The organism is Mycolicibacter icosiumassiliensis (assembly GCF_900078685.2).
Taxonomy (GTDB): Bacteria; Actinomycetota; Actinomycetes; order Mycobacteriales; family Mycobacteriaceae; genus Mycobacterium; species Mycobacterium icosiumassiliensis.
The window spans coordinates 343,446-401,116 of sequence record NZ_LT546166.1; the positions used below are offsets into that span (position 1 = coordinate 343,446).

47 protein-coding genes, 1 tRNA gene and 2 pseudogenes (2 of these 50 cut by a window edge) are annotated in these 57,671 nt (G+C 66.2%); 38 read left to right on the plus strand and 12 right to left on the minus strand.

Annotation, left to right across the window (positions count from 1 at the left end; translation table 11 throughout):
• Window positions 1–145, minus strand: the start of a protein-coding gene (serC, locus tag BN4346_RS25305; protein WP_067967327.1) for a phosphoserine transaminase. It extends 974 nt beyond the left edge of the window; 145 of the gene's 1,119 nt are visible here — the first part of the coding sequence; its start codon is at window positions 143–145; its stop codon lies off the left edge, out of view.
• A 186-nt stretch (window positions 146–331) separates the two neighbouring features.
• Here serC and BN4346_RS25310 point away from each other — a divergent pair, with 186 nt between their 5' ends.
• Both BN4346_RS25310 and BN4346_RS25315 read left to right on the plus strand, forming a co-directional pair.
• Window positions 332–1,375, plus strand: coding sequence for an AurF N-oxygenase family protein (locus tag BN4346_RS25310; protein WP_067967623.1), 1,044 nt, complete (start codon window positions 332–334; stop codon window positions 1,373–1,375).
• Window positions 1,376–1,390: 15 nt separating this feature from the next.
• Complete coding sequence (locus BN4346_RS25315) at window positions 1,391–3,082, plus strand: FAD-dependent oxidoreductase (RefSeq protein WP_067967329.1); 1,692 nt, start codon at window positions 1,391–1,393, stop codon at window positions 3,080–3,082.
• Between the two features lie 57 nt (window positions 3,083–3,139).
• On the opposite strand, the gene BN4346_RS25320 is transcribed toward BN4346_RS25315, so the two are convergent.
• On the minus strand, window positions 3,140–4,258 hold the full coding sequence (locus tag BN4346_RS25320; protein ID WP_067967332.1) for a citrate synthase 2: 1,119 nt from the start codon (window positions 4,256–4,258) through the stop codon (window positions 3,140–3,142).
• An 85-nt stretch (window positions 4,259–4,343) separates the two neighbouring features.
• Here BN4346_RS25320 and pdxH point away from each other — a divergent pair, with 85 nt between their 5' ends.
• The 8 genes and pseudogenes from pdxH to arfC all read left to right on the plus strand — a co-directional run bounded on the left by pdxH (window position 4,344) and on the right by arfC (window position 10,563).
• Window positions 4,344–5,003, plus strand: a complete 660-nt coding sequence (gene pdxH / locus BN4346_RS25325) for a pyridoxamine 5'-phosphate oxidase (protein WP_268811457.1) — start codon at window positions 4,344–4,346, stop codon at window positions 5,001–5,003.
• A 16-nt stretch (window positions 5,004–5,019) separates the two neighbouring features.
• Window positions 5,020–6,312 (plus strand): MFS transporter, encoded by a 1,293-nt coding sequence (locus BN4346_RS25330; protein WP_067967335.1) that lies wholly within the window; start codon window positions 5,020–5,022, stop codon window positions 6,310–6,312.
• Between the two features lie 100 nt (window positions 6,313–6,412).
• Window positions 6,413–7,708: a citrate synthase gene (locus BN4346_RS25335; RefSeq protein WP_067967337.1), complete on the plus strand. Its 1,296-nt coding sequence runs from the start codon at window positions 6,413–6,415 to the stop codon at window positions 7,706–7,708.
• Between the two features lie 5 nt (window positions 7,709–7,713).
• Complete coding sequence (locus tag BN4346_RS25340) at window positions 7,714–8,082, plus strand: FKBP-type peptidyl-prolyl cis-trans isomerase (protein WP_067967344.1); 369 nt, start codon at window positions 7,714–7,716, stop codon at window positions 8,080–8,082.
• Window positions 8,083–8,583: a channel-forming protein ArfA/OmpATb gene (arfA, locus tag BN4346_RS25345; protein ID WP_067967347.1), complete on the plus strand. Its 501-nt coding sequence runs from the start codon at window positions 8,083–8,085 to the stop codon at window positions 8,581–8,583.
• Window positions 8,584–8,664: 81 nt separating this feature from the next.
• A pseudogene (arfA, locus tag BN4346_RS25350) lies at window positions 8,665–9,685 on the plus strand (channel-forming protein ArfA/OmpATb).
• A gap of 12 nt (window positions 9,686–9,697) precedes the next feature.
• On the plus strand, window positions 9,698–9,850 hold the full coding sequence (arfB, locus tag BN4346_RS48015) for a channel accessory protein ArfB (protein ID WP_096867443.1): 153 nt from the start codon (window positions 9,698–9,700) through the stop codon (window positions 9,848–9,850).
• Window positions 9,850–10,563 carry a channel accessory protein ArfC, sunset domain variant gene (gene arfC / locus BN4346_RS48685; RefSeq protein WP_078058410.1) on the plus strand — a complete coding sequence of 238 codons (714 nt, stop codon included), beginning with the start codon at window positions 9,850–9,852 and terminating at the stop codon, window positions 10,561–10,563. Before arfB ends, arfC begins: the two co-directional genes overlap by 1 nt.
• 19 nt (window positions 10,564–10,582) lie before the next feature.
• On the opposite strand, the gene BN4346_RS25370 is transcribed toward arfC, so the two are convergent.
• Together BN4346_RS25370 and BN4346_RS25375 are read right to left on the minus strand one after the other, a co-directional pair.
• Entirely contained in the window at window positions 10,583–11,917 is a 1,335-nt protein-coding gene (locus BN4346_RS25370) for a sensor histidine kinase (protein WP_067967626.1), read from the minus strand.
• A gap of 17 nt (window positions 11,918–11,934) precedes the next feature.
• A complete protein-coding gene (locus BN4346_RS25375) occupies window positions 11,935–12,636 on the minus strand; it encodes a response regulator transcription factor (protein WP_046283624.1) in 702 nt (233 codons plus the stop codon).
• A 77-nt stretch (window positions 12,637–12,713) separates the two neighbouring features.
• Between BN4346_RS25375 and BN4346_RS25380 the strand changes: the two genes are divergently transcribed.
• The 3 genes from BN4346_RS25380 to BN4346_RS25390 all read left to right on the plus strand — a co-directional run bounded on the left by BN4346_RS25380 (window position 12,714) and on the right by BN4346_RS25390 (window position 17,328).
• Window positions 12,714–14,507, plus strand: a complete 1,794-nt coding sequence (locus BN4346_RS25380; protein WP_067967352.1) for an ABC transporter ATP-binding protein — start codon at window positions 12,714–12,716, stop codon at window positions 14,505–14,507.
• On the plus strand, window positions 14,504–16,276 hold the full coding sequence (locus tag BN4346_RS25385) for an ABC transporter ATP-binding protein (protein ID WP_235653514.1): 1,773 nt from the start codon (window positions 14,504–14,506) through the stop codon (window positions 16,274–16,276). Before BN4346_RS25380 ends, BN4346_RS25385 begins: the two co-directional genes overlap by 4 nt.
• 197 nt (window positions 16,277–16,473) lie before the next feature.
• Window positions 16,474–17,328: a DMT family transporter gene (locus tag BN4346_RS25390; RefSeq protein ID WP_208863210.1), complete on the plus strand. Its 855-nt coding sequence runs from the start codon at window positions 16,474–16,476 to the stop codon at window positions 17,326–17,328.
• Here BN4346_RS25390 and BN4346_RS25395 read toward each other — a convergent pair.
• Window positions 17,318–18,808 (minus strand): carboxyl transferase domain-containing protein, encoded by a 1,491-nt coding sequence (locus BN4346_RS25395; protein WP_067967359.1) that lies wholly within the window; start codon window positions 18,806–18,808, stop codon window positions 17,318–17,320. The two genes, BN4346_RS25390 and BN4346_RS25395, sit on opposite strands and share 11 nt — an antisense overlap.
• 27 nt (window positions 18,809–18,835) lie before the next feature.
• Between BN4346_RS25395 and BN4346_RS25400 the strand changes: the two genes are divergently transcribed.
• The 8 genes from BN4346_RS25400 (at window position 18,836) to BN4346_RS25435 (ending at window position 27,942) form a co-directional block, all read left to right on the plus strand.
• A complete protein-coding gene (locus BN4346_RS25400; RefSeq protein WP_067967363.1) occupies window positions 18,836–19,567 on the plus strand; it encodes an enoyl-CoA hydratase in 732 nt (243 codons plus the stop codon).
• A gap of 41 nt (window positions 19,568–19,608) precedes the next feature.
• Window positions 19,609–20,778, plus strand: a complete 1,170-nt coding sequence (locus BN4346_RS25405; protein WP_067967366.1) for an MBL fold metallo-hydrolase — start codon at window positions 19,609–19,611, stop codon at window positions 20,776–20,778.
• Between the two features lie 117 nt (window positions 20,779–20,895).
• Window positions 20,896–23,310, plus strand: coding sequence for a cation-translocating P-type ATPase (locus tag BN4346_RS25410; RefSeq protein WP_067967368.1), 2,415 nt, complete (start codon window positions 20,896–20,898; stop codon window positions 23,308–23,310).
• A 26-nt stretch (window positions 23,311–23,336) separates the two neighbouring features.
• Window positions 23,337–23,774, plus strand: a complete 438-nt coding sequence (locus tag BN4346_RS25415; protein WP_067967369.1) for a type II toxin-antitoxin system Rv0910 family toxin — start codon at window positions 23,337–23,339, stop codon at window positions 23,772–23,774.
• Between the two features lie 172 nt (window positions 23,775–23,946).
• The gene (locus BN4346_RS25420; protein WP_067967372.1) at window positions 23,947–25,533 is read left to right on the plus strand and encodes an ABC-F family ATP-binding cassette domain-containing protein; all 1,587 of its coding nucleotides are present in this window, start codon (window positions 23,947–23,949) and stop codon (window positions 25,531–25,533) included.
• Window positions 25,534–25,542: 9 nt separating this feature from the next.
• Window positions 25,543–25,959, plus strand: a complete 417-nt coding sequence (locus tag BN4346_RS25425) for a hypothetical protein (protein WP_067967373.1) — start codon at window positions 25,543–25,545, stop codon at window positions 25,957–25,959.
• 85 nt (window positions 25,960–26,044) lie between these two features.
• On the plus strand, window positions 26,045–27,106 hold the full coding sequence (locus tag BN4346_RS25430; protein ID WP_235653515.1) for a DNA adenine methylase: 1,062 nt from the start codon (window positions 26,045–26,047) through the stop codon (window positions 27,104–27,106).
• On the plus strand, window positions 27,103–27,942 hold the full coding sequence (locus tag BN4346_RS25435; protein WP_067967377.1) for a hypothetical protein: 840 nt from the start codon (window positions 27,103–27,105) through the stop codon (window positions 27,940–27,942). The genes BN4346_RS25430 and BN4346_RS25435 overlap by 4 nt, the downstream gene beginning before the upstream one ends.
• A gap of 33 nt (window positions 27,943–27,975) precedes the next feature.
• On the opposite strand, the gene BN4346_RS25440 is transcribed toward BN4346_RS25435, so the two are convergent.
• Together BN4346_RS25440 and BN4346_RS25445 are read right to left on the minus strand one after the other, a co-directional pair.
• Entirely contained in the window at window positions 27,976–28,794 is an 819-nt protein-coding gene (locus BN4346_RS25440; RefSeq protein ID WP_067967379.1) for an LLM class F420-dependent oxidoreductase, read from the minus strand.
• Window positions 28,795–28,798: 4 nt separating this feature from the next.
• Window positions 28,799–29,824, minus strand: a complete 1,026-nt coding sequence (locus BN4346_RS25445) for a DUF1214 domain-containing protein (RefSeq protein ID WP_078058424.1) — start codon at window positions 29,822–29,824, stop codon at window positions 28,799–28,801.
• Between the two features lie 308 nt (window positions 29,825–30,132).
• On the opposite strand from BN4346_RS25445, the gene BN4346_RS25450 reads away from it, so the two are divergent.
• Window positions 30,133–32,130, plus strand: coding sequence for a hypothetical protein (locus BN4346_RS25450; protein ID WP_235653516.1), 1,998 nt, complete (start codon window positions 30,133–30,135; stop codon window positions 32,128–32,130).
• A gap of 190 nt (window positions 32,131–32,320) precedes the next feature.
• Entirely contained in the window at window positions 32,321–34,072 is a 1,752-nt protein-coding gene (locus BN4346_RS25455) for an alkaline phosphatase family protein (RefSeq protein WP_067967383.1), read from the plus strand.
• A 72-nt stretch (window positions 34,073–34,144) separates the two neighbouring features.
• Here BN4346_RS25455 and BN4346_RS25460 read toward each other — a convergent pair.
• Both BN4346_RS25460 and BN4346_RS25465 read right to left on the minus strand, forming a co-directional pair.
• Window positions 34,145–34,220, minus strand: a tRNA-Arg gene (locus tag BN4346_RS25460).
• A 100-nt stretch (window positions 34,221–34,320) separates the two neighbouring features.
• The gene (locus tag BN4346_RS25465) at window positions 34,321–34,836 is read right to left on the minus strand and encodes a winged helix-turn-helix transcriptional regulator (protein WP_067967640.1); all 516 of its coding nucleotides are present in this window, start codon (window positions 34,834–34,836) and stop codon (window positions 34,321–34,323) included.
• Between the two features lie 111 nt (window positions 34,837–34,947).
• On the opposite strand from BN4346_RS25465, the gene BN4346_RS25470 reads away from it, so the two are divergent.
• The 3 genes and pseudogenes from BN4346_RS25470 (at window position 34,948) to BN4346_RS25480 (ending at window position 38,185) form a co-directional block, all read left to right on the plus strand.
• A complete protein-coding gene (locus tag BN4346_RS25470) occupies window positions 34,948–37,215 on the plus strand; it encodes a molybdopterin-dependent oxidoreductase (protein ID WP_067967386.1) in 2,268 nt (755 codons plus the stop codon).
• Window positions 37,215–37,385, plus strand: a pseudogene (locus BN4346_RS25475) (nuclear transport factor 2 family protein); the annotation flags it as partial. The gene BN4346_RS25470 and the pseudogene BN4346_RS25475, both read left to right, overlap by 1 nt.
• Before the next feature lie 2 nt (window positions 37,386–37,387).
• Entirely contained in the window at window positions 37,388–38,185 is a 798-nt protein-coding gene (locus BN4346_RS25480) for a crotonase/enoyl-CoA hydratase family protein (protein ID WP_067967389.1), read from the plus strand.
• A gap of 98 nt (window positions 38,186–38,283) precedes the next feature.
• Here the strand turns inward: BN4346_RS25480 and BN4346_RS25485 are convergent, their stop codons facing one another.
• Window positions 38,284–38,796, minus strand: coding sequence for a CGNR zinc finger domain-containing protein (locus BN4346_RS25485; protein ID WP_067967392.1), 513 nt, complete (start codon window positions 38,794–38,796; stop codon window positions 38,284–38,286).
• 80 nt (window positions 38,797–38,876) lie between these two features.
• Here BN4346_RS25485 and BN4346_RS25490 point away from each other — a divergent pair, with 80 nt between their 5' ends.
• Window positions 38,877–39,749, plus strand: coding sequence for an alpha/beta fold hydrolase (locus tag BN4346_RS25490; protein ID WP_067967396.1), 873 nt, complete (start codon window positions 38,877–38,879; stop codon window positions 39,747–39,749).
• A 52-nt stretch (window positions 39,750–39,801) separates the two neighbouring features.
• On the plus strand, window positions 39,802–40,848 hold the full coding sequence (locus tag BN4346_RS25495) for a zinc-binding dehydrogenase (RefSeq protein WP_067967399.1): 1,047 nt from the start codon (window positions 39,802–39,804) through the stop codon (window positions 40,846–40,848).
• 28 nt (window positions 40,849–40,876) lie between these two features.
• Here BN4346_RS25495 and BN4346_RS25500 read toward each other — a convergent pair whose 3' ends face one another.
• Entirely contained in the window at window positions 40,877–41,434 is a 558-nt protein-coding gene (locus BN4346_RS25500) for an ester cyclase (protein ID WP_067967404.1), read from the minus strand.
• Window positions 41,435–41,481: 47 nt separating this feature from the next.
• Between BN4346_RS25500 and BN4346_RS25505 the strand changes: the two genes are divergently transcribed.
• From BN4346_RS25505 to BN4346_RS25525, 5 genes are all read left to right on the plus strand, one after another.
• Window positions 41,482–43,158, plus strand: a complete 1,677-nt coding sequence (locus BN4346_RS25505; protein ID WP_067967407.1) for a GMC oxidoreductase — start codon at window positions 41,482–41,484, stop codon at window positions 43,156–43,158.
• Window positions 43,159–43,224: 66 nt separating this feature from the next.
• On the plus strand, window positions 43,225–43,713 hold the full coding sequence (locus BN4346_RS25510) for a MarR family winged helix-turn-helix transcriptional regulator (RefSeq protein WP_067967408.1): 489 nt from the start codon (window positions 43,225–43,227) through the stop codon (window positions 43,711–43,713).
• A gap of 72 nt (window positions 43,714–43,785) precedes the next feature.
• Window positions 43,786–45,132: a cryptochrome/photolyase family protein gene (locus BN4346_RS25515; protein ID WP_067967411.1), complete on the plus strand. Its 1,347-nt coding sequence runs from the start codon at window positions 43,786–43,788 to the stop codon at window positions 45,130–45,132.
• Window positions 45,133–45,291: 159 nt separating this feature from the next.
• Entirely contained in the window at window positions 45,292–45,879 is a 588-nt protein-coding gene (locus BN4346_RS25520; protein ID WP_067967413.1) for an SOUL family heme-binding protein, read from the plus strand.
• A gap of 14 nt (window positions 45,880–45,893) precedes the next feature.
• Window positions 45,894–46,382: a TspO/MBR family protein gene (locus BN4346_RS25525; protein WP_067967416.1), complete on the plus strand. Its 489-nt coding sequence runs from the start codon at window positions 45,894–45,896 to the stop codon at window positions 46,380–46,382.
• Window positions 46,383–46,385: 3 nt separating this feature from the next.
• Here the strand turns inward: BN4346_RS25525 and BN4346_RS25530 are convergent, their stop codons facing one another.
• Window positions 46,386–47,747, minus strand: a complete 1,362-nt coding sequence (locus tag BN4346_RS25530; protein ID WP_067967420.1) for a TIGR01777 family oxidoreductase — start codon at window positions 47,745–47,747, stop codon at window positions 46,386–46,388.
• Window positions 47,748–47,926: 179 nt separating this feature from the next.
• Between BN4346_RS25530 and BN4346_RS25535 the strand changes: the two genes are divergently transcribed.
• The 5 genes in view from BN4346_RS25535 to BN4346_RS25555 are tightly spaced (at most 49 nt apart) and all read left to right on the plus strand, a layout consistent with a single transcriptional unit that may run on beyond the window.
• A complete protein-coding gene (locus tag BN4346_RS25535) occupies window positions 47,927–49,708 on the plus strand; it encodes an NAD(P)/FAD-dependent oxidoreductase (protein ID WP_235653518.1) in 1,782 nt (593 codons plus the stop codon).
• Between the two features lie 49 nt (window positions 49,709–49,757).
• Window positions 49,758–55,343: a type I polyketide synthase gene (locus tag BN4346_RS25540; protein ID WP_067967423.1), complete on the plus strand. Its 5,586-nt coding sequence runs from the start codon at window positions 49,758–49,760 to the stop codon at window positions 55,341–55,343.
• Entirely contained in the window at window positions 55,340–56,194 is an 855-nt protein-coding gene (locus tag BN4346_RS25545) for an ABC transporter ATP-binding protein (protein WP_407695044.1), read from the plus strand. Before BN4346_RS25540 ends, BN4346_RS25545 begins: the two co-directional genes overlap by 4 nt.
• Window positions 56,194–57,045, plus strand: a complete 852-nt coding sequence (locus BN4346_RS25550; RefSeq protein ID WP_067967644.1) for an ABC transporter permease — start codon at window positions 56,194–56,196, stop codon at window positions 57,043–57,045. Before BN4346_RS25545 ends, BN4346_RS25550 begins: the two co-directional genes overlap by 1 nt.
• Window positions 57,046–57,051: 6 nt before the next feature.
• A protein-coding gene (locus tag BN4346_RS25555; protein ID WP_067967432.1) for a cation:proton antiporter crosses the window boundary here: on the plus strand, window positions 57,052–57,671 show its beginning. The gene runs 748 nt beyond the window's last position; 620 of the gene's 1,368 nt are visible here — the first part of the coding sequence; its start codon is at window positions 57,052–57,054; its stop codon lies off the right edge, out of view.

A 57,671-nucleotide genomic window follows, 5' to 3' on the forward strand; every position in this document is an offset into this window, starting at 1 on the left:
GCGCCTGACGGTGCGAGGTGCCGAACAGCGGCGCCGCCGTGGTGACCAACGCGTTCAACTGCTCAGGGCGGACCTTCGACGGCCCGCAGCCGAACCGTCCGTCAGCGGGCTTGATGTTGTCCGGGATCGTGAGCTGCTCAGCCATGGCCTCTAGCGTAGACAGCGGCCGCCGCGACCTCGCAGGGCAGGTTTATTGTGACCTGAATCACCCGAGGCGCTCGACGCCTGTCACGCCCACAGTGTTGATCCGGAGTCTGGACGGGTACCCAGTACCTGCGGTACCGTTGTACATAAGCCTAGTAAATGTAAACGACTGGTGGAGGTGTCTCCGATGGCTCAGAAAGCCGCTCGAACCCGAATCGTGCGCCGGTGGCGGGCCAACATGGACGTGACCGACGACGCGAACTACGTCGAGATCCTCAACACCTTGTCGGAAGGGTCGGTGCGCCGGAACTTCAATCCCTACACCGACATCGACTGGGACACCCCCGAGTTCAAGGTCACCGAGAACGACCCACGCTGGATCCTGCCGGGCACCGACCCGATCGGTCGGCACTGGTGGTACCAGGCCCAGCCCGAGGACGTTCAGATCAAGATCGGCATGTGGCGCCAGGCCAACGTTGCCAAGGTCGGGCTGCACTTCGAGAACATTCTGATCCGCGGCTTGATGGAATACGCGTTCTGGGTGCCCAACGGATCCCCCGAGTACCGCTACTGCCTGCACGAGGCGGTGGAAGAGTGCAACCACACCCTGATGTTCCAGGAGATGGTGAACCACATCGGCGCCGATGTGCCCGGCATGCCGCGGCTGCTCAAGTGGCTGCAGCCCTTCATCCCGCTGGTCGCCGGACCGCTGCCGATCCCGTTCTGGTTCGGCATCCTCGCCGGCGAGGAGCCCATCGACCACATTCAGAAGGCCATCCTGCGCGAAGGCAAGACCCTGCACCCGATCATGGAGCGGGTGATGGCCATTCACGTGGCCGAGGAGGCGCGGCACATTTCGTTCGCGCACGAATACCTGCACAAGCGCATTCCGCAGTTGCCGCGTCGCAAGCGGTTCTGGCTGTCGCTGTACGTGCCGATCGTGATGCGAATCCTGTGTTCGGCGATTGTGGTGCCGCCCAAGGCGTTCTGGACCGAGTTCGACATTCCGCGCGAGGTCCGCAAGGACATCTTCTTCCGGTCGGTGGAAGCTCGGCAGATGTTGCAGGACATGTTCGGCGACGTCCGGATGCTCTGCCACGACACCGGCCTGATGAACCCGGTCGCCAAGTTGGTGTGGCGGATTTGCCGGATCCACGGCGCACCGTCCCGGTTCCGCAGCCAGCCGCAGCGCGCGCACCTTGCGCCCGTTGCCGCGGCTTCGGTCGCGTAGCGACTCCCTCAGGTCATGCCGCACGTAATTACCCAGGCGTGTTGTAACGACGCGTCGTGTGTGTTCGCCTGCCCGGTCAACTGCATTCACCCCACGCCGGACGAGCCCGATTTCGCCACGTCGGAGATGCTCTATATCGACCCCGATGCGTGTGTGGACTGCGGCGCCTGCGTGCGGGCCTGCCCGGTCGACGCGATCGTCCCGCACACCAAGGTGATAGCCGAACAGTTGCCGTTCATGGAGATCAACAGGTCGTTCTACCCGGAGCGACCTGTGGGGGTGAAGCTGCCGCCGACCTCCAAGCTGGCGCCCATCCTGCCGGCCGCGGAGCTACATCAGCGCGGTAAGTATCCGCTGACCGTGGCTATCGTCGGCTCCGGCCCGGCCGCCATGTACGCGGCCGACGAACTGCTGACCCAGCAGGGCGTGCTGGTGAACATGTTCGAGAAACTGCCCACTCCTTACGGTTTGGTGCGTGCCGGCGTCGCCCCGGATCACCAGCGCACCAAGCTGGCCACCCGGTTGTTCGACGAGATCTCCTGGCGTCGTGGTTTCCAGTTCTTCCTCAACGTCGAGGTGGGCAAGCACCTGAGCCACGCGGACCTGCTGCAGCATCACCACGCCGTGCTGTACGCCTCGGGTGCGCTGCACGACCGGCGGCTCGAGATCGACGGCATGGGTCTGCCCGGAACGGGCACCGCGACCGAGATCGTCGGCTGGTACAACGGGCATCCCGAGTTCGCTGACCTGCCAGTCGATCTCAGCCACGAGCGGGTGGTGATCGTGGGCAACGGCAACGTCGCCCTCGACGTGGCGCGGATCCTGACCGCCGACCCGGACCGGCTGGCCCGCACCGATATCGCCGACTACGCGCTGGCAGCGCTGCGTGACTCGGCTGTTTCCGAAGTGGTGATCGCGGCCCGGCGCGGCCCGGCGTCTTCTGCGTTCACGCTGCCCGAGTTGGTGGGGCTGACGCAGACCGCCGAGGTGGTACTCGACGCGCAGGACCATGCCCGGGTGCGCGATGACCTGGCGACGGTTCAAGACACCTTGACTCGGCAGAAGCTGGAGATACTGACCAAGCTGGGCGATGCTTCGGCACCGATCACCCGCCCTCGGATTCGATTCGCCTACGAGTTGACCCCGGCGCGAGTTCTCGGCGAGGACCGTTGCAGCGCAGTCGAGTTCACTGTCACCGGGACCGATCAAGTGCGACGCATTGACGCCGGAGTGGTGCTGACTTCGATCGGCTACCACGGAACGCCCATCGCCGACCTGCCGTTCGACGACGCGGCCGGCGTCGTCCCGAACGAGGGCGGCCGCGTCATCGACCCGGCAACCGGCGAGCGAGTTCCGGGAGCGTACGTGTCGGGCTGGATCAAGCGCGGTACCAACGGGTTTATCGGTTCCAACAAGTCCGACTCGCTCAAGACGATCCAGACGTTGGCCGCCGACTACAACGCAGACCTGCTGACCGAGCCGATCGCCGGACCGCGGGCAGTCGCCCGGATGGTGCACGCCCATCAGCCCGACGTGATCGACGCTGCCGGGTGGAAGGCCATCGACCGGGCCGAGATTGCCCGTGGCGAAGCGCAAGACCGGCCGCGGGTGAAGTTCACCCGGGTTGCGGACATGCTCGACGAGGTCAAGGACCACTCGGATCTGCCGCTGCTGCAGACCCTGCTCAGCTCGCTGCGGCGGCACTAACCGGTCGATTTCGGCGCGGTTTTAACCGCTCAGCGGGGAATATCGCGCCGAAATCGCTCAGCGGACCTTGGTGACGTGTTCCCAGCCCGCAACGGATTCCGCGCTGCGGGGCCCCGGCCCGACGTAGATCGCCGACGGGCGCACCAGCTTGCCCAGTCGCTTCTGCTCCATGATGTGGGCGCACCAGCCCGCGGTGCGGCCGCAGGTGAACATTGCCGGCATCATCGCCGGGGGAACCTCGGCGAAGTCCAGGATCACCGCCGCCCAGAACTCCACGTTGGTCTCGATGGCCCGGTCGGGGCGACGCTCCCGAAGCTCGGCCAGCGCCGCCTGCTCCAATGCCGCGGCCACCTCAAAACGGGGAGCCGCCAGTCGCTTGGCGGTGGCCCGCAGCACCCGCGCGCGCGGGTCCTCGGCGCGGTATACCCGGTGTCCGAAACCCATCAGCTTCTCGCGCCGGTCCAAGATGCCCTTGACCACGGCGCGCGCGTCACCGGTGCGCTCTGCCTCGGCGATCATCGGGATCACCCGGGCCGGGGCGCCACCGTGCAGCGGGCCGCTCATCGCGCCGATCGCGCCGGACAGCGCTGCGCCGACGTCGGCGCCGGTGGACGCGATCACCCGGGCGGTGAAGGTCGAGGCGTTCATGCCGTGCTCGGCCGCCGACACCCAGTAGGCGTCGATCGCCTCGGTGTGACGGGGGTCGGGCTCGCCGCGCCAGCGGGTCATGAACCGCTCGGTGATGGTGGCGCACCCGTCGATCGTCTGCTGTGACACCGCGGGCGCTTGGCCACGAGCCGACTGCGCGACGTAGGAGAGCACCATCACCGAGGCGCGGGCCAGCTGGTCGCGGGCGGTGGCGTCGTCGGTGTCCAACAACGGCTCAAATCCCCACTGCGGCGCCAGCATCGCCACTCCAGCCTGGGCGTCGACTCGGACGTCGCCGGTGCGGATCGGCAGCTCCAGCGGTTCGGCGGGCGCCAGCGGGCGGCTGAAGTCGCCGTCGACCAGCAGGGCCCACACATCGCTGAAGCCGACCTTGCCGGCCAGGTCCTCGATGTCGACGCCGCGGTAGCGCAGCGCGCCGCCGTCCTTGTCCGGTTCGGCGATTTCAGTGGTGAAGGCAACCGTGCCTTCCAGGCCGGCGACAAAGTTCTCCGGGACCGCAGCAGTCATGCGTTGGATTCTTCCACCCCGGCGCCCAGCCGTTGCTACCGGCCGGTAACGAGGGCTGGTCTGCGGCGGGGCGTAGCGTTGGGCGGTGCACAGGACGGGCCCCGACAACGAGCACTTGGCGGCGATGCGAGTGGAATACCAGGAGAAGGACAACAGCGGCGACCTCGACGCGGACTGGCTCGAGGACGGCTGGGAGGTTTTGCTGCGCAACTGGATCGGCGACGCCGAGCGCGCCGGGATCGCCGAACCCAACGCCATGGTGCTGGCGACGGTCGAAGCCGGCCGCCCGGTCAGCCGCTCGGTGCTGTGCAAGAACCTCGACGGACTCGGTGTGACGTTTTTCACCGACTCCGACTCCGCCAAGGCTGCCGACCTGGCCTCGACTCCGTACGCATCGGCCACTTTTCCCTGGTATCAGTTGGGCCGCCAAGTCCACGTGCGAGGACCTGTCACCCAGCTCGACGAGTCGGTCAGCGCCGAGTACTGGGCGCACCGACCGCGGGCGTCCCAGTTGGGTTTTTGCGCATCGCAGCAGTCGCAACCGATCGCGTCGCGGGCCGCACTGCTGGCGCAGTTGGACGCGGTGACGGCACACTTCTCCGGCGCCGAGTCGATCCCCGCGCCGCCGAACTGGCGCGGCTACCGGATCGCCCCGGAGGTGGTGGAGTTCTGGCAGGGCCGGGAAGGCCGGTTGCACAACCGGATTCGAGTGATCGGCGGGCGGGTGGAGCGACTCCAACCGTGAGTCCGGTGCCGCTGCGGTGAGGATCTTCGCCGACACCACCCCGTTGCGCAGCCCCGACTTTCGGCGGTTGTGGGTGGCTGGGATCCCGACCGTCATCGGGGCAAACCTGACCATCTTCGCGGTACCGGTGCAGATCTATGCGCTGACCCGAAGTTCGGCCTACGTCGGGCTGTCGGGTCTGTTCGCGCTGGTGCCGTTGGTCATCTTCGGCCTGCTCGGCGGCGCGTGGGCCGACGCCATGGACCGCCGCAAGCTGCTGATCATCGCGTCCTGCGGGCTGGCGGTGGCGTCGCTGCTGCTGTGGGCCCAGGCCGCGGCCGGACTTGCCAACGTGTGGGTGGTGCTCGTACTGCTGGGTGTCCAGCAGGGCTTCTATGCGGTCAATGCCCCGACCCGATCCGCGGCGATTCCGCGGCTGGTGGCCGGCAGCGATCTGCCCGCCGCCAATTCGCTGAACATGACCGTCATGCAGTTCGGAGCGATCATCGGCCCCCTGCTGGCCGGGCTGCTGCTGGGCTGGGTGGATCTGTCCACCCTGTATCTGATCGACGCGGCGACATGCATCTTCCCGATCTGGGCGACGTTCCGGCTGGCCCCCATGCCGCCGGTCGAATCGGCCGGCCCGTCCAGCTTCGGGATCGGGGCGGTGCTGGACGGATTCCGTTATCTGGCAGGCAACACCGTGGTGCTGATGTCGTTCGTCGTGGACCTGATCGCGATGATCCTCGGCATGCCCAGGGCGCTGTTCCCGCAGATCGCCAGCGCGGACTTCGGCGGGCCGGTCGAGGGCGGCACCACCATGGCGCTGCTGGCCGCGGCGATGTCGGGCGGGGCAGTGCTCGGCGGGGTGTTCTCGGGGTGGCTGCCGCGGATCACCCGTCAGGGCCTGGCCGTCGTGGCTGCGATCGTGGTCTGGGGAGTGGCCATGATCGGTTTCGGGCTCGCGGTCGGGCACGGCGGTGGGCATGCGGGCCGAGCGCTGTGGGTGGCGCTGGTGTTTCTGGCGGTCGGTGGTGCCGCGGACATGGTCTCGGCGGCGTTCCGGTCGACGATGCTGCAGCAGGCCGCATCCGACGAGATCCGCGGCCGGCTGCAGGGGGTGTTCACCGTGATCGTGGCCGGTGGCCCGCGGCTCGCCGATGCGGTGCACGGTGCCGCCGGAGCGGTGGTGGGAACAGCCGCCGCGTCCGCCGGCGGCGGGGCCCTGGTGGTGGTGGGCGTGATGCTTGCGGCCCTGGCAGCGCCCGCTTTCCTGCGCTATCGCCGGCCCGGTGATGAACGCCGACCGCCGCCACCGGGACGCCGATAGGAGATACCTCGGCCCCGGGCGGGCGCGCCGGCCCGGAACCGACTACCTTTTCCTATACACGCCCAATTCAGGTCAGCCGAATAGCGCAAAGGGGTTCCTTGTGGCCGCAACCGACGACACCGCCACTCTCCGGTATCCGGGCGGCGAGCTAGAACTGCCGATCGTTAAGGCGACCGAAGGGTCCGACGCTCTCGCCATCGGTTCGCTGCTCGCCAAAACCGGCTACACCACGTTCGACAATGGCTACGCCAACACCTCGCCGGTCAAGAGCGCCATCACCTACATCGACGGCGACGCCGGCATCCTGCGCTACCGCGGCTACCCGATCGAGCAGCTGGCCGAGAAGTCGACCTTTATCGAGGTCAGTTACCTGCTGATCTACGGCGAGCTGCCCACGACCGAGCAGTTGGCCACGTTCACCGGCCGGATTCAGCGGCACACCATGCTGCACGAAGACCTGAAGCGGTTCTTCGACGGTTTCCCCCGCAACGCCCACCCGATGCCAGTGCTCTCGAGCGTGGTGAACGCGCTCTCCGCCTACTACCAGGACTCGCTGGACCCGTCGGACAACGACCAGGTCGAACTCTCGACCATCCGGCTGCTGGGCAAGCTGCCCACCATCGCCGCCTACGCCTACAAGAAGTCGGCCGGTCAGCCGTTCCTCTACCCGGACAACTCGCTTTCCCTGGTGGAGAACTTCCTGCGGATGACGTTCGGCCTGCCGGCCGAGCCCTACGAGGCCGACCCCGAGGTGGTCCGCGCCCTCGACCTGCTGTTCATCCTGCACGCCGACCACGAGCAGAACTGCTCCACCTCGACGGTGCGGCTGGTGGGTTCCTCGCGAGCCAACCTGTTCACCTCGATCTCCGGTGGTATCAACGCGCTGTGGGGCCCGCTGCACGGCGGCGCCAACCAAGCGGTGCTGGAGATGCTCGAGGACATCCGCGACAACCACGGCAACGTCACCGACTTCGTCCGCAAGGTGAAGAACCGCGAGGACGGCGTGAAGCTGATGGGCTTCGGCCACCGGGTCTACAAGAACTACGACCCGCGGGCGCGCATCGTCAAGGAGCAGGCCGACAAGATCTTGGGCAAGCTCGGCGGCGACGACGAGCTGCTCAACATCGCCAAGGCCCTCGAAGAGGCCGCACTCACCGACGACTACTTCATCGAGCGCAAGCTGTACCCGAACGTCGACTTCTACACCGGCTTGATCTACCGGGCCATCGGCTTCCCGGCCCAGATGTTCACCGTGCTGTTCGCGCTCGGCCGGCTACCCGGCTGGATCGCGCACTGGCGCGAGATGCACGACGAGGGCGACAGCAAGATCGGCCGGCCGCGTCAGATCTACACCGGCTACACCGAGCGTGACTACGTCGGCATCGGCGGACGGTAACCACCATGACTAATCCGGCCAAGCCACAGATCACCGTTCCGACCGGCCCGGCACCGGCCGAGCTGGTCATCGAGGACATCGTCGTCGGGGAAGGCCCCGCGGCCGTCCCCGGTGGGGTCGTCAACGTGCACTACCTCGGCGTCGACTACGACAGCGGTGCGGAGTTCGACAGCTCGTGGAACCGCGGCGAATCGCTGGAATTTCCGCTGGACGGGCTCATCGCCGGGTGGCAGGACGGCATCCCGGGAATGCAGGTGGGCGGCCGGCGTCAGCTGGTGATCCCGCCGGAGCTGGCCTACGGGCCCGCCGGAACCGGGCACCCGCTGGCCGGCAAGACCCTGGTCTTTGTGATCGACCTGCTCGGCACCCGCTGAGTGCGTGCCCGGCTGATCGGGGCGGCACTGGCAACTGTGCTGCTCGCTGCGATCGGTTACGGCCTACTGCAGCGCGCGCCCCAGCCCGTCGCTGAACCGCAACCGGCCGCCGGACCGGCAGTGCCGGTTACGGTGATTCGTCACGGCGCGCAGTTCACTGTGGCCGGAGACGTGGCCGATCCGGCCGCCAAACGCGAGCTGCTGGACGCGGTGATCACCTCGAGCGACGACGTCACCGTTATCGACCAGCTCGGGGTGGTGCCCGGAGCAGCGACCGTCGATTTCTCGGCCGCAGCCCCGGTGTTTGAGGCGGCCGCGGGCATCGGCGATTTCACCGTGGCGATCGACGGCGACACCGTGACGCTGGGCGGGACCGCGGCGAAGGCGGACGAGGCGGCTGCCGTACAGGCCGCAGCCGAGGACGCCTGGGCGCGAGCCCACATCGTCAACGAGTTGGTAACCAGCCCTCAGGGCGGGGCAAAGCCCACCAAAAACGACTAATTTCCTCCGTCAGCAAATCGAAACTCCTACACTCGCGGTGTCCTGGACTCGCGGGTGTTTTTCGGTCTTCAAGGAGGATCCATGCCAGGCTCAGAAAACCCCACTGTGACTGGCTGGCGAAAGGTCTCGCGGTTCTACCGCCGGCCGCCCGGCTTCGGCTGGTTCTTAGCCCTGACGGCAATTCCCTTGCTACTGGCGCTGATTGGTTACGGAATAACCGATCGCTCCAAGCTCGACGTCAACGGACCGAATATCAATGCGCCGAACGTCGCCGCGCCGACGCTGTCGGTGCCGAGTTTGGGGCATGTCCTTCGCCCCGTTGGCGATTCTGCGCAACGGCAACGTCATCACTCTCAACGGGGACCTGCCTGACATCGCCACTCGGACCGGACTGTTCGACATGCTCAAGGGGGTGTTCGGCAACGGTGTGCAGCTGGTCGACAACCTCAACATCAAGGCCGGCGTCACCGCACCCGACCTGTCCAGTCTGGGAGCGGTGTTCAAGGCCGCAGTGTCCATGCCCGACTTCAAATTCAAGATCGTCGGCGACACCGTCACGCTGATCGGAACCGCGGCGTCCGATGCGGTCAAGTCCGCCGTCGCGGCGGCGGCGACAGCGGCGTGGCCGAACCTCAAGCTGCTCAACAACATTGAGGTCTCGGCTGGCGAAACCCAGGCGGCCCCGAGCGCGACCGGGACACCGACACCGACTCCGACGCCAACTCCGAGTCCGGCCGGTGACTGCAGCAATCTGCAGGCCGACATCACCGCTGCGATGAGCACGCCGGTCAGGTTCGTCACCAACGGCTACACCCTGGCGGCGGGCACCAGGGACCAACTGAGCCGGGTAGCGGAGAAGGTCAAGGGCTGCCACAACGCCCGCATCGCGGTCAACGGCTACACCGACAACACCGGCAACGACGCCATCAACGTTCCGCTGAGCAGCGCCCGTGCCAAGTCGGTCGCCGACTTCCTGGTGGATCACGGCGTCCCTGCCAACACCGTCACGTCCAAGGGGTTCGGATCGGCCGACCCGGTCGCCAGCAACGCGACACCGGACGGTCGTGCCCAAAACCGGCGCGTCGTGATCACCGTGAGCTGAGGAGGATCTGCAATGGATTTCGTCATTCACTGGCTGTGGTATCTGCTGGCATTCGCGGTGGGCTCGGCGGTGGCCTGGTTGCTCACGATCGTCTCGATCCGCCGCACCAGCAAGGAAGAAGCCGTTGCGGCGCTACCCGGCTCGCGTGAGATAGGAGCCCACTGATGCACGGCGTCAATTGCTGGTTGATGGGACTGTCATTTCTGTTGGGTCTGCTGTTGACCTTCGCTTTCACCATCCGGTGGGTCAAACGCGAGGTGCCGGTATCGGCATCCGGTGCGGCCGGCCCCGCGGCGAACGCACCCACAGCCCCCATCCCGGCCGCCGGTGCGAGCACCGGTTCGGGCTCGACAGCGAAACTCGCCGGCGGCACCCTCCCCTCGGAGGCCGAGACCGCCACGATGGCGATCGGTGGAGCGCCCTACGGTGTGGGGTCGGCACGTGCCGGTGCCGGCGGTGTCGGCCCGGCCGGCTGGACGATTAAGGGCAACGAGGACTCGATGCTCTACCACACCACGGACAGCCCCTGGTATGACCAGACGATCGCCGAGGTGTGGTTCGCCCAGGAGAGTGCCGCCGCCGCAGCAGGATTCACCCGCTGGGACAAGGGCCGGGCCAAGAGCGGTACAGCCAAGCTGGTGGCCGACATCGAGGAGGTGCCGCCCGGCCCCTACGGTCCGGGATCGACCAAGGCTGGTCCCGGGGGCACCGGTCCGGTGGGCTGGACGGTCAAGGGCAATGAGGACTCCATGCTCTACCACGCTCCGGCGAGCCCGGCCTACGACGCGACGATCGCCGAGGTGTGGTTCAAAGACGAGCAGACCGCCGCGGCGGCCGGCTTCCAGCGCTGGGACAGCTGGCGCAAAAAGAAGAAGTGACGCTTCGAGCCGGATGTACTCAGCTCGGTGGCGGAAGCCGCAGCAGCAGGCGTACCCCGCCCAGCGGGCTGTCTTCTAAAGACGCTGTGCCGCCGTGTAGCCCGGCTTGCTGAGCCACCAGGGCCAGCCCGAGGCCGGATCCCGAGTGCGACGCGGTGGACCCGCGGGAGAACCGCTCGAAGACGATGCGGCGCTCTTCCTCGGGAATCCCGCCACCGTTGTCGTCGATGGCGATCTCCACGCCGTCACGCGAAGTGACCGCCGACAACTGCACTTGCGTGGCTCCGCCGTGTTTGACCGCGTTGGCGATCGCGTTGTCCACGGCCAGCCGCAGGCCGGCGGGCAGCCCGACGATGATGCAGGTCGGTGACGGCACCAGCGAGACGTTCAGGTCGGGGAAGACCCGCATCGCGTCGTGGGCCGCCCGGTCGAGCAGATCGGTGATGTCGACCGGCACGTGATCGTCGGAGGTGGACAGTTCGCCCTGCGCCAGCCGCTCCAGGGCCGACAGTGTCGCCTCGATCCGGGTCTGGGTCCGCACGACGTCGTTGAGAACTTCCTTGCGCTGGTCGTCGGGCAGGTCCAGGGTGGTCAGCACCTCGAGGTTGGTGCGCATCGCGGTCAGCGGGGTGCGTAGCTCATGGGAGGAGACGGCGGCGAAGTCACGAGCGGAGGCCAACGCCTCCTGAGTGCGGTCGCGCTCTTTCCAGATCCGCTGCAACATGCCGCGCATCGCCTCGGCGATCTCTACGGCTTCGGTGGCCCCGCGCACCTCGATCTCTGGCCGCTCGTCGCCGGCGTCGATCGAGCGGGCCTGCTGTGCCAGCCGTCGCAGCGGCCGGACCGCGAAGGCTGCCAACAGCCAGCCCAGCACCGCGGCCGCCCCGATCGCGAACGTGCACAGCAGCAACACCCGCCGGTGCAGGTTGTTGGTGTCGGCGATGGTGGCGTCGTAGGTGGCCCCGACCGCCAGCGACCGCGGCCCCGGACCCGGGATATCGACGGTGCGCACCCGGTAGCGCACGCCGTCGATCTCGGTGTCGGCGTAGCCCGGCTCCAGCTCCGGCAGCACCACCGTGGAGTTCGACGTCACTTCGTTGGCCCGCCGCAACGTGATCACCGCGTCGTTGGCGCCGGCCGCGCGGGGCAGCTCGCCCAGGCCGATCAGCGGGACGGTCAGCCCGGCCGCCTCGTCGAGCCGGCGGTCCAGCCAGTACTTGCGGTCGTTGGTGATACCGACCCACACCAGCACGCCGATGATGACCGTCACGATTGCGGTGCCGATGGCCGTCGCGAACACCACCCGGGTCCGCAACGACGGTGTTCTGGCGAAGATGCGCCGCAGCAGTTTCATGACATTCATGGTGGTCCTCACTGCGTTCGCAGGACGAAACCGACGCCGCGCACGGTGTGCAGCAGCCGCGGAGCGCCGCCGGCCTCCAGTTTGCGTCGCAGGTAGCCGATGAACACGTCGACGACGTTGGTGTCGGCGGCGAAGTCGTAACCCCAGACCAGCTCGAGGAGCTGCGCGCGCGACAGCACCGCGGTCTTGTGTTCGGCGAGCACGGCCAACAGGTCGAACTCCCGCTTGGTCAGGTCCACGTCGACACCCTTGACCCGGGCGCGCCGGCCCGGGATGTCGACCTCGAGCGGACCCACCGTGATGGTCTCCGAGGAGGAGCTGGCCGCCGACCCGCGCCGCCGCAGCATCGCCCGAACCCGGGCCACCAGCTCGGCAAGCACGAACGGCTTGACCAGGTAGTCGTCGGCGCCGGCCTCAAGCCCGGCCACCCGGTCGTCGACCGAACTGCGCGCGGACAACACGCAGACCGGCACGTCGTCACCCATGGCCCGCAGTGCCGTCACCACACTCACGCCGTCGAGCACCGGCATGTTGATGTCGAGCACGATGGCGTCGGGCCGGGCCTCCTTGGCGCTGCGCAACGCCTCGGCGCCGTCGGCCGCCGTCGCCACCTCGAAGCCGGACAGTCGCAGTCCGCGTTCCAGTGAGGCGAGCACGTCGGAGTCGTCGTCGACGACCAAGACCCGGGGGGAAGCAGCGGGGTTGTCCATGGTGGCCATTTTGCCTGAACATGGCCGTCGAGCGCGGGATGCGCCGCGGGTCGCCCACATCAATCTAGGGTCGATCCGTGAATTCGGGTTCCGCGCTGCGTAGCCTGCTGCCTTACCTGCGCCCCTACCGGGTGCGCTGGGTCGCCATGGTGACGGTGGCCGTGCTCAGTCTGGTCGCCACCGTGGTGATCCCGCTGATGACCAAGGCCGTCATCGACGGACCGGTGGCCCACCGGGACCAGCCCGGGCTGTGGGTGCTGGGTACGGCGGCGACCGCGCTCGGGGTCATTGAGGCGCTGCTGTTGTTCGTGCGGCGCTGGCTGGTCGCGCCCACCACCATGGGCGTGGAAGCCGACATCCGCAAGGACCTGTACGCGCGGCTGCAGATCCTGCCGATGACCTTTCACGGCCGCTGGCAGTCCGGCCAGCTGCTGTCGCGGATCATGAACGACCTGTCCGCCGTGCGGCGCTTCCTGTCGTTCGTGGTGGTGTTCCTGGTGCTCAATACGGTGCAGATTCTGGCCGTCACGACGATTCTGCTGCTGCTCTACTGGCCGCTGGGTGCGGTGGTATGCGCATCGCTGATCCCGGTGATGCTTGCGGTGCAGCACTTCCGGCGCCAGTACACCCGGCTGACGCGGCAGGCGCAGGACCAGGCCGGTCAGGTGGCCACCGTCGTCGAGGAGTCCGCGCTGGGTCTGCGCACCATCAAGGCGTTCGGACGCGAGGACTACGTGTTTGCGCGCTTCGACGCCCAAGCCGCAAAGCTGCGCGACCTGGGCGTCCAGAAGGTGGTGGTGTCGTCAAAGTTCTGGACCCTGTTGGAGGTGATCCCGAATTTCACGCTGATCGGGGTGCTTGCGGTCGGCGTCTACGCGGCCGGGCATCACCTGGTCACGATGGGCACTCTGGTCGCGTTCGTCACGCTGATGCTCTCGCTGATCTGGCCGCTGTCGTCGTTGGGCTTCCTACTGTCGGCCACCCAGGAGGCGATGACCGCCGCCGACCGGATCACCGAGATCTTCGCTGCGCCCCTCGAGATCACCGACGGTGACGACCCGGTGCCGCCGTCGGGCCGGCTGGAGTTGCGCGACGTCGGCTTCCGTTTCGCCGATGCCGGTCCGGATGCGCCGTGGGTGCTGCGCGGGGTCAATCTCACCGTCGAACCCGGCGAGACCGTCGCCCTGGTGGGCGCCACCGGCTCCGGGAAGTCGGTGTTGGCGATGCTGCTGTCCCGGCTCTACGACGCACAGCAGGGCCAGATCCTCATCGGCGGCCGGGACGTCCGGACGCTGACGCTGGCGGCGTTGCGCTCGGCGGTGGTGACCGCCTTCGATGACCCCACCCTGTTCTCGATGTCGGTGGCCGAGAACCTGCGGCTGGGCCGGCCGGAAGCGAGCGATGCGGAACTGGCCCGCGCCCTGGCCGTGGCTTCGGCAGATTTTGTCTACGACCTGCCGTCCGGGCTGGACACCCGGATCGGGGAGCAGGGCATGAGCCTGTCGGGCGGACAGCGCCAACGGCTGTCGTTAGCCCGGGCCCTGGTGGCGGCGCCGACGATCCTGGTGCTCGACGACACCCTCTCGGCCCTGGACGTGCACACCGAGGCCGCCGTCACCGAAGCGCTGCGCCGAGTGCTGGGTTCGGCCGCGGACGCGGGCCGGCCGCCGATCACCGCGCTGGTGGTGGCCAACCGGGCGTCCACCGTGGCGTTGGCCGATCGGGTGGCGTTGGTCGAGGGCGGGACCATTACCGCGGTCGGTACGCACGCCGAGCTGCTGGCCCAGGTGCCGCGGTACCGCTACCTGTTGGCGGCAGACGACGAGCTCGACGACGGCGCCGAACACCTCGTCGACTGGGTGCTCCGGTGACGGCCGAGCCGGGCGGGGCCGCGGCGCGGACCCTGCTCTGGTCTTTGTTGCGCCCGTATCGGTTTGCGGCGCTGCTGATGGTCGTGGCCATTGTGGTGGAAAACGCTGCCCGGCTTGCGGTTCCGCTGCTGGCGCAGCGCGGAATCGACCGGGGAATCCCGCCGATCGCCGCGGACGGCTCGATCCGGCAGCTGAGTCTGATCGTGACCGCGCTCGCGGTGGTGGTGTTCACGCAGGCTGTCAGCCGGATGCTCTTCCTGCAGTGGTCGGGCAAGATCGGGCAGCAGATGCTGCTGGAGCTGCGGCGGCGCGTGTTCGGCCAGTTTCAGCGCCTGGACGTGGGATTTCACGAGCGCTATACCTCGGGCCGGGTGGTCAGCCGGTTGACCAACGACGTCGACGCGATCCAGGAGATGCTGCTCACCGGGTTCGACGGCCTGGTCGGCGCCGCGCTGACGATGGCAGGCACCGCGGTGCTGCTGGTCGTGCTGGACTGGCGGCTCGGTCTGATGTGCCTGATCGCCTTTCCGGTGCTGGTGGCGTTGCTGCGATGGTTCCGGGTCGAATCGTCGAAGAACTACGCCGCGATGCGCGAGCATGCCGCGCGGGTGATTGTGCAGTTCACCGAGACCATGAGCGGGATCAAGGCGGTACAGGCCTATCGCCGCGAGGCTCGCAATCAGGAGATCTTTGCCGGAGTCGCCGACCGCTACCGTGCGGTGAACGAGAAGGCGTTCAGACTGGTCGCGATCTTCTCGCCCGGGGTAAAGCTGGTCGGCAACCTCACCACCGGTGTGGTGCTGCTCTACGGGGGCTGGCGAGTGTTGCACGGGCACATGACGATCGGAACCTTCACCGCGTTCCTGCTCTATCTGCGGATGTTCTTTGAACCGATGCAGGGCATTTCCGAGTTCCTCAACACCTTCTCCTCGGCGACCTCGGCGCTGCAGAAACTGGCCGGGGTGCTGGCCGAGACGCCCGCCATCAAAGACCCGGTCGACCCACCCGGCCCAACGGCCGCGCCGGAACAGGTGCGCGGTGAGATCGACTTGTGCGACGTGCATTTCGGCTACCGGGACGGCCAGTCGGTACTGGCCGGTCTGTCGCTGAACATCCCGGCCGGTCAGACCGTGGCGCTGGTCGGCAGCACCGGAGCCGGCAAGTCCACCATCGCCAAACTGATCGCCCGGTTCTACGACCCGGTGTCGGGAGCGGTGACGCTGGACGACGTCGACCTGCGAGCGTTCGGCCAAGCGGCGCTGCGCCGCCACGTCGTGATGGTCACCCAGGAGAACTTTCTGTTCACCGGCACGGTCGCCGACAACATCCGGTTCGGCCGCCCCGGCGCGACCGACGCCGAGGTGGTCGCCGCCGCGACGAGCGTGGGCGCCGATACCTTCATCGCCGCCCTGCCCGACGGCTACCACACCGACGTCGCCAAGCGGGGCGGGCGGCTCTCGGCCGGCCAGCGTCAACTGGTGGCGTTCGCCCGCGCCTTCCTCGCCGACCCGGCGGTGCTGATCCTCGACGAGGCGACGTCATCGCTGGACATCCCCGGTGAGCGGATGGTGCAGAAGGCGCTGCGCGGCGTGCTGGCCGGCCGGACCGCGCTGGTGATCGCCCACCGCCTTTCCACGGTCGAGATCGCCGACCGAGTTCTGGTGATCGAAGGTGGCCGCATCGTCGAGGACGGGCCGCCGGCTGAGCTGATTCGCGCCGAGGGCCACTACGCCGCCCTGCACGACGCGTGGCTGCGCTCGTTGGCCTGAACGGCAGCCGCGAGCACCCCGCGGCGGGTTAAATCCACGTGAATTTTAATGCACCGACCTGCGAACATGGCGCCGCCGGGCGCAAAGATCCCGCAAACGCAGGACTTTCCAAGGTGGCTGCCCACTTAGGCTTTCTCGGTGATGGTCACATCGAACGTTAAGGCCGCCAAGAAGGCCGAAGCTGCCAAGGCAGCTGCGTGATCGGTTCACCTACCGCGCAGGGTTTGGCGTTGGCGTCGGCCACCAGTTTCGGGATCAGCGACTTCGTGGGTGGTGTCGCGTCGCGGCGGGTCGCCGCGCTTCGCGTGGTTTTGGTGTCCACCCCGGTCTCCATGGTGATGCTCGGAATGCTTGCCCTGATTGGCGGCGGGCACATCACGACGAGCACCGTCATTTTGGGCATGCTCGGTGGACTCACCCAGGCGCTGGGCATCTGGTGGTTCTACGCGGCGATGGCCGCGGGCCCGATCTCGGTGGTATCGCCGCTGGCAGCGGTGGTGGACGCCGGCGTGCCGGTGTGCGTCGGCCGGCTGCTGGGGGAGCGCCCCGGGATGCTCGCCAGCGCAGGTATCGCGGTGGCCTTGGGCGCGGTGGTGTTGATCAGTTGGCACGCCGGCGACGACGGCGTCCACCGGCCGGGGCTCACCCACCGCGTGCTGTGGTTGACGGTCGCCTCGGGGGTGGCCCTGGGGTTGAACTTCGTCTTCCTGGACCGCACTCCGTCGGATTCGGGTCTGTGGCCCCTGCTGTTCGCGCGTGCCGCGGCCACCGTCCTGGTGATCGCCGTTGCGGCGCTGAGCCGCAATCTGAAGGCGCCGACGGGCACACCGCTGCGGCTGGCGTTCCTGATCGCGCTGCTCGACACTGCCGCCAACGTCACGATGCTGTTCGCGTTGAAGCTCGCGCTGCTGTCACTGGCCAGCGTTTTGATCTCGCTATACCCGGCCGCCACGGTGATCTTGGCGGTCGTCCTGCTGGGGGAGCGGGTGCGTCTCCGGCAGGTGGTGGGGATGGTGCTGGCGGGAGTGGCCGTGGCGATGATCACCGGTTAGTGCCATCAGGCATTCCGATCCGGCGGTAGCGCTCTAACCGGGCCGCCATCCGCTGCTCGGCGGGCACCCCGCGCAGTGCTGACAGCTCGACGGCGATGGCCTGCGACATTCGCTTGGCGAAGTCGATCGGCTCCTCGGTGGCATCCGGGTGCTCGCCGACGATCACATCCACGATCCCGTGGGCCTGCAGATCCGCCGAACGGATGCCCTGCGCCGCGGAGAGTTCCGGGGCGTGCCGGGTGTCGCGGTAGACGATGGCACTGGCGCCCTCTGGCGGCAACGGCGCCAGCCAGCCGTGCAACGCCGCCAGCACCCGATCCGCCGGCACCATCGCCAGCGCCGGACCGCCACTGCCCTGGCCCAGCAGCACCGACACCGTCGGTACCTCGAGCGTGACCAGTTCGGCCAGGCACGCCGCGATCTGGGCCGCCAATCCGCCCTGCTCGGCCTCCACCGACAGCGCCGGGCCTGGGGTGTCGATGACCAACACCAGCGGCAGCCGCAAGCCCGCGGCCAGCGCCATGCCGCGGCGGGCATCGCGCAGCGCAACCGGGTCGGTCAGCCGATCTGCGCCCCGCAGCTGCCCCAACACCACGGCGGGCTGGCCGCCGAAGCGTGCCAACGCCAGCAAGATTGTGGCACCGCGTTCGATGCTGCCGGTGCCCGACAGGAAGACCCGCTCGGTGGCGCCGTGGCGCAGCAGAAACCCGACGCCCGGCCGATCCGGACGTCGCGACGCGCACACCGAGTCCCACGCGGCGATGTCGGGTATCGGCTCCGGGTCCGGCTTCGGGGGTGGGGGACCGGGGTCGTCGAGCATCACCTTCAGCGCCCGGGCGCAGATGCGTCGCAGCCACTTCAGCGGGATCACGCCGTCGATCACCCCGTGGGCCTGCAGGTTCTCGGCGGTCTGGACGCCCGGCGGGAACGGGGCACCGTAGAGCTGTTCGTAAACCCGTGGCCCCAGGAATCCCACCAGTGCGCCGGGCTCGGCCAGCGTGACGTGCCCCAGTGAACCCCAGGAGGCGAACACCCCGCCGGTGGTGGGGTGGCGCAGGTAGACCAGATAGGGCAGGTGAGCGCGTTTGTGCAGCTCGATCGCGGCGGCGATCTTCACCATCTGCAGGAACGCGACGGTGCCCTCCTGCATCCGGGTGCCACCCGAACTGGGCGACGCCAGCAGCGGCAGTCGTTCGGCGGTGGCCCGCGTGATCGCGGCGGTGATCCGCTCGGCCGCCGCCACCCCGATGGAGCCGGCCAGGAAGTCGAAGTCGCTGGCGATCACCGCGACCCGCCGGCCGTTGATCCGGCCCTCGCCGGTGAGGACCGCCTCGTCGCGGCCACTGGCAACCCGGGCCGCGGCCAGCTCGGCGGCATAACCCTCGCTGATCGGCACGGCCAGCGGCGCGACGTCCCAACTGAGGAAAGAGCCGCGATCCAGCACCGCGTCGCGCACTTCCTCGGCCCCGGTCCGGCTCACAGATCGAGGCTAATAGGCTGGTTCGTCATGATCGGTGTTACCCGCGATGAAGCCGTCACGACTATCGAGTTGCAGCGCCCCGAGCGTCGCAACGCCTTGAACTCCCAGCTCGTCACCGAGTTGCGGGAGGCGGTTCTGGACGCCGCCACCCACGACGTCCGGGCGATCGTGCTGACCGGGCAGGGCACGGTGTTCTGTGCCGGCGCGGATCTGTCCGGTGACGCGTTCGCCGCTGACTACCCCGATAAGCTGATCGCCCTGCACCAGAGCATCGCCGACGTCCCGGTGCCGGTGATCGGCGCCATCAACGGCGCCGCGATCGGCGCCGGCCTGCAATTGGCGATGGTCTGTGACCTGCGGGTGGTGGCCCCCGAGGCGTTCTTCCAGTTCCCGGTCGCCAAGTACGGCCTGGCGCTGGACAACTGGAGCATCCGGCGGCTGACCTCACTGGTCGGCTACGGGCGGGCCCGGGCGATGATGCTGACCGCGGAGAAGCTGCCCTCCGACGCGGCGCTGCTGACCGGGATGGCCAACCGGATCGGCACCCTTACCGACGCGCAGGCCTGGGCGCACGAGATCGCCGGGCTGGCGCCGCTGGCGCTGCAGCACGCCAAGCGGGTGCTCAACGACGACGGCGCCTACGAGGAGCAGCAGCCGGTGCACAAGGAGCTGTTCGACAAGGCCTGGGGTTCCCAAGACGTCATCGAGGCCCAGGTGGCGCGCGTCGAGAAGCGGCCGCCGAAGTTCCAGGGCGCTTAATCGCGACGGAGCCCGCGAGCCGCCACCATAGACTCGTCGTCATGCTGCGTGGAGCACTTCGACTGGCGGGAACCACAGCGTCGCTGGCCGCTGGCGGCTGGACGCTTCGAGCGCTGCGCGGTACACCCGCCGCGTTGGGCGCGGCACCCACCGCGATCGATGCGGTAGCCACCCGATCGGCGAACTATCGCGACGGGGTCTTCCACAACATCGAACGCGCTGCCATGGTCAACATGGATCGGGAACAACAGCGGCTGATGGTCCGCGAGCTGTTCGCCGACCGCGTCGGGCGACGGCCCGCGGCGCCGATCCCGCTGGAGGTGCCCGACTTCAGCGTCGACGTCGAGCCGCTGGCGATCACCTGGCTGGGGCACGCGACGGCCCTGGTGGAGATCAACGGCTATCGCGTGCTGACCGACCCGGTCTGGAGCGAACGCTGCTCGCCGTCGGATGCCGTCGGGCCTCGACGGCTGCACCCCCCGCCGGTACGACTCGGGGCACTGCCCGCGGTCGACGCGATCGTGGTCAGCCACGACCACTACGACCACCTCGACATCGACACCGTCACCGCGCTCGCCCGCAGCCAGTGGGCGCCGTTCGTCGTCCCGCTGGGCGTCGGGGCGCATCTGCGTGCGTGGGGCATCCCCGCGGAGCGGGTGATCGAACTCGACTGGGACGAGCACACCACGCTCGGCGATCTCACCGTGACCTGCACCCCGGCGCGGCATTTCTCCGGGCGATTCCTGACCCGCAACCAGACGCTGTGGGCATCGTGGGTGATCGCCGGTCCCGAGCACCGGGTCTACTTCGGCGGCGACAGCGGCTACACCGGCAGCTTCGGCACGATCGGCGCCCAGCACGGCCCGTTCGACGCCACGCTGTTGCCGATCGGGGCCTACAACACCGCCTGGCCCGACGTCCACATGAACCCGGAGGAGGCCGTCCAGGCGCACCTCGACTTGAATGCTTCGGCGTCGGGTCTGCTGGTGCCGATTCACTGGGGCCCGTTCCGGTTGGCGCCGCACCGCTGGGCCGAGCCGGTGGAACGGCTGCTGGTCGCCGCCGGCGCCGCGGGAGTCGCCACGGCGGTGCCCAAGCCCGGCGGTTCAGTGAGGCTCGACGGAGGAGAGGCGAAGCTGGGACCGCCGCATGAACCCGGCGGCCGGGTACTTCCTGACGCCGCCCCTGCCGACGCGTGGTGGAGGCTTTAGCGCCATGACCAGGTGGGCGGCTACGGCCGGGGTCACTGCGCTGGCCGTTGTGCGCGGTGACACCAACACGGTGGACCTGGAGTACTTCGATCACGACAAGCTGGGAAGGTTCACCCGTTGACGGCAGCGCGAACCGCAGGACTCACTGACACCGAAGTCGCCCAGCGGGTCACGCAGGGCCAGACCAACGACATCCCCGCCCGCGCCGCGCGCAGCGTCCGCGAGATCATCCGGGCCAACGTCTTCACCCGGATCAACGCGATCCTGGGTGTGCTGTTGGTCATCGTGCTCACCACCGGATCGCTGATCAACGGGCTGTTCGGTTTACTCATCGTCTTCAACAGCGTCATCGGCATGGTGCAGGAGATCCGGGCCAAACAGACACTGGACAAGCTGGCTATCGTCGGGCAGGCGAAACCATTGGTGCGCAGGCAGTCCGGGACACAGCAGCTTCCGCCGGGACAGGTGGTGCTCGACGACGTCATCGAGCTGGGCCCCGGTGACCAGATCGTCGTCGACGGCGAGGTGGTGGAGTCCGCCGACCTGGAGGTCGACGAGTCCCTGCTCACCGGTGAGGCCGACCCGATCGGCAAAGGCCTCGGCGACCAGGTGATGTCCGGCAGTTTCGTGATCTCCGGCAGCGGTGCCTATCGGGCCACCCGGGTCGGTCGCGAGGCCTATGCGGCCAAACTGGCCGAGGAGGCCAGCAAGTTCACCCTGGTGAAATCCGAACTGCGCAACGGGATCAACCAGATCCTGAAATTCATCACCTACCTGTTGATCCCGGCCGGACTGCTGATCATCTACACGCAGCTGTTCACCACCGACGTGGGCTGGCGGGCATCGGTGCTGGCGATGGTGGGCGCCCTGGTGCCGATGGTTCCCGAGGGCCTGGTGCTGATGATGTCGCTGGCGTTCGCGGTCGGGGTCGTGCGGCTGGGGCGACGGCAGTGCCTGGTGCAGGAACTGCCCGCGATCGAAGGCCTGGCCCGCGTCGACGTCGTCTGCGCCGACAAGACCGGCACCCTCACCGAGAACGGGATGCGGGTAGCGGAGATCGCCGAACTCGATGGTGCCCAAGGTCTTCCGGTACGCAAAGCGCTGGCCGCGCTGGCCGCCGAGGACGCCCGCCCCAACGCCAGCATCCAGGCCATCGCCGAGGCATTTCCGGCATCTCCGGGTTGGACGTCGAGCGCCGGTGCGCCGTTCAAGTCGGCCACCAAATGGAGCGGTGTCTCTTTTGTCGAGCACGGCAACTGGGTGATCGGGGCACCCGACGTGCTGCTCGAACCGTCCTCGGCGGCCGCCGAGCAAGCTGAACGGATCGGGGCACGCGGCCTGCGGGTGTTGTTGCTGGGGGTCTGCGACCAGCCTGTTGACCATCCCGAAGCCCCGGGACGAGTGACGCCGGTGGCGCTGGTGGTGCTGGAGCAGAAGCTGCGTCCCGACGCCCGCGAGACTTTGGATTATTTTGCCGCGCAGGAAGTGTCGGTGAAAGTCATTTCCGGCGACAACGCGGTCTCGGTGGGCGCGGTGGCTGCCGAGCTGGGGTTGTCCGGGGACGCGATGGATGCCCGCAAGCTGCCTACCGAACCGGACCGACTGGCCGGTGCGCTGGAGGAACACACCGTGTTCGGCCGGGTGCGCCCCGATCAGAAACGGGCCATGGTGCACGCCTTGCAGGCGCACGACCACACCGTGGCGATGACCGGCGACGGCGTCAACGATGTGCTGGCGCTCAAGGATGCCGACATCGGTGTCGCGATGGGAGCGGGTAGCTCGGCGGCTCGATCGGTGGCCCAGATCGTGTTGCTGGACAACAAATTCGCCACCCTGCCCTACGTGGTGGGGGAGGGGCGCCGGGTGATCGGCAACATCGAGCGGGTGGCGAATCTGTTCTTGACCAAGACGGTGTATTCGGTGCTGCTCGCGCTGCTGGTCGGGCTGGTCGGGCTGGCGTCGGCACTGTTCGGCACCAAACCGTTGCTGTATCCGTTCCAGCCGATCCACGTCACGGTCGCGGCATGGTTCACCATCGGCATCCCCGCGTTCGTCCTATCGCTCGCACCGAACAACGAACGGGCGCATCCCGGCTTCGTTCGGCGGGTGATGAGCGGGGCGCTGCCGGCCGGCGTGGTGGTGGGCATTGCCACCTTCGCGTCCTACCTGGTGGCCTACCGTGGCAGCGAAGCCACCTCGGTCCAGCAGATTCAGGCCTCTACCAGCGCGTTGATCACGTTGCTGACCACGGCGGGATGGGTGCTGGCGGTGGTGGCGCGGCCGTATGAATGGTGGCGGCTGCTGTTGGTGATCAGCTGCGGGTTGGCCTATGTGGCGATCTTCGCGATGCCGCTGACCCGGGAGAAGTTCCTGTTGGACCCCTCCAACGTGGCATTGACGCTGATGGCGCTCGGCTTCGGAGCGCTCGGAGCGGCCGCCATCGAGGCGATGTGGTGGGCCAGGGGCGGCATGCTCGGTGAGCGGCCGAAGTTGTGGCGGGAATCGGCACCGACCACAATGACCCAGCGATAAACCGTGACACAAGGGGAAAGAACGACATGGCTAAGCTCTCCGGATCCATCGACGTCCCGCTGCCTCCCGAAGAGGCCTGGGCGCACGCTTCGGATCTGTCCCGCTACAAAGAGTGGCTGACCATTCACCGGGTGTGGCGCACTGTGCTGCCCGAGACCCTGGACAAGGGCACGACGCTGGAGTCGATTGTCGAGGTCAAGGGCATGCTCAACAAGGTCAGGTGGACGATCGTGAACTACAAGCCGCCCACCGGCATGACGCTCAACGGCGACGGCAAGGGCGGAGTCAAGATCAAGTTGCTGGCCAAGGTCGCGCCGGAAGGCGACGGCTCGAAGGTCAGTTTCGACGTGCATCTGGGTGGCCCGGCATTGTTCGGACCGATCGGCATGCTGGTGGCCGCCGCGCTCAAGACCGACATCAACGAGTCGTTGCGCAAGTTCGTCACGGTTTTCGCGCCGGGTTAAGCGGTTGCACGCCCTGCCATCCCGTAGCTAAGGTGGCGGGCGTCCACTCACGGGAGGTTATGGAATGACAGGCATCGTCGGTCTCACGCCGCTGTCCGCGCGCTGATCACCGCCGAGTTGCCGTAGTCCGGTCCCGGTTGTCAGCGCTCCCGCTGACCTTCCCGGAGACCCCGTGCCCCTACCCTTTTTTGACTCCCACGCTGTCGTCACCCTGACCGAGGTCGGCTTCAGCTGGCCCGACGGCAGTACCGCGCTGGCCGGCATCACCGGCTCGTTCGGTATCGGCCGCACCGGCCTGGTGGGTGCCAACGGCGCCGGCAAATCCACCCTGCTTCGGCTCATCGCCGGGGAACTGCGGGCGACCACCGGGCACCTCACCACCACCGGACAGGTGGCCTACCTGCCGCAGCTGCTCACCCTGAACGCCGACGCCTCGATCGCTGAGCTGCTCGGTGTCGCCGATCGAGTCGCCGCACTGCGGGCTATCGAAGGCGGTGACACCGCCGAGGCCCATTTCGAGGTGGTCGGTGACGATTGGGACATCGAATCGCGCGCCGATGCGGCGCTGCGCGACCTCGGATTTGGGGCGGCCGACCTCGATCGCCGGGTCGCCGAGCTGTCCGGCGGAGAGGTCATGCTGGTGGCGTTGACCGGGCTACGGCTGGCGGCCGCCCCGGTCACCCTGCTCGACGAGCCGACCAACAACCTGGACCGCACCGCACGCACCGGGCTGGCCCGGCTGGTCGACGCGTGGCCGGGCGCGCTCATCGTGGCCAGCCACGACACCGCGCTGTTGGAGCAGATGGACTGCACCGCCGAGCTTTACGACGGGCGACTCACCACCTTCGGCGGCCCCTACAGCGCCTGGCGGGCGCACCTGGATGCTGAGCAGGTTGCCGCCCGGACAGTCGCCCGCGCCGCAGAGCAGGTGGTCAAGGCTGAGAAGCGTCAACGTGTGGAAGCCGAGACCAAACTCGCCCGACGCAACCGGGCGCCCCAGGTCGCCCGCCAGAACAAGCGCGCCGCGAAGATCGTGATGAACCAGAACGCTTCCAATGCCCAGGTTTCGGCGGGCAAGCTGCGCGGGCACCTCGACGGGCGGGTCCGTGACGCCCAAGCCGATCTGGACGCGGCCGCCGCGCGGGTCCGCAACGACGAACACATTCGCGTCGACCTGCCGGACCCGCAGGTGCCCAACAGTCGCCGGCTGGCCGAGTTGCCGGGCGTGGCCGGGCCGATCATCGTGCAGGGCCCCGAACGCATCGCCCTGGCCGGTCCGAACGGAGTGGGCAAGACGTCGCTGCTGGAGGCACTGCTTTCCGGTGGTGCCGGGCGACTGTTGACCGACCGGGTCGGTTACCTTCCGCAACGCCTGGACCATCTGGACGACACCGTGTCCGCGTTCGACACGGTGTCGGCGGTCTCCGGCAGGCAGCCGCAGGCGGTGCGGGCCCAACTGGCCCGGTTCCTGCTGACCGCCGACTGCGTGGCCCGGCCGGTCGGCACCCTGTCCGGGGGTGAGCGATTCCGTGTCGCGTTGGCCCAACTACTGCTCGCCGATCCGCCGCCGCAGCTGTTGCTGCTCGACGAGCCGACCAACAATCTCGATCTGGACAGCGTCGGTCAGCTCGTCGACGCGCTGGGAAGCTATCGGGGGGCCTTCATCGTGGTCAGTCACGACGACGAGTTCCTGGCGCGGCTCGGCCTGAGGCGAACGTTGACGATGCCACGCGGCGGTGTGCTGGTCGATGCGAGTTAGTGTCACAACATGACTCGCTCCCGTCCTGGTTGGCTGATCGCGCTGTGCGCGGCGATTCTGTCGGTCAGCGCATGGCTGCCGTGGCTGACCACGTCGGCCAGCGGCGGCGGGCATGCCAGCGCGATCGGCGGCAGCGCCGGCGCCATCGCACTGCCGCCCCGCTTCGGTGTCGGCCAGCTGATCGTGCTGCTGGCCGCCGTCCTGCTGGTGGCCGGCGCGATGGTGGCCCGGGAACTGTTCACCCGGTTGGCCGCGGTCGTCGCCGTGCTGGACTCCGTGCTTCTTAGTGCCCTCGGTTTCTCGTACTACCGGCTGAACGTCGTCGCGCCGATCAGCCCTGGTTATGGCCTCTACATCGGCGCCGTCGCCGTGGCGGGTGCCCTGGGCTGTTCGGTGTGGGCGCTGGTCACCGCAGTGCGGCGATGACCTCAGCGAAGGCCTCGGCGTGTTCCTGCTGGACACGGGGCCGGTCCTGCCGGCTACTGTCACAACGCTGTGCCATGGTGGCCTCATGACGCAGCCGAGGTCCGTGACGACGGCCGACGTTCTTGAACGGGCCCAACGGTTTCCTCGACTGCGCTATATGGGCTCGAAATACCAGCTGCTGCCGCACCTGGAGCGGTTGTTCGCCGATCTGGGCGGTGAGACTGCCGTCGATGCGTTCTCCGGTTCCGGGGTGGTCTCGTACCTGTTAAAGGCACAAGGGTTCTCGGTCACGAGCAACGATTTCCTGGCATTCCCCGGCATGATCACCCGTGCGACTGTTGCGAACTCGTCGGTGCGACTCACTGCTGGGGACATCGACCTGATCTGCGGACCGGCCGTTGATGACCGTGACTTCATCCAGACCAAGTTCGACGGGCTCTACTACACGCCGGAGGATCGTGCGTTCCTCGATTCGGCGTGGTCGCACATCGATCAGCTGACCGGGTTCAAGCGAGACATCGCGATCTCCGCGCTGGTGCTCTCCGCTGCTCGACGCCAACCTCGCGGGGTCTTCACCTTCACCGACTCCACCAAGTATGCCGACGGCCGCCGCGATCTCCGCATGACGCTGCGGGAGCATTTTCGTCGGGCTGCAGCGGAGTACAACGCCGTGGTGTTCAGTAACGGGAGCAAGAGCCGCACGGTTACCGGCGATATCTTCGACCTGGACGTCGAGACCCCAGACCTGGTGTATCTGGACCCGCCCTACGCGCCGCCGCGGGACGACGCGGACTACATGAAGCGCTATCACTTCCTCGAAGGATTGAGCGTCTACTGGCGTGACGTCACGATCATGGAAGAGACGAAGACCAAGAAGATCGCGAAGCGATTCACTCCGTTTGCCTACAAGCGCACGATCGAGGACGCGCTGCTGCGGACCTTTGAGCGGTTCGAGGGTGCGGGCGCGATCGTGCTGTCCTACTCCTCGAACGCGCTTCCTGACGCCAGCCGGATCGTCGACTTGCTCGGCAAAGTGAAGACGGACGTCCAGAAAATTGCCGTCGACCACAAGTACAGTTTCGGAACGCACTCGGCGGCCACTCGCCGCGATGTGTCCGAGTACCTGTTTGTCGGAACCAATTCATGAGCGATGCTGTTCCGTTTGCCGATTACCTCGGCGCCCTCGGTCGTTTGAGCGCACACATCGACCCCCTTGCCGCTACGTCCGAGACCGACGCGATCCGTCGCGCGGTCATGTCGCTGGCTGCCCTGCCGACGATTGATCGCGCGTCGCTCACGGCTTGGGTGACCGCGTATCCCCGCGACGTACCAGTGCTGGCGCTCTTTGTCGGCCTTGGACAGGAGAAGCTCAAGAATGCGCTCAAGCATGAGTTTGATACTTCCGGCTGGGTGCTGCTCGCCCGCAATCGAGCTCGCGAGCTGATCGACTGGCTCGACGACGCGTACTTTCTGGTACCGCAGACCGTTGCGCAACTACACGCGCAGTACGGGGTAGCGGACGTACTCATAGCGCGTGCAGGTACCCGGGCCGCGGCTGCAGCTGCCGGGCAGCAGGGGCGTCGCGTAGAAGATGAGATCGAAGCCGTAGTCAAGGGGCTCGGCCTGCCCTACCAGACGCGCACGCGTTTTGTAGGGCGCAGCGGGCGCACTGCTCCGTGTGACCTAGTTATCCCCAACGGCAGTGCCGCGGAGATCGTGGTCGCCGCGAAGGGCTACGACTCGACCGGCAGCAAGCTCACCGACGCGGTGCGGGAAATCGAGGAGATGGCAGAGGTTCGCACCCCGCGGCAGTTCGTGATCGCCGTGATTGACGGGATCGGCTGGAAGAATCGGGTCTCGGACCTGCGCAAGATCCACCAACTCTGGGATGATCGGGAGATCGACGGCATGTATACGCTGGGCACGCTCGACCAGTTCCGCAGCGATGTCGCCGATGCCGCCCGGTTGCGAAAGTTCTTGTAAACAACTCACTCTCGTGTACCGGGTAGGTGCTCGTCACCGCAGTGCGGCGATGACCTGGGCGAAGGTCTCGGCGTGTTCCTGCTGGACGGTGAAGTAGCTGACCCCGTAGCGGCGGCGGCGTTCGCGCAGCGTGTCGGCCATGTCGTCAATGGACCCGGACAGCACTGGGGGTGAGGCCAACAGTTCCTCATCCGACAGTGTCGGCGCGAATCGGCGGGTCAGCGACAGGTTGGGCATCCCCGAGCCGTCGGTCGGCACCGCCGTGATGGCCAGGTTCAGTTCGAGGGCGTCGAATCGATTCCCCGCGGCGGCGCGGACGAAGCCGATCCGCTCAGCCAGGGAATCGTCGGCACCGTCCACCCGCGATCCGGTCAATCCGATGATGTCGGCGTGGCGAGCTGCCACCGTCAGTAGCCGATCGCCACTGCCGGCGATCAGGATGGGCACGCGCGGCTGGTGCGTCGCCACATGTTTCGTCACGTGCGCGAGGTATTCGACGCGGCGGCCGGCGCTCGGAAAGGGCAGCTCGGCGGCCTCGAACTCCGCACGAACATAACCGGCGCCCAGACCCACTTCCAGCCGCCCGCCCGACAGCACGTTGGTGTCGGCGATGTCGCGGGTCAGCAGCGCCGGCTTGTAGAAGCAGGCGTTGAGCACATAGGTGCCCACTCGGATCGTCGAGGTGGCCGCGGCAGCGGCGACCAGGACCGGGAATGGGGCCGGGGCGCCAAGATGGTCGGGCACGTGCAGGACGTCGAATCCGAAACCCTCCATACGCCGGGCAGTCTCGGCGAGTTCGGTCGCCGACCCGATCGGGTTCAGGCCCACACCGAAGCGAAACGGCTTGTCCACCCAACTACCTCCTCGGCGGTGCCGGTGGGGGCGCGGGACTGGACGCCGGAGTCGGTGCCGCTGCTGGAGAACGGGTCTCGCTGCTCGCTGAGTCTTCCGGTTGCGCGGCCGGGAAGACCCACTTGCCCGACAGGATGTCCTTGTCCGGCCGGTAGAGCCGGACCATGTAGTTCCATCCCGGTGTGGTCGGCAGGCAATTGGCAATGTTGTCGTCCGAACAACCCCCGAACTGCACGGTCACCGATCCGTCGGCCGCTTTGTCCGCGGTGATGTCGTTGACCGAGTACGCCTGCTGCGGGTTCTCCGTGAAGTAACCGTTCTTGTTGTAGACCGTGATCGACCAGAAGGCTTTCACCGGAACGTCTTTGACGGTCAAGCGGTACACCGTGTTGCCGTCGTTGCGGGCCGGGGTGACATTGAGGTACAGCGCCTCCTCCTCGGAGTTGCCGCCCCACGCCGCGGCAGCCCCGATCAAATGCCGCACCGGGTCGGTGTTGGCCTCGGTGCCGAACATGCCCCGAGTGTCGGGGATGGTCTGGGCCAGGTCCAACAACGCGTCGTTGACCTTCTTCTGGCTGACCGGATCCCACCGGGGCACGTCGAAGCTGCCGGTGTCGTCTTGTTGCGCCGTGATCGCGTCCTGCAGTCGGTGTGCTGCGGCCAGGTCGGCGGGATCGTTGGGGTCGGCCAGGATGCGAATGGCGACGGCCACATAGCGGGTTCCGACATGCTGTTGATCCAGGGTGTGCTCGCCTCCGCCGTAGAACATGTCGGTGGCGTATTCGTCCTGGTTGATCACCTGCGCCGACATGTATCGCTGACCGGGATCGGGCAGGGTCAGCGTGACCGGACTGGCCTGTAGGTCGAATACCGCCGCCGAATACAAGGTGTCTCGGTTGGAGCGCACCACCAGCTGCCGGTCGACCGGGGTGACGTCGCGCATGTGGAAGAAGCGGCCGAAGCCGTTCTCGTTGACGATGTTGGTGAATTCCTGGTCCGTGACGGCCCGCACGAAGTTGTCCGGTGACACCAACACCATGCCGTTGGGGGTGCTGCGTGGGGCCAGGTTCGCGACTGGGTCGGTGCCGGTCTTTGTCACCGTCAGCCCGCAGCCGCTCAGGACCAGGGCCGTCGTCACCGCGCCGAACGCAGAAAGCCATCGCATGGGCATGCAGCGCAACCTACCTGTCGATACCGGCTGATGTGGGCAACGGGTTTCGCGACACGGCCTCCGCAAGCTGCGTGTCGACTATTGCACCTCCTGCGGCCCAGAAGTATGGTCCCAATAAGAATAAGCCGTGAGTAAAAAGAGAATTTGATTAACGAGGCCGAGGAGAAATGGCGGTGGAGATGCCGGACAACACCGAAGCGCAGCGTCCCGTGAGGGTCTCGGCCCGGCTGCTCGCCTCCGGTCACGGACGGCGATTGGGGACCGCCGCCGTCGCGGTCGGCGGCGCGCTGTCGATGTTGCTGGGCAGCCCGTCGGTCACCGCCAACAGTGTCGCGCCTGCGGTGACGTTGACCGCGGGATATCAGCAGGCTCTCGATGCCCTGCTCGACGCCATGAGGCAGGCACAGGCCTTCGATCTCTCGCTGCCGTATGCCTCGTCCGGCGACGCGGACACGCTGATGTCGATGCTGCGCAACACCAACTACCAACTGATCACCACCGGATTGTCGCGGGTTACCGAGCTGTTCAACGGGGTGTTCTTCCAATCGCCCGAAGTGGTCGCCGGTAACGTCGCCGACCCGCGCCAGTATTTCGACTACTTCACCCCCGACATCTACTACCACGTCACCGCGGGGCTGGCTCCGGGCGCAACCTACGTGCTCACCGGAAACCTTGGCGGGGGAACCGAGCATCTGTCGATCAGCACCATGGCCGTCACCGGTGCCACGGCCAACACCATCGAGGACCTGGAACTGGGCCACGGCTTGGTGGTCGACGCCAACGGCAACTTCACCATCTACATCGGACCCGAAGCACCCGCGGGCGCCGTCAACTTCCTGGACTCCTCCGACGCCACCGTCGGCGGCGCCGCGTCCCTGTTGATCCGCGACATGCTGGGCGACTGGGCCAAGGGGCCCGGCAGCATCAGCCTGCAGTGTGTCGCCGACTGCCCGCCGTTCTTTGCCATTCCCGCCGGCGGATTCTTCCCCACCGAAGGCGGCGGAACCGACGCGCCGTCCGGGCCGGGCAAAATCGGCTCCGTCGATGACGTGCTGAACATGCTGCTGGGCGCCTTCGCCCAGATCGTCGTTCCGTTCAACCAGCGCAGCATCGAAGGCGGCGCATCGGTTGGCATGGAGGTGCCCGCCAACACGATGATGACGCTGGCACCCGAGACCAGCTACGGAGTCGGTCTGGAGTCTGCCGTCGTCACCGGCGGCAATTTTGATCTGGACCCCGGCGAGGCGCTGATCCTGAAGGTGCCGACCATCGACGCTGCCTATAGCGGCATCGAGTTGATGAACGTCTACGGTGGGGCGCTGCCCTACGTCATGGCCCAGACCACCCTCAACCACACCCAGACCTATTACGCCGACGACGGCTACACCTATTACGTTGTCAGCGCGACGAATCCGGGCGTCGCCAACTGGCTCGACACCGGCGGTCTGACGCGAGGTGAGATCTTCGCGCGCTTCGAGAACGTCGACGACCGCGACGCCGCGATCGGTCTGGGAGTGACGGCCCAGGTGGTGCCGGTTGACGACATCGCCCAGTACCTGCCCAGCGACACTCCCACCGTCAGCCCTGAGGAGTTCGCCGCCGACATGGCCCGGCGGGTCTTCTCCTACGACTACGGCCTCGATGTGTCGCGGATACACGCCCAACCGGCCTGGGTGCTGCAGCATCTGGAGCTGAACGCGCTATCGGCCCTGATGGGCAGGGATAACTTCGAGTCGGTGTTCGGCAGCCAGCCCTTCACCCCGATCGAGCTGCGGTTCACCGACGCGCTGAGCCCGGACTGGGATGTCGTCATGCGCAGCGTCTTGGACCACCCGATGGAAAGCCTGACCTCGGTGTGGAACGCCCTGCCGGTCCTGACCAGCGACGTCACCTTGCCGATCACGCTGGCGCTGGCCCAGACCGCCATGTCGGTGCTGATGCCGCAGATGTTCATCACGGCCATCGACGATGCGCTGTTCAACCCGAACACCAGCATCCTGTCCGGCCTGCTCAATGCCCGCGACGACTTCGCGACGGCGATCTTGAGCGGCAACAACGACTGGCCGACCGAACTCAGTGAGCAGGCAGCCCAGCAGTGGGCGACCATGTCCGACCTGATCGCCAACACGCCGAGCTTCAGCCTGGTGGATCTGTTCGGCGGCTGATCGGGTTACAGCCTTGCGGTGAACCTGATGGTTGGCTGTGGCTTTGAAACTTGTTAGCTGGAGCTGCTTGACGGGCCTAACGAAGCCTGAGGATCGTTGGAGTATGGCGCTTCGACGTCTCAGGGTGGAAGGCTCGCCGGCCAGCAAGGCGATGGGTCGTCAACGCCGGCGGACGGTTGGAATAGCCAGCGTGGCCAGCGCGTTTGTGACCTTGGGGCTGGGGCAGCTGGCGTCCGCGGCCGATGTCCACGCCGATGAGTTTGATGTGATCGTTGACCAGGTCCTTAATTCGATGACGGATTTTTTGGAAATGGACTCGGTTAGCACCGTGTTGGGCTCCCAGCTGGACACCAGCCTCGTCAGCTGGCTCGGCAGCCTCGATCCGGTTGCCGCGGTCAGCGCTGATGCGCAGCAGATGAGCCAGAACTTGCTGGTCAACCCCGGCTTCGAGACGGCCGATCCATCCGGGTCGGGCTACAGCGGGGTGACCATACCGGGCTGGACGGAGACCGGCACCCCGACCGTGATCGCCTACGGCACTCCGCTGGGTTATCCGTCGCCGGTGTCGTTTCCGTTGCCGACGGTGTCCGGGTTGTTCGGCTTTCCGCAGGACGCACCGCCTGGAGGCGGCGACAATTTCGCCGGCGGCGGCCCGGTGGGCACCTCCAGCATCAGCCAAACCGTCGACGTCGCCGGCGCGGCCGGAACGCCGTATGCGCTCAGTGCGGATCTCGGTGGCCAAACGTGGAACCCGTCCTACGCCTCAGTGCAGGTCAATTTCCTCGACGCCCACGGCGATGTGGTGGGCACCGGCTCGCTCAATCCCGTCACCGTCTGGGATCGCTGGGGTTTCACCGGGTTTGAGGAACGCGAGATCACCGGCACAGTACCGGAGGGCGCCGTCTCCGCGCAGGTGACCACAACCTTCACTGACAAGAACGGGTTCCTCGGTAACTACAACGGCTCCTACGCCGACAACGAGTCGTTCACCGTCGGCGATCCGAACCTCAGCCCAGCGCCGCTCGTCCCACCGACCTCTGACGTCGGCCAACTGGATCACGTGTTCGTCATCTACATGGAGAACAAGGGCGCCGACGACATCGTCGGCAGCCCCAACGCGCCGTACATCAACAGCCTGATCAACAACTACGGATATGACGACAACTACTACGCGCTGAGCCACCCCAGCGACCCCAACTACTTCCGGATCCTGGGCGGCTCGGACTTCGGCATCGACTACAACTCGCCGCCGAACTCCATCGACGCCCCAAGCCTCATGCAGGAAATGGATCAGGCGGGCATCACCTGGGCCGGCTACGCGCAGAGCATGCCGTCGCCGGGGGCCATCGTGTCCTCGGGTGACTACTCCGTCGACGAACTGCCCTTTGCCGAATTCAACTACGTCTACGGCAACACCCCCGACTACCTGCAGGAGCACCTGCTTCCACTGACGCAGTTGGCCACCAACCTCGCTGACCCGAGCACCTTCCCGGGATTTACCTGGATCGCCGCCAATGAGGACAACAACATGGAAGGCCCGGTCGACTCCTTCAGTGGCGTTCTCCAATTCATTGCCACCCAGTTCACGAACCATCAGTACAACGTCGCGGCCGGCGACCAGTTCGTCCAGCAAGAGGTCTCCACCATCGAGAACTCCAAGACGTGGACCGACCCGAACGAGAAGGACGTCATCATCCTCACCACCGACGAGGACAACAACAACCTGTCACTGGGATTCGGTAACCAAGGCAATAACGTTCCGATGATCGTCATCCCGAACGACGGCGCCGTGACACTCGGCGGGATGCAATCCGGCAACTTCACCACCGACGCCTACTACAACGAGTACAGCCTGATGGCCACGATCGAAGACGCCTTGGGTCTGGCCCCGCTCACCGACAACGACATGTACGCCCAGCCCATGAACGCCTTCTGGAAGTAGTCACGGCCCGGCGCACCGTCAAGCATCAACCGGAGACAAAACGTCAAGCATCACCCGACGCCATACAAAAAATGGTGCCCCCGGCAGGATTCGAACCTGCGACACCGGCTTTAGGAGAGCCGTGCTCTATCCCCTGAGCTACGGGGGCGGGGACCTGTTGGAATAGGTGGTGAAAACTCTAGTTGATGGTGGGCGGTCGCCGATGCGCGGTCGTGGGGGCGCGTCGCCTGCCGGCTTCCGGTGGTTGGTCAGCCCTGAGACGGCCCGGTCTGGTTGAAACGCGCAGCAATCCGCGGATTGTCCAGCAGGTGCTCCGGGAACCCGGGACCTGCGTGGGCGTGGGTTTGCTCGGATGCCACGGCGGCACCGCAGTGTGCGCACACCACGATGGCCTCCAGATCGTGGCCGCACGGCTCATGGCTCAGGATCACCGGCAGTTCTTTGCCGTGATGCATCCACCGGTCGCCCCAGGTCTTCATCGCGGCCATGACGGGGAAGAAGTCACGGCCGGATTCGGTGAGCAGGTATTCATGCCGGACCGGCTCGGTCTGGTATTCCCGGCGCTCGAGCAGGCCGGCGTCGACGAGTACGCGCAGTCGGTCGGTCAGGGTGTTGCGGGCAATGCCTAGGGAGGCGATGAACGCGTCGAACCTGGTTTCGCCGTAGAAGGCCTCACGGAGCACGAGCAGCGTCCAGCCGTCACCGACCAGGTCAGCGGTGCGCGCGATGGTGCAGGGCCATCTGGCGAACGAGGTCGTTTTCACGTCGATGAGCATATCAGTTGCGTGTTGAGACGGACTTGTGGCGACAGCGTCGACGGGTTACTGTCGGGTCAGTTTCAATATGCAACTGCCGAGGCCGCCGAGGAGCGATGCATGTCCGAAGTCACCCTCACCGCCGGGCGCGAACCCACGTTGAAGCCGACCGCCTGCATCCTGTGCGAGTGCAACTGCGGCATCGAGGTGCTCGTCGAGCCCGATACCGGACGGTTCTTGAAAATCCGAGGCGACAAGGCGCACCCGGCCTCGGCCGGCTACACCTGCAACAAGGCGCTGCGCTTGGACGCCTACCAGAACGGCCGCAACGATCGGCTCACCAAGCCCCTGCGGCGCCGCCAAGACGGCGCCTTCGACGAAGTCGACTGGGACACCGCGCTCACCGAGATCGCCGAGCGGCTCACCCGGCTGCGTGATGAGCACGGCGGCGAGTCGATCTTCTACTACGGCGGAGGCGGCCAGGGGAACCATCTCGGTGGGGCCTACGCGCCGGCGACGATGGCCGCCTATGGCGCGCGTTTTCGCTCGAGTGCGCTGGCGCAGGAGAAGACGGGTGAGTTCTGGGTTGCTGCCAGGATGCTGGGCCGTCCGCACCGTTCCGATTTCGAGCACTGCGAGGTCGCGGTCTTCGTCGGCAAGAACCCCTATCAGTCCCACGGTTTCCCACGGGCCCGCTCGGTGCTCAAGGAGATCGGCAAGGACCCGTCCCGATCGATGATTGTGATCGACCCGGTGCGCACCCAGTCAGCTGAGCTGGCCGACTTTCATTTGCAGCTGCGCCCGGGCACCGACCTGCACCTGTTGACCGCGATGGTGGCGGTGCTGGTGCAGGAGGATCTGATCGACCACGCCTGGCTGGCCGAGCACACCGACGGATTGGCCGAGGTCGCCGCGGTGATGCGCGAGGTGTCGGTCGCGGACTATCTCGCTGTCGCCGACGTGCCCGAAGATCTCGTGCGCGCCGCCGTGCGACGCATCGCTGCGGCCGGGTCGGTGGCGATCCTGGAGGATCTCGGCGTCCAGATGAATCGCAACTCCACGACTGTGTCCTATGTCGAGAAGCTGTTGTGGCTGCTTACTGGCAATTTCGCCAAGCGCGGAACGCAGTACGTCTTCTCCGGGCTCGCGCCGATCGCTCGCGATCGCGGGCAGCCGTTCGATCAGATGCCTCGTACCCCGGTCAGCGGGGCGGCCATCGTCAGCGGGCTGATTCCCTGCAATTCGATTCCCGACGAGATCCTCACCGATCACCCTGGCCGGTTCCGCGCGGTGATCGTCGAGAGCAGCAACCCGCTGCACTCGCTCGCGGACAGCGCGCGGATGACGGAGGCATTCCGGGCCCTGGAGCTGGTGGTCGTCATCGACGTCGCCCTGACCGAGACCGCGCGTGAGGCGGACTACGTGCTGCCGCCGCCGACCCAGTACGAGAAGTACGAGGCGACCTTCTTCGACTTCGAGTTCCCGCGCAACCTGTTCCATCTGCGCCATCCGCTGCTGGACGCCCCGGCCGGTCAGCTGGCCGAGCCCGAGATCCACGCCCGGCTGTGCGAGTTGTCCGGGGCCGTCGGCGAGGCCGACTACGCGCCGCTGCGGGCAGCTCTGGCCCAAGGCCGGGACGCCTTCGCCCAGGCGATGCTGGGGGTGCTCGCCGACCGCCGGCTGGCCAAACTGGCCCCGGTCCTGCTCTACCGGACACTGGGCCCGACGCTGCCGGACGGCGCAGCGGCCGCGGCCGTGCTGTGGGGAGCGTCGCTGATGTGCGCGATGGAGAACCCGGCCGGTGTCGCGCGGGCCGGCTACGGCGAGGGGCTGATGGCCGGTGATCGGCTCTTCGAGGCGATCCTGGCCAGCCCGCACGGAGTGGTCATCACCGACGACGAAGACGACGCGTCCTGGCAACGACTCGGCGGCCGGCGCATCCAACTCGACGTACCCGAACTGCTCGATGTGGTGCGCAAACTCGGCGACGACGAAGCCATCATCACCGACCCCGACTATCCGCTGGTGCTCTCCGCCGGCGAGCGCCGCGACTTCACCGCCAACACGATCCTGCGCGACCCGGCCTGGCGTAAACGCGATCCCGAAGGCGCGCTGCGGGTTTCGCAGCCAGACGCCGCCGCGTGGTCGTTGACGACCGGTGACCGGGTACGAGTATGTACCCGCCGTGGCTCGGCCGAAGCCGCGGTCACGGTGGTCGACACCATGCGGAAGGGGCACATCTCGCTGCCGAACGGGCTCGGTCTGGTCTCCCAAGACGGCGAACAAGTCGGCGTACGCCTGAACAACCTGACCGCGTCCGCAGACCGCGACGAATTCGTCGGCACCCCATGGCATAAGTCCATCCCGGCCAGACTGGAGAAGATCTGATGCACACGTTCCGTCAGGCCATCGATGCTCGTGATCTCGATGCTGCGATCGCGTTGCTCGCCGACGACGTGGTGTTCCGCAGCCCGATCGCGCACAAGCCCTATGCGGGCAAGGACATCGTCGGGGTCATCCTGCGAACCGTTGTGACGGTCTTCGAGGATTTCCGCTACTCATGACCGCTGACCTGAACCTGGCGACCGTCACCCTGGAGCGCGACGGCCATGTGCTGCTGATGGGCCTCAATCGGCCCGAAAAGCGCAACGCATTCAACACTGTGATGCTGGCCGATCTATCCCGCGCCTACGCATTGTTGGAAGCCGACGGCGACCTGCGCGTGGGCGTGCTCTTCGCTCACGGCGAGCACTTTACCGCCGGGCTGGACCTGATCGATGTCGCGCCGAAGATCGCCGGCGGCGCATCGGTCTATCCCGAAGGCGGGCGTGACCCGTGGCGGCTCGACGGCACCTGGACCAAGCCGATCGTCGCCGCCACCCAGGGGCGCTGCCTCACACTGGGCATCGAGTTGCTGCTGGCGGCCGACATCCGCCTCGCCGCCGAGGACGCCCGATTCGCCCAGATCGAGATCCGCCGCGGCATCTTCCCGTTCGGCGGCAGCACGATTCGCATGCCGCAGCAGGCCGGCTGGGGCAACGCGATGCGCTGGCTGCTCACCGGCGACGAGTTCGACGCCGTCGAGGCTCATCGCATCGGTCTGGTCCAGGAGGTCAGCCCCGATGCCAGCACGGCCCAGCAACGCGCCCGCGACATCGCCCACACCATCGCCGACCGTTGCGCACCGCTTGGGGTCGCCGCCACCCTGGCCTCGGCGCACGCGGCATCGCTGGACGGTGACAGCGCCGCCATCGAACAACTGCGCCCGGAAGTGCAGCGGCTGTTCGGTAGCGCCGATGCCGCCGAGGGAGTGCAATCCTTCGTCGAACGCCGCGACGCCCGATTCCAGGGCCGCTGAACCACCCACCCGGAACGCGGATCCGGTTTCGGGCACCGAGACTGAGACATGGGGTGTGGTTTCGCCCTGTGGTTGAGCGTGTCTTGGGCGCTGCGGGGTCACTCGCCGGCCGTGGTTTTGCTCCGCTGGTAGTGCCGACGCGCTTTCATGCGGTTGCCGCAGATCGCCATTGAGCACCACCGCGCGGTGTTGGGCTTGCTGCGATCAATCAGGAACAGCTGGCATTCGGTGTTGGCGCATGGCCGAAGTCGTCCGGGGCTGGAGATCCGTAACGCATCCCAGGCGAGTATGACGCGCGCGACGGGTTCCGCCGACAGGGTCCAGGCGATGCCGTCGTCAGACATGACGGGGGACAGCTCAACGCCTTTGAGGAAGGGCTGCAACGTCTGCGGGGCCAGGTCTCCGCGCACCACGGCTTGCAACGCGGTCCGCGCGTTGAGGAGTTCCTGAAGTTGCCCACTGGTGACGGAGATGCCGTGCGCATTCAGCCAGGCTTGGGCCGTGGCCGGATCGTCGAGTTCATCGTGTGGCACGCCATCGATGACCGGGGTGGTGTTGAGCAGGTCCAGTAGCAGAGCCTCATCGGCGGGCCCCGTCGCGGCAATTTCCACATAACCTCCAAAATGCTGTTGACAGGTTACACCATGAGTGCTTGACTCCTAACTATCAAAATCTGGTTAAGGGGTTAGTTATGGTTTCTTCGGTCAGGCACCAGTACGCCACCGTCGACGGGCGACGGTTGTTCTACCGGGAGGCCGGAAGCGGCGACGCGCCCGCGATCGTGTTGTTGCACGGCTTTCCGACCAGCTCCTACATGTTCCGCGACCTCATCACCCACTTGGCGGACGACTACCACGTGATCGCCCCGGACTACTTGGGCTTCGGTCATTCGGATATGCCGCTGGTAACCGAATTCGACTACACCTTCGACAACCTCGCGGGGCTCGTCCAGGGGCTGCTGGATCAGCTCGGGCTGGCCCGCTACGCCATCTATGTCCAGGATTACGGCGCGCCGATCGGCTGGCGACTGGCGCTGAGCCGGCCGCACTCCATCAGCGCCATCATCACGCAGAACGGCAACGGCTACGACGAAGGCTTCATACCGGCCTTCTGGTCAACCGTCTGGGACTACCAGCGTGGGCAGACTGCCGAGACCGAGGCGGCCATCCGCGCGGCGCTGGACATCGAATCGGTCAGATGGCAGTACCTGACCGGTGCGCCGGACGAGTCGCTGGTCAGCCCCGATACCTGGACCCTGGATAGTGCCCTGCTGTCTCGGCCGGGCAATGACGATATTCAGCTCACGCTGTTCCGGGACTACGCCACCAACCCGCCGATGTATCCCGCGCTGCACGACTACTTACGCACCAGCGGGGTTCCGGTGCTGGCCGTGTGGGGAAAGTCGGACCCGATCTTCGCCCCCGACGGTGCCCGGGCGTTCGGCCGGGACGCACGAGAGGCCGAAATCCATCTGCTCGACGGCGGCCACTTCTTACTGGAGACCGCGGTCGATGAAGTGGCGGAGTTGATCAAAGGCTTCTTGCGCCGGGTCGGCGGACATTGACGCTTATAGCTCGAAAAAACCTACACACCAAGATATTCAGAGGAGATGCACCATGGCTACGACACCCACGCCGGCCATCCCGGCTCGCCCCGCGGTAGTGCGAGAAGCCGCGGGCGGCCCGACCATGCGCGCAATTGTTCTCGACGGCTTCGGGGGACTGGACACTTTGACCTACGCCGATATTCCCAAGCCACTGCCGAAGCAGGGCGAGGTGGTGATCAGGGTCAAGGGATTCGGACTCAACCACGCCGAGATGCATATGCGTCGGGGTGAATGGGCCGAGGCCGCCGAAGTCAGCGGTATCGAATGCGTCGGCATCGTCGACGCTTGTCCAGGCGGAGAATTCCCGGTGGGCGCCCAGGTCGCCGCACTGATGGGCGGGCTCGGCCGTAGCGTCAATGGCAGCTACGCGCAATTCACCCGGGTGCGCGCCGAGAATGTCGCGTTGATCGAATCGGACCTGCCGTGGAGCCAGCTGGCCGCACTTCCGGAAACCTATGCCACCGCATGGACCTGTCTGTTCCGCAACCTCGACTTGACCGCGGGGCAGACCATCGTGATCCGCGGAGCGACCTCGTCTTTCGGTCAGGCGGCTGTGAAGCTGGCCGTGGAGGCTGGAGCGCGGGTGATCGCTACAACGCGTAGCCGGAAACGGTTTGGCTTGCTGACGTCGCTCCGGGCTGAACGTGCCGAGCTGGAGGTTCCCGATTTGGGTACTCACATCGCCGAAGCCAAACGGGTGGATGCCGTTCTCGATCTGGTGGGCAACAACACGATTCTCGACTCCTTGGACATGCTGCGCCGGGGCGGTACGGCGTGCTTGGCCGGCTGGCTCGGGGGACTGGATCCCATCGCCGACTTCAACCCGCTGTTGCAGATGGCCAGTGGTGTCAATCTCAGCTTCTTCGGCAGCTTCGTGTTCGGTGCCCCGGGCTTTCCGTTGTCGGACGTGCCGCTGCAGGACATCGCCGGCAAGGTTCGCGACGGCCGCCTGGAGGCCACGCCGTCACACGTCTTCTCCTTTGACCAGATCCGCGAAGCGCATCGGGTTATGGAATCAGGGGAGGCCGGCGGAAAAATCGTCGTGGTACTCGACTGAGATCGTTGCTGGTCGGCGTACCTCGCCATCAGCGCAGGTCAGCCGGCGGGGTGTGCACCAGCAGTGGGTCGGGATCGGCTGCCATCGCCAGCAGGCCACGCACGCCGCGGATCACCAGCGGCCAATTGCGGGGGTTGCGCAGGTTGAGCCCGCCGATGAGCTGCTTGAGCATCGACAGGGTGTCGAAGTAGATCCGCTCGGTTACCAGGGTCTCGTCCTCGCCGAAGACGAAGTAGGCCGTCATCCGGGTGCGGTGCCGCGATCCGGTCGCCGGAACACCGCCCAATGGACCCAAATGGGTTCCCAGAAGCCAGAACTCGACGATCACCGCGTCGGCGCTGTGGCGCGGCGCGATGATCTCGTGGTCTTGGTCGGGGAAGGCGACGCGGGTGTCGCGGTAGTACTGGCGGACCTCGGCATCACCGTCGTGCACGGTCAGGGTGGGGACGATCTCGTAGTGCGGATGCGGAAACGTGGCCAGTACGTCGTCCCAGTCCTGGCACACCTCGTCGTGGAAGTGGTCGAGGACGAGTCTCTCGCGCGCCAGCAAAACGTCGGCGGGTGGGATGGCGAAGCGGTCGGTCATGGCATCCTCCAGACAAGAGCCCGCGGCGTGGCGATAATGGCAGGCTAATGACATATGACTACGACGTAGTGGTGATCGGTTCGGGATTCGGCGGCAGCGTGGCGGCGCTGCGCCTGACCGAGAAGGGCTACCGGGTTGCCGTATTGGACATGGGCCGGCGCTGGGCCCCCACCGACTTCCCGCCCAACAACTGGCACATCCGCAAGGCGATGTGGGCACCGAAGCTGGGCTGCTTCGGCCCGCAACGGCTGACCGTGCTGGGCAAGACGTTCATCGCCAGTGCTGTCGGGGTCGGCGGCGGGTCGTTGATCTACGGCAACACCCTCTACGAGCCGGTGGAGCGGTTTTACAGCGACCCGCAGTGGGCGCACATCACCGACTGGAAGTCCGAGCTGGCACCGTATTACGAACAGGCCCGCCGGATGCTCGGGGTGACACCCACCCCGCACACCACCCCGGCCGACGAGGTGTTGCTGGCGGTGGCCCGCGATCTCGGGGTCGAGGACACCTACCACCCGACCAACGTCGGCGTCTTCTTCGGCGAGGAGCCCGGCAAGACTGTCCCGGATCCGTTCTTCGGCGGGGCCGGCCCTGAGCGCGCCGGCTGCATCGGCTGCGCACAGTGCTTCACCGGCTGCCCGCACAACGCGAAGAACACCACCGAGACCAACTACCTGTATCTGGCCGAGCACGCCGGCGCCCAGATCCATCCGATGACCATGGTCACCGATGTGCGGCCGCACGGCGACGGCTATGTGGTCAGCACGGTGCGCACCGGCCGCTGGGTGCGCAAGCACAAGCGCGACTTCACCGCGGGCCAGGTGGTGTTCGCCGCGGCCTCGCTGGGCACCCAGCGGCTGCTGCACAAGCTGCGCGACACCGGATCACTACCGCATCTCTCACCGCGCTTGGGCGAGCTGACCCGCACCAATTCTGAAGAGGTGCCGGTGGTGTTCGCGCCCGATCGTGACGATTTCGCGCAAGGCGTGGCGATCACCTCGTCGATCCACCCGGAGGCCAGCACCCATGTCGAGGTGTGCCGCTACGGCAAGGGATCCAACCTGTTGTCGATGATGGGCACGCATCTGATCGACGGCGGACCGTGGCGGTTCGCCCGGCTGATGCTGACCATCGCACGCCACCCGGCGATGATGCTGCACAGCATGTTCCCCCGCGACGCCTCGGCGCATTCGATCATCGTGCTGGTGATGCAGTCGCTGGACAACTCGCTGACCACCTACCGCAAACGTGGCCTGTTCGGCACCCGCATGACCACGAAACAGGGTGCGGGCGAACCTAATCCGGACTGGATCCCGACCGCCCACGACGTAGCGCGCCGGATGGCCGACAAGGTCGGCGGGATGGCCGGCGGCACCTACCTCGACGCGCTGAATATCCCGCTGACGGCGCACTTCATCGGCGGTTGCCCGATCGGTGAATCCGCGGCTACCGGGGTCATCGACCCCTATCAGCGCGCCTACGGACATCCCGGCGTCCACGTGGTCGACGGGTCGGCGATCACCGCCAACCTGGGTGTGAACCCCTCGTTCACCATCACCGCGCAAGCCGAACGGGCGATGGCGTTGTGGCCCAACAACGGTGAGCCCGATTCCCGCCCTCCGTTGGGCCAGCCGTACCGGCGCATCGCACCGGTGCGACCGCACCACCCGACGGTGCCCGACGATGCCCCCGGCGCGCTGCGACTCCCGCTGTCGCCGGCCTGACGGCCTCGGCGGGTTTGGCCCGTTGCGGGGAATGAGACCCACGCAGAGCTATCGTTATCAACCGTCATGAAACCGGATCAGGATGCCGTCGGCCGAGCCGCGCTGGAGTCGCAGATATCAGCCGATCTGCGGGAGCTGGCTGCCGAATCCGAGCAGATCGGCCAGCGGTTCGCTGATTCCAACAACGTACGCCAGACCGATTTCCGCGCGCTGCTGCACATCATGGTCGCGGAGACTGCCGGAACCCCAATCAGTCCCAGTGAACTGCGCGAACGCATGGGACTGTCGGGCGCGGCGATCACCTACCTTGTCGATCGTCTCATCGAGTCCGGCCATGTGCGGCGCGAAGCGCACGCCTCCGACCGACGCAAGGTCACGTTGCGCTACTCCGAGCTGGGCTTGGACACCGCCAGAGGATTTTTCACTCCGCTGCAGAATCACACCCGGCTAGCGCTGCAGGAGTTCTCCGACGTCGACCTGGACACTGCACATCGGGTTTTCGCTGCCGTCATCTCGGCGATGCGGCGCTTCCATTCCGAGCTGGAGAATCCGTGAGCCAGTCCGCCGTCGCGCGACACCGCTGCGACCGGCAAGCCCAAGTCAGGGGTTTGGGGGCAAGATAGCCCGATGCCGGTCCTGCTGTGGTACCGCCGCGATCTGCGAGTCGGTGACCTGCCGTCACTGTCGGCTGCACTCGCGGAGGACCCCGAAGTGTTGTGCTGTTTCGTCCTGGACCCGCAGCTTGAGGCCTCGGCCGGGCGGCCTCGTCTGCAGTTCCTGGGGCAGTGTCTGCGGAACCTTCGCGATGACTTGGGCGGCCGGCTGCTGGTCACTCGCGGGCTTCCGCAGCAGCGGATTCCACGGATCGCCGCCGCGATTGGGGCGTCGGCCGTGCATGTCTCGGAGGATTTCGCTCCGTTCGGGCGCCGGCGTGACGCGAGCGTTCGCGCCACACTTGGTGACATACCGTTGGTGGCTACCGGCTCCCCGTATCTGGTCTCTCCGGGACGGGTCGTCAAAGACGATGGGGCTCCCTACCGGGTCTTCACCCCGTTCTTTCGGCGGTGGCGTGAGCACGGCTGGCGGCGTCCGGTGCACTCGCGGCCGGCGTCGGCGCACTGGATCGACCCCTTCGCCTTGTCCAACGAGATTGCTCAACCGGTGGAAATCCCGGACTTCGGTGGACGGCTCGAGCTCCCCGCGGGCGAAGGTGCGGCACTTGAGCACTGGAAGGCATTTGTCGGCAGCGGTTTGGAGCGCTACGAGCAGGACCGCGATCGACCCGACGGCAGTGCGGGAAGCCGGATGTCGGCCTACCTGAAATTCGGCAACATACATCCGCGCACCATGGCCGCCGATCTCGACCCGCAGGATCCGGGGTCAGCTGCCTATTTGCGGCAGTTGGCTTTCCGGGACTTCTATGCCGCGGTGCTGCATTTTTGGCCGCGCAGTGCTTGGGCTAACTGGAATCGTGGGTTTGACTCCATTCAGACCGATACCGACGCCGAGGCGCGGCGCCTGTTCGAGCGCTGGAAGGCCGGTGAGACCGGCTTTCCGATCGTCGACGCCGGCATGCGGGAGTTGCGCGCGACCGGATTCATGCCCAATCGGGTGCGAATGATCGTCGCATCGTTCCTGGTCAAGGACTTGCATCTGCCCTGGCAGTGGGGTGCGCGCTGGTTCTTGGATCAGCTGGTGGACGGCGACGTGGCCAACAATCAACATGGCTGGCAGTGGTGTGCGGGATGCGGCACCGATGCCGCGCCCTACTTTCGGGTCTTCAACCCGACGCTGCAGGGCCGCACATTCGACCCCGACGGCGCCTACGTGCGTCGCTGGGTCCCGGAGCTGGCGGACGTCGCCGACCCGCATCTGGTTGGGGCCTCCCCGCCGCCGGGGTATCCGGAGCCCATGGTGGATCACCGCCAGGAGCGCTCCGAGGCGCTGCGCCGTTACCAGCGGATCAGCGGCTAGCCGAACGGAGCTGAGCTGATCGGCTCGGCCGAGTAGCTAAATAGTTCATTAAATGAATGATTCAATTATTGAACAGCTATCCGGTGTGGGGCTACGGTTGATGCTGTTCGGACAGCACGGAGGTGGCTACATGACCAACCGGATGAGCCGGGGCCGGGCATGAAGGCAATACGCTCTGTGGTGACTGCCGCTCTTCAGGCGCTCGGATCACTAGTTGGTTTTCGCAACGGTACCGAAGAGCCTGCGTACACCGTGGAGCAGCGGACTCGCGATGTAGAGGTTCGCCGCTACGCGGAGCGCGTGGTCGCTGAAACAGTCGTCACCGGTGAGGTGGAAACGGCACGCAGCACTGGCTTTCGGCGGCTGGCCGGATATATCTTTGGCGGCAATCACTCCCGAGCGAAGTTCGCGATGACTGCACCCGTCGCCCAACAGTCCACCACCCCGAGGCAATGGGTGATTCGCTTTTTCATGCCAGCCGGCATCGGCCTGGAGTCGCTGCCGGAGCCCGACAACTCCGCAGTGCAGTTGGTGCGCATCCCCGCTGAGACGGTCGCGGTGCACACCTTCTCCGGCGATCGTGGTCGTCGCGCTGTTGAAATGCGCACCGCGACGCTGCTTAATGCCGTGAAAAACATGCAGTTTGAGCCAGACGGTGTACCGCAGGCGTGGTTCTACGATCCGCCTTGGACCCTTCCGATGTTTCGTCGCAACGAGATTGCGGTACCTGTCACCGAGAACGATTGACCCGAAGGAGCTTCGTGCGCATCTCCACCCTGCTCGGCACCGGCGCCGCCGTCACCGCTGCCGCCATCACCGGAAGCATTGCTACCACCCCCGCGGTCCAATCGGATTGGTATGAAGGGCTTTCAAAACCCGCGTATCAGCCGCCTCGCCAGGTCTTCCCCATCGTCTGGCCGGCGCTCTACGCCGACATCGCCGCTGTTTCGGCTTCCACCATCGATGAGCTGAACGCCCGAGGTGAGGTGGCAAAGCGGCGGTCGTACGTGGCTGCGCTGGTGGTGAACCTCGTCCTCAACGCGGGCTGGTCGTGGCTCTTCTTCAACCGCCGCCGTCTGGGGCAGTCCACTCTGGTCAGTGTGGCACTGGCGACGAGCAGCGCCGATCTGGCGCGCCGGGCCGTCGCTGTTCGAGGTGCGCGGGCCGTGCCCCTGGTGCTGTATCCGCTGTGGTGCACCTTCGCCACCGTGTTGTGCGGACACGTCGCGGTACTCAATCGCCGCCGGTGAGGCTCACGGTGGGCCGGAACGCCCCAACAGATGTCTGAGCAGGGGTTCGAGTTCGGGCATGCGGAACGGGTGATCGGCATCGTTGAGACGGCTGGGCAGCGCCCGCTGGCTCGCGCACGCGAGTTCACGAGCCCCCTGGGCGCCGAGCAACAATCGCGGACCCAGGCCCGGCACCGGAAGTACGGTAGGCCGGCGTAGCACCCGGCCGAGCACCTTGGTGTATTCGGCGTTGCGCGCCGGATTCGGGGCGACCGCGTTCACCGGCCCAGAAAGGCCGTGGTCCCACAGGGCCCGGTGATAGATGTCGATCAAGTCGTCGATCCCGATCCACGGCAGCCACTGCCGGCCGTTGCCGAGCCGACCGCCAAGCCCCGCTGCGAACAGTGGCCGCATCAAGCGCAACGTCCCGCCCCGCGGGGACTGCACGATGCCCGTGCGAACGCGCACCACGCGGGTCCCCGACTGCTCTGCCGGCGTGACGGCGTCCTCCCAGTCGGCGACGACGTCGGCCAGGAACCCCTCGCCGCGTTCGGTGTCTTCGGTCAGAATGTCGTCGCCGCGGTCGTAGCCGTAATAGCCGACGGCCGAAGCGCAGATGAGAGCGGTCGGTCCCGCGGTAGTGCCGGCGATCAACTCAGCGAGCTTTCGGGTAGGTCCGATTCTGCTGTCGCGGATTTCGCGGCGGTGTTCGGCGGTGAACCGTCCGGCGATCGACGCGCCGGCCAAATGAATCACCGCATCGATTCCGGTCAACAGGTCACGGTCTGGATGGTCAGGATTCCACTGCCGCTCATCAGGATTGCCTGCGGCATGTCGAACCAGTCGAATCACCCGGTGGCCGCCTGTGTTCAAGAATGCCGTCAAAGCCGAACCCACGAGCCCCGTCGATCCGCTGATGGCCACGGTCAGGGGCGTCAGGCCGTGTTGTTCGGCCCGCTGATGCGCGGCGAGGTCGTCGGCGAGCTGGCGGTGCCGGTAGACGAACATCGGCCGCAGCAAGAACTCGGGGATGGGGGTGTCGACCTTGTCGATCACCCGTGTCCGGCCGTCGCCCAGATCCTCGAACTCGTGGGTGTGCCGCCAGCTGAGCGTGACCCGGGTGGGTAGCGATGCCAGGCCTTGCCCGCCGAGCGCATCGACAAACCGCTCGGGCGGAGCGTAGCCGTCGGGCTGGTGTTCGGCGACCCAACGAATCCCGCCGGGAAGGGCGAGTACGGCTGTCCCGCTGCGCAGCGAGTCGGCCTCGCTGACGAGGTGCATCGGCTGCCACGGCGGACTCAGACGAGTGAACGCGCCCGGCCTCGCATACCAGGCGAAGACCTCCTCACGCGGCGCGGCAACAGTGCTGGAGAAGATCAATCCCATGCTTCGACGCTACTGCGCCCTGCCGTAACCCGCCTGCTTGGTTTCGACTCGTCAGGACATTTCGAAAGTTGGGTGGCGCAAGAGCCCGACCGTCGGCGGCGCAGCTTCGAATAACTCCTATGGGGCACGCCGTTCAGCGCTCGGGCGAAACGCCGGCCCGGTGCGTGGGTAGGTGAGGCGTGGACGGCCCCCTGGCGGCATCGCGCCTGAGCCAACCGACGCGCGAGGCGCTCGCCCAGCGCATTCGCGCCCGCCTTTCGGTCGCCGAGGTCCAGACGGCCGACCGTACGGCCGATCATGATGTGACCATCATCGGTGATGGGGTGTCGGCGCTCGCTTTGGCGCTGGAGGTCGGCCGGGTTCGTCCGGGTACGCGGGTCCTGATCGTCGGCCCTACGTTGCATCCGGTACCGGAGATCACCCACACGGTTGGCGAATCCACTGTGGAGGTGTCCGCGCACTACCTGCGGGATCGCCTGGGGCTGGCGGATCACCTCACATCGCAACAGATCCGCAAGATGGGGCTGCGGATGTTCTTTTCGCACGGCGGGAACAACGACATCGCGAGGCGCATGGAACTGGGAAGCTCGTGTTTCGCGCCGCAGGTGACCTACCAGATCGATCGCGGACGGTTGGAGAACGAACTTGCCCGCCGCGCCCACTCGATGGGCATTCAATTCGCCTGCGGGCGAGTCCGCTCGGTCGAGCTTGGCGGCCCGGATGGCCTCCATGTCGTTACCGTCCAAGACGCCGAAGCGGTCACCCGGACAACGACTCGGTGGGTGGTCGATGCTTCGGGACGCAACCGGGTGCTGCCCCGACAGCTGGACCTGCAGCGGGCCAACGCACACAACTGCAATGCTGTCTGGTTCCGCGTTGCGGCAGAGATCGACGTCGGTCGCTGGAGCGATGACCCGGCTTGGCAGGGACGGCTGAGCGAAGGCGACCGAGCGATGTCCACCAATCACCTGATGGGCGAGGGCTACTGGGTCTGGCTGATTCGACTGCCGTCCGGTGCCACCAGTGTCGGCATCGTGGCAGACCCCGCGTTTCAGTCGTTCGACGAGTTCAACACCTTGGATAGGGCCAAGGCCTGGTTGCGTGCACACGAGCCCCAACTCGCCGGCGTACTGGCGGAGTACGACCAGGCGATCTTGGACTTCCGGGTCATGAAGAAATACAGCCATGGTGCTGCGAAGGTCTTCGACGGTCGCGACCGGTGGTGCCTCACCGGCGACGCGGGAGTTTTCCTGGACCCGCTGTATTCGTCTGGCTTGGATCTGGTTGCGATCGGCAACGGCCTGATCACGGACCTGATCAGTCGCGAACTCGATGGCCAGGACGTGGCGGCTCGTGCACAGATCAGTGACACCGTATTCAGATCACTCAGCGAGATGTGGCTCGTCGTGTACCAGGGGCAATACGCTTTGATGGGCGCGCCGGCGGTGATGGCGACGAAGATTATCTGGGATATCGCGTTCTACTGGGGCTTTATCGGCCTGCTCTACATCAACGGCCGGTTCGTCGGTATTGCCGACGAACCGACGTTCGTTCCGCATTTGGACGGCCTCATAGCACTCAGCAATCGGGTTCAGAAATTCTTCCAGGAGTGGGCCGAAGTGGACGGCGGCGCCCCCTCGGTTCCCTTCGTTGACTTGTACGCTCCGCTGAATTTCATGGTTTCACTGCATGTCTCGATGATGGAAGCCAGCCAAGACTTCACGCAGCAGTTCGATGCCAACGAGGGTTTGCTCCGTAGGTTGGCGGGACAACTCACCGAGACCGTCATCGTGCAGAAGTCTCTGGATTTCGACGACGACGACGTCGTGAGACAGGTCCAGGAGTGGCAACAGGATCCGCTCCTTCGGGAATTGCGGTCAACCTACCGTCGCGGCCAGGCGTCTGAGCCGCTCAGTGAAGGCTGGATCGTCACGACTTCACCGAAGCTACAACCGACTTGACATTCGAAGGGCCAGACGAGCACCGAATCACCTTACGCGAGAACAGGAGATGAACTTGCCAGGCGATGACGACCGTCGTGAACCGTTGGCCATCGTTGGAATAGGATGCCGATTTCCTGGCGGTGCCGATTCCGCGGACAGCTTCTGGCGCCTCTTGCGTAACGGGGTCGACGCGACCCGTGTCGTGCCCGAATCACGCTGGAACGCAGATCGTTACCACGACCCCAACCCGACGAAAGTCGGGAAGGTCGTCACGTGTCGGGGCGGGTTTCTCGATGAGATAGATCAATTCGATGCGCAGTTCTTCGGAATGTCCCCCCGCGAGGCGCATGCGCTCGATCCGCAACAGCGTCTCCTTCTGCAGGCGGCATGGGAGTCGCTGGAAGACGCGGGGATACCCGCCGACGAGCTGGCAGGTAGTGACGTCGGCGTATTCGTCGGTGGCTTCACTCTGGACTATCAGCTTCTCCAGAATCAGGGGCACGCGAGTCGCTACCGGTTCAAAGCGCATTCGGCGACCGGAATGATGATGACGATGCTGTCCAATCGAATCTCGTATGCCTTCGACTTTCGTGGCCCGAGTATGTCGATTGATACCGCATGCTCTAGCTCGCTGGTTGCGGTGCATCTTGCAGCGCAAAGTATTTGGAATGGCGAGTGCGACGTTGCGCTAGCCGGCGGCGTCAACGTCATGATCGGTCCCAATACCGCCATCGCGGAGTCCAAGAGCGGCTTTCTGAGCCCAGAAGGCCGCTCCAAGGCCTTTGACGATGGCGCGGACGGTTACGCACGGGGCGAAGGTGCCGGGATCGTTGTCATCAAACAGCTGCAGAACGCGCTACGCGACGGCGATGAGATCTACGCGCAGATCCTTGGTACCGCGGTGTCGCAGGACGGCCACACCGACGGCATCACAGTGCCTCGCGGAGAAGCGCAAGAAGCCGCTATCCGGAAGGCGCTTGACCTAGCGGGGGTCGGGCCGGACGAGGTCGGCTATGTGGAAGCGCACGGCACCGGAACGCCGGTCGGCGATCCCGTCGAGATGCGAGCGCTCGCGGCGGCTCTGACTGTCGAACGACCGGCGTCGAGTCCGCTGCTGATCGGCTCGGTCAAGACCAACATCGGCCACTTGGAGGCAGGCGCGGGTATCGCCGGAATGATCAAGGCGGCGTTAGTGGTGAAGCACGGCTACATCCCGGCCCACCTGCATCTGCGGACGCCGACGCGGCACGTCTCGCTGGCCGATCTGAAGATCGAAATTCCGGCAGCGGGCCGGGCTTTCCCCGACTGCGAACGACGCATCGCAGGCGTCAATTCGTTCGGATTCGGGGGCACCAACGCGCATGTCGTACTCGCCGAGCCGCCGGCGGCGGTCGAGATCCCACTCGCGGCAGTCCGCCCTGGGCTGCCACTGACCATCCTGCCGATCTCTGCCCGTAGCGAGGACGCGCTGGTCGAGACGGCGGGCAGGTTGGCAGAGCATCTCGTGGCTCACCCCGATATCGAGCTATCCGATCTGGCCTACACCCTCAGCAGGCGCCGTACCCATCAGAATTATCGCCATACCCTGATTGCGGGCAGCCTCGCCGAGGCGCGCGAACAGTTTCGGGCCCTGGCTCACGACAGCAACTTCGCTGCTGGCAATGCCATTCAGGCCGCACCCAAGCTCGCATTCGTGTGCAGCGGCATGGGGCCCCAGTGGTGGGGGATGTGCCGCGGCCTGCTGGATGTATTTCCTGAATTCACCGCCAGCCTTGCGCGCAGCGACCGTGAGCTGGCCCGCTACACGGACTGGTCCTTGATCGACGAGCTTCGGCGCGACGAGACCAGCTCGCGCATGACCGAAACGGAGATCGCGCAACCGGCGAACTTCGCCATCCAGATCGCATTGGCCGAGCAACTCGAGAAGTTCGGTATCAGCCCGGATGCCGTCGTCGGGCACAGTGCCGGCGAGGTCGCCGCCCACTATCTCGCCGGTCTCCTCACTTTTGAACAAGCGATTCATGTGGTCTCTCACCGCAGTCGGCTCCAGCAGCGGATGAGCGGAGCGGGCAGCATGCTCGCTGTCGGTCTGGATTCTGAATCCCTCATGCGGACGCTCGACGAGGCGACCCGTGCGGAGTTCGCGGCACAGCGTGTCTCGGTGGCTGCGATCAACAGCCCGTTTGTGGTGACTCTCGCCGGCGATAGTGACGTCCTCGACGGCATTGCCCGGCAGTTGAACGATGCCGAGATCTTCAACCGACAACTGTCGGTGAAGGTGCCTTACCACTCCCATCACATGGATGCCATACGCGACGACTTGTTCAGCGCTTTCGAGGGGCTGTCCTCGAAGGCTGCGGTGCGGCCGCTGTACTCGACGGTCACCGGCGAAGCGTTGGACCGCTACCACGCCGGCGCCGCGTATTGGTGGCAGAACACCCGAACCACCGTTCTGTTCGATCCGGCGATCCGTCGGATGATCGAAGACGGCTATACGCATTTCGTCGAGCTGGGACCGCACCCCGTGCTGGCGCCGTCGATTTTCGAAACCGCGGGAAAGCTCAGCGTCTCGGTCATGGCCAGCCAGCGACATGGCCACGACGCCGGCCGGTCCCTGTTGGAGTGCGTTGGAGCACTGCACTGTCTGGGGCACCACATCGCGTGGGAGGCGCTGCACCCCGGCGCGGCGCACCGGCTTGTCAAGCTGCCTTCCTACCCCTGGCAGACGAAGCGATTCTGGACCGAGACTCAGGAGGCTACCGAAGCGCTGTTCTACCATCCGGTGCATCCGCTATTGGGGCAGAAGGTAAGTGCTGCCCATCCGACGTGGGAAGCCGAGCTGAGTACCCTTCGCACCCCGTTTCTGGGCGATCACCGGGTGCAGGGCAGTGTCGTGCTGCCCGGCGCGGCGTATGTCGAGATGGCACAGGCGGCGGCCGCCCAGACCTACGGGACCAACGGCGCGATCTGCAGCGTGGACAACCTGGTGTTCCGTCGCCCCGTGATCCTCGACGACACCTGCGATCCCATCCTAAGAACCACACTCAACGAAAACGATGGCACGCTGGAGTTCGCTGCCTTCACCGCAACAGCCAACGGCGATACCACGTGGGCGATCACCGCCACTGCGGAACTCAACCTCCTTCCCGCCTCGCCGCGCCGCGGCGATAACCCACCGCAGGCCGAGCCGATCACCACCATGGAAGGCGACGACTTCTACGCTCGCGCCCGGGAAATCGGCTTCGAGTACGGCGGCGCCTTCCGGTCTATCCGCAGGCTGGCCGCCGGCCAAGGCTGGGTCACCGCCCAGCTGAGCATTCCGGCGTCGATCGTCGACGGCCTCGACTGCTACCGGTTTCACCCGGCCCTGGTCGACGGCGCCTTCCAAGCACTCTTTGGCGCAACGATGCTCGATCGGCAGGCGCGCCAGGAGGTGTACCTACCGGCCCGCATCCGGCACTGTGCCATCTACGGTGCACCCGAAAACCAGATGGACGTTCACGTCCACGTTGTCTCGGCGACCAACGACGAGATCGAATGCGACATCGACGTCACCGATAAGGGCGGACAGACGATCGCGGTATACCGCGGGTTTGCCGTGCAATCCCTGGGCGTCGCGTCACGGATGTCGCTCGATCGAATGGATAAGGGCCTGCTCGAACTCCACTGGTGCGTTGCGGCCCACGACCCGAGCGGGCAGGATCGCAACCTCACCGGCGAGTCGTCCTGGCTCGTCTTCGCCGACGATTCTGGGCTGGGCGATGCCCTCGCCGACGAGCTGCGACACCGCGGGCACCGGGTCTGCACGGTCAGACACCGGTGCGTCGCTGCGCTGACCAAAATCGACGGGGGTTACCTGATCGATCCGGGCAGTCGCGACCAACTGGACAGTCTGTTCAAGCAGAGCGAGTTCGCCGATCTCACCGGCATCGTCAACTGCTGGCCCCTCGATATGCGACCTGCTGTGCTCGAGACGCGCTGTGCCGGTACCGAAGACGAGGATACCAACCAGCAGATCGGCTTGTTCACCATCGTGCGCGTCGTCCAAGCCCTCGCGGCACACCCCGACATGAAGCCACGTCTGCACCTGGTCACCGCCAACAGTCAACCGGTGGCCGGCAGCCCACTGACCGGGATCGAGCAGGCCCCCATCTGGGGCCTTGGCCGCGTCATCGGCCATCAGGAATTCGTCGAAAACTGGGGTGGCTTGATCGATATCGACGACGCCGATGAGTGTGCGCCGACGGCTCGGCGAATCTGCGATCACCTGCTGGGCAGTGATTCTGAGGACCAGATAGCGCTGCGCGGCGACACCACGCTCGTTCCGCGCCTTCGCCCTTGCGCCAACCTGGCGTCGCCCTTTCCCACCAAACTCAGCCCGGATGCGACCTACGTGGTCACCGGCGGCATGGGTGCTCTCGGGCGAGTGGTGGCGACATACCTCGCCGAACGAGGAGCGCGGCACATCACGCTGGTGAGCCGCAGCGCCCTGCCGCCGCGCGAGCATTGGGCCGCCGTGGCTGAACGAGACCCCCATTTCGCGGCTGTCCGAGCGATCGAAGCGATCGAGCGGATCGGCACCGAAATCGCTTCCGTCGGCGTCGACATCACCGACGCCGACCAACTACAGGCCTGGCGCACCGAGCACATCCGCAGCGGCGGGCGTCCGTTCCGTGGGCTCGTGCATGCAGCGGGCGTGGTGGACGATCACCTACTGGTCAACATGACCGAGGGTGATTTCGCCGCGGTTGTGGATCCCAAGATCACCGGTACCCGGGTGCTCCACGAAGCATTCATTGATGACGCCCTGGATTTCTTCGTACTGTTCGGCTCCGCCGGGTCGGTTATCGCTTCCCCGGGGCAGGGCAACTATGCCGCGGCCAATGCCTACCTCGACGCTTTCGCGCACTACCGGCGGGCTCTGGGACTACCGGCACTGACCATCGGATGGGGGCCGTGGTCGGTGGGCATGGTCGACGAGTTGAACCTGGAAGGCATGTACGCCCAGCGGGGCATCGACCTGATCACGCCGAGCGTCGGCGCGCGGATCCTCGATCGACTCATCAACCAACAGATCCCCAGCGTCGTCGCGATCAGTGCGGACTGGAATCGTGCCCGCCGTGTGGGTTTCGGGGGGCGGGCGCCACGGATGTTCGCAGATCTGAACAGCGTGGAAGACAACCCCGGCGGCGGCGAACCAGGCGGGTCGATTCTCGCTGTCCTGGCAAGCACACCCGAATCCGATCGGATCGGCCTGATCAGTGCCCACATTCGGAGGATTGTTGCCGACGTTTTCGACTGTGATGTAACAGACTTCGAGACCAACGACATGCTGGATGACATCGGCTTGGACTCGATGATGGCAATGGATTTCCGGGTGCGGATCAACGAGATGTTCTCGATAGATCTGCCCTTGCTGGAAATCCTCCGAGGAGTCAGCGTCAACTCGCTGGCCGACCGGGTGCTGGCCGAACTGCACACCATCCACGGTGAGGTTCCCGCCGACGTCGCAGAGCAAACTCCCACGCAGCTCCCTGGCGACGACGCCGTCAACCGCCTCGTCGACGAGCTGTCGGACGCCGAGCTGCGAGAGTTGCTGGCCGAGATCGAAACCCACGGCAGCGGGCCGGACATGGACGGCGCACAGCGATGATGACGGATCGGCGGGTGGCGGTGCAGGTACGGAACCTCTGCAAGAGCTATGGACGGGTATCGGCCCTGCAAGGACTGGATCTGGACATTCACCACGGCGAAATATTCGCCATCCTCGGCCCCAACGGTGCGGGTAAGTCGACGACCATCGAGATCCTGGAGGGCCACCGGAAGCGTGACTCGGGGCGGGTCGGTGTTTTAGGAGAGGATCCCGAGTCCGCGGGGCGTAGCTGGCGGGCCAGGATCGGGATCGTACTTCAGGAGACGAGTGACTTCGGCATGCTGACGGTGCAGGAGACCGTGCACATGTTCGCGAAATGTTATGGCACGGCGCGAACTTCTGCGGAGTTGCTGGAGCTCGTCGGACTTGCCCCGAGTGCACGTTCCCGAGTGCGGACGCTGTCGGGCGGACAGCGGCGCCGGCTCGATGTCGCCCTCGGGATCATCGGCTATCCGGAGCTGCTCTTCCTGGATGAGCCGACTACCGGGTTCGATCCAGAGGCTCGACGACACTTCTGGGATCTGATCCGGCTATTGGCTTGCGACGGCACGACCATTGTGCTTACCACCCACTACTTGGAAGAAGCTGCTGCCCTGGCAGATCGGGTCGCGGTGGTGGCGGGTGGACGACTCGCGGCAGTGGATTCACCCTCGCGATTAACCGCGCACGTGGCTTCGGCAGCCACCGTCCGGTGGGTGGAGGGCGACGCGCTACACGAGCAGCAGACCGACCATCCGACCGAGTTGATCAGGAGCCTCTCGACTGACGGCAGGGAGCTGGCTCAACTGACCGTCACCCGGCCCACCCTCGAGGACGCCTACCTCAGCTTGATCGAAGGGGGCCTGACGTGATCGAGTTTGTCGAGGACGCGCCCGGTCTCCGCGGCGATCGACAGCAACGCACATCGGAACTTCCTTCGGCGGTACGCATCGGATTCTCGCGCGTCCTACCCGAGTTGAAGATGTTCTATCGCCGCCCGGAACAGGTCGCACTGACCTTCTCGATGCCGGCAGTGATTTGCCTTCTGCTGGGCTCCATCTTCACTACGCGGGTGCCAGGCGCCCAGACCAGTACCGGCGCCGTGATCGCCGCAAGCATGTTCGCCTACGGAATTCTGTCGACGTCGTTCACCAATCTCGGCATCAGCATCGCGGCCGACCGGGAAACCGGTGCCTTACGTCGGCTGCGCGGCACACCGGCAACGGCGTCCTCGTACTTCATCGGGAAGATCATGCTGGTTGCGATCGCGAGCTTGGCCGAGGCCGTCGTCCTGTTGGCATTGGGAGTACTGGTCTTTCACCTTCGCTTACCCTCTGGCGTCTTCGGCTGGTTCACGTTGGTGTGGGTTTCGGCCCTGGGAATCGTCAGTTGTTCCCTGCTGGGCATTCTCGTCAGCAACTTCGCGAGTAACGCTGTTTCCGCCGCCGTCCTCACCAACGGCCCGGCCGTGGGTCTGCAGTTCGTGTCAGGCACCTATGTGCCGCTGATGTTGATACCGACGTGGATGTTGGTTATCGGATCGATCTTTCCGGTCAAGTGGATGGCTCAAGGATTTCGCTCGGTGTTGTTGCCCGCTGAGATGGCCGCATTCGAACCCGCAGGGACGTGGGAGCATTGGCGGATATTCGAGGTCTTGGCCGTGTGGAGTGTTGTCGGGCTGGTGGCCTGCTTGTTCGTGTTCCGCTGGTCGGATCGAGGTTGAGCCGCGATGCCTTCCCTGTTGGTGATCACCTATCACTTCTTCTTCCAGATCGTGGTCATTCTGTTGACCTACCGGCTGCTATGGCCACTGCTCCGCCGGCTCGGTCAGGTGCAGGTGGTGGCGATGATGGTGGCCGGATTCTTCTTGGGCCCTTCAGTTCTGGGTTGGCTATGGCCTGCCGGGCAGCGGTGGCTGTTCCCGACGACGTTGACGCTCGGGTCGGAGACTTTTCCCCACCCGAACCTCACGGTTATCTACGTTGTCGGGCAACTGGGCCTGGTGTTGTACATGTTCCTGGTGGGCGCCTCGTTCAAGCTCGACATCCTGACCGCGCACTGGAGGCAGGCCGGTGTCACCTCAGCCGCGGGAATCGGCGTTCCGCTTGTGCTCGGTGGCATCCTTGGCGCGTGGATGGTAAGCCGCGGAGGCTATTTCACCGGGAATGTCGTGCCATGGCAAGGAGGCCTATTCGTTGCGGCCGCCGTCGCCATCACCGCCTTTCCGATGCTGGCGTGGATCGTCTACGACTCGGGGCTGCTCAATACGCGGTTGGGCACGGTGTCGCTGTCGTGCGCTGCGCTCGACGACGCTTGCTCGTGGGTGCTGTTGGCGACGGTGGTGGCCAC

Excerpts from the sequence above, each read along its gene's own strand:
- BN4346_RS25310 (WP_067967623.1), top strand. The coding sequence starts at position 332 with ATGGCTCAGAAAGCCGCTCGAACCCGAATCGTGCGCCGGTGGCGGGCC.
- BN4346_RS25315 (WP_067967329.1), top strand. The coding sequence starts at position 1,391 with ATGCCGCACGTAATTACCCAGGCGTGTTGTAACGACGCGTCGTGTGTG.
- BN4346_RS25320 (WP_067967332.1), bottom strand. The coding sequence starts at position 4,258 with ATGACTGCTGCGGTCCCGGAGAACTTTGTCGCCGGCCTGGAAGGCACG.
- BN4346_RS25340 (WP_067967344.1), top strand. The coding sequence starts at position 7,714 with ATGACTAATCCGGCCAAGCCACAGATCACCGTTCCGACCGGCCCGGCA.
- arfB (WP_096867443.1), top strand. The coding sequence starts at position 9,698 with ATGGATTTCGTCATTCACTGGCTGTGGTATCTGCTGGCATTCGCGGTG.
- arfC (WP_078058410.1), top strand. The coding sequence starts at position 9,850 with ATGCACGGCGTCAATTGCTGGTTGATGGGACTGTCATTTCTGTTGGGT.
- BN4346_RS25370 (WP_067967626.1), bottom strand. The coding sequence starts at position 11,917 with ATGAAACTGCTGCGGCGCATCTTCGCCAGAACACCGTCGTTGCGGACC.
- BN4346_RS25375 (WP_046283624.1), bottom strand. The coding sequence starts at position 12,636 with ATGGACAACCCCGCTGCTTCCCCCCGGGTCTTGGTCGTCGACGACGAC.
- BN4346_RS25400 (WP_067967363.1), top strand. The coding sequence starts at position 18,836 with ATGATCGGTGTTACCCGCGATGAAGCCGTCACGACTATCGAGTTGCAG.
- BN4346_RS25405 (WP_067967366.1), top strand. The coding sequence starts at position 19,609 with ATGCTGCGTGGAGCACTTCGACTGGCGGGAACCACAGCGTCGCTGGCC.
- BN4346_RS25415 (WP_067967369.1), top strand. The coding sequence starts at position 23,337 with ATGGCTAAGCTCTCCGGATCCATCGACGTCCCGCTGCCTCCCGAAGAG.
- BN4346_RS25425 (WP_067967373.1), top strand. The coding sequence starts at position 25,543 with ATGACTCGCTCCCGTCCTGGTTGGCTGATCGCGCTGTGCGCGGCGATT.
- BN4346_RS25430 (WP_235653515.1), top strand. The coding sequence starts at position 26,045 with ATGACGCAGCCGAGGTCCGTGACGACGGCCGACGTTCTTGAACGGGCC.
- BN4346_RS25435 (WP_067967377.1), top strand. The coding sequence starts at position 27,103 with ATGAGCGATGCTGTTCCGTTTGCCGATTACCTCGGCGCCCTCGGTCGT.
- BN4346_RS25450 (WP_235653516.1), top strand. The coding sequence starts at position 30,133 with ATGGCGGTGGAGATGCCGGACAACACCGAAGCGCAGCGTCCCGTGAGG.
- BN4346_RS25470 (WP_067967386.1), top strand. The coding sequence starts at position 34,948 with ATGTCCGAAGTCACCCTCACCGCCGGGCGCGAACCCACGTTGAAGCCG.
- BN4346_RS25480 (WP_067967389.1), top strand. The coding sequence starts at position 37,388 with ATGACCGCTGACCTGAACCTGGCGACCGTCACCCTGGAGCGCGACGGC.
- BN4346_RS25490 (WP_067967396.1), top strand. The coding sequence starts at position 38,877 with ATGGTTTCTTCGGTCAGGCACCAGTACGCCACCGTCGACGGGCGACGG.
- BN4346_RS25495 (WP_067967399.1), top strand. The coding sequence starts at position 39,802 with ATGGCTACGACACCCACGCCGGCCATCCCGGCTCGCCCCGCGGTAGTG.
- BN4346_RS25500 (WP_067967404.1), bottom strand. The coding sequence starts at position 41,434 with ATGACCGACCGCTTCGCCATCCCACCCGCCGACGTTTTGCTGGCGCGC.
- BN4346_RS25505 (WP_067967407.1), top strand. The coding sequence starts at position 41,482 with ATGACATATGACTACGACGTAGTGGTGATCGGTTCGGGATTCGGCGGC.
- BN4346_RS25510 (WP_067967408.1), top strand. The coding sequence starts at position 43,225 with ATGAAACCGGATCAGGATGCCGTCGGCCGAGCCGCGCTGGAGTCGCAG.
- BN4346_RS25515 (WP_067967411.1), top strand. The coding sequence starts at position 43,786 with ATGCCGGTCCTGCTGTGGTACCGCCGCGATCTGCGAGTCGGTGACCTG.
- BN4346_RS25520 (WP_067967413.1), top strand. The coding sequence starts at position 45,292 with ATGAAGGCAATACGCTCTGTGGTGACTGCCGCTCTTCAGGCGCTCGGA.
- BN4346_RS25530 (WP_067967420.1), bottom strand. The coding sequence starts at position 47,747 with ATGGGATTGATCTTCTCCAGCACTGTTGCCGCGCCGCGTGAGGAGGTC.
- BN4346_RS25540 (WP_067967423.1), top strand. The coding sequence starts at position 49,758 with ATGAACTTGCCAGGCGATGACGACCGTCGTGAACCGTTGGCCATCGTT.
- BN4346_RS25545 (WP_407695044.1), top strand. The coding sequence starts at position 55,340 with ATGATGACGGATCGGCGGGTGGCGGTGCAGGTACGGAACCTCTGCAAG.